Annotated in this window: 55 protein-coding genes, 1 rRNA gene and 1 riboswitch (1 of these 57 cut by a window edge); of the genes, 20 read left to right on the top strand and 36 right to left on the bottom strand. The window is 72.6% G+C overall.

What is annotated here, in order from left to right:
* The 3 genes from ACFYWG_RS05760 to ACFYWG_RS05750 all read right to left on the bottom strand — a co-directional run.
* Nucleotides 1-397, bottom strand: the beginning of a protein-coding gene (locus ACFYWG_RS05760; RefSeq protein ID WP_383501184.1) for an MFS transporter. The gene continues 1232 nt to the left of window position 1, outside the view; the window shows 397 of its 1629 coding nt (coding positions 1-397); its start codon is at nt 395-397; its stop codon lies beyond the left edge, outside the window.
* A 208-nt stretch (nt 398-605) separates the two neighbouring features.
* Entirely contained in the window at nt 606-3281 is a 2676-nt protein-coding gene (locus ACFYWG_RS05755) for a LuxR C-terminal-related transcriptional regulator (protein ID WP_389199540.1), read from the bottom strand.
* A gap of 155 nt (nt 3282-3436) precedes the next feature.
* Nucleotides 3437-3925, bottom strand: coding sequence for a hypothetical protein (locus tag ACFYWG_RS05750; RefSeq protein WP_383501178.1), 489 nt, complete (start codon nt 3923-3925; stop codon nt 3437-3439).
* Nucleotides 3926-4411: 486 nt separating this feature from the next.
* Between ACFYWG_RS05750 and ACFYWG_RS05745 the strand changes: the two genes are divergently transcribed.
* Entirely contained in the window at nt 4412-5287 is an 876-nt protein-coding gene (locus ACFYWG_RS05745; RefSeq protein WP_383501175.1) for an undecaprenyl-diphosphate phosphatase, read from the top strand.
* A gap of 108 nt (nt 5288-5395) precedes the next feature.
* Nucleotides 5396-5575, top strand: a complete 180-nt coding sequence (locus tag ACFYWG_RS05740) for a hypothetical protein (protein WP_376326084.1) — start codon at nt 5396-5398, stop codon at nt 5573-5575.
* Nucleotides 5576-5770: 195 nt separating this feature from the next.
* On the opposite strand, the gene ACFYWG_RS05735 is transcribed toward ACFYWG_RS05740, so the two are convergent.
* Nucleotides 5771-6373 (bottom strand): DUF4291 domain-containing protein, encoded by a 603-nt coding sequence (locus tag ACFYWG_RS05735; protein WP_383501169.1) that lies wholly within the window; start codon nt 6371-6373, stop codon nt 5771-5773.
* 197 nt (nt 6374-6570) lie between these two features.
* On the opposite strand from ACFYWG_RS05735, the gene lnt reads away from it, so the two are divergent.
* Nucleotides 6571-8145, top strand: coding sequence for an apolipoprotein N-acyltransferase (lnt, locus tag ACFYWG_RS05730; RefSeq protein ID WP_389199536.1), 1575 nt, complete (start codon nt 6571-6573; stop codon nt 8143-8145).
* On the opposite strand, the gene ACFYWG_RS05725 is transcribed toward lnt, so the two are convergent.
* Together ACFYWG_RS05725 and ACFYWG_RS05720 are read right to left on the bottom strand one after the other, a co-directional pair.
* The gene (locus tag ACFYWG_RS05725) at nt 8069-8974 is read right to left on the bottom strand and encodes a Gfo/Idh/MocA family protein (RefSeq protein WP_383501165.1); all 906 of its coding nucleotides are present in this window, start codon (nt 8972-8974) and stop codon (nt 8069-8071) included. The two genes, lnt and ACFYWG_RS05725, sit on opposite strands and share 77 nt — an antisense overlap.
* Nucleotides 8971-10173 carry an FAD-dependent monooxygenase gene (locus tag ACFYWG_RS05720; protein WP_383501163.1) on the bottom strand — a complete coding sequence of 401 codons (1203 nt, stop codon included), beginning with the start codon at nt 10171-10173 and terminating at the stop codon, nt 8971-8973. The genes ACFYWG_RS05725 and ACFYWG_RS05720 overlap by 4 nt, the downstream gene beginning before the upstream one ends.
* 82 nt (nt 10174-10255) lie before the next feature.
* On the opposite strand from ACFYWG_RS05720, the gene ACFYWG_RS05715 reads away from it, so the two are divergent.
* The 3 genes from ACFYWG_RS05715 to ACFYWG_RS05705 all read left to right on the top strand — a co-directional run bounded on the left by ACFYWG_RS05715 (nt 10256) and on the right by ACFYWG_RS05705 (nt 12142).
* Nucleotides 10256-10897 carry a TetR/AcrR family transcriptional regulator gene (locus ACFYWG_RS05715; RefSeq protein ID WP_383501159.1) on the top strand — a complete coding sequence of 214 codons (642 nt, stop codon included), beginning with the start codon at nt 10256-10258 and terminating at the stop codon, nt 10895-10897.
* A gap of 42 nt (nt 10898-10939) precedes the next feature.
* Nucleotides 10940-11452, top strand: a complete 513-nt coding sequence (locus tag ACFYWG_RS05710) for a DinB family protein (protein WP_389199533.1) — start codon at nt 10940-10942, stop codon at nt 11450-11452.
* 171 nt (nt 11453-11623) lie between these two features.
* On the top strand, nt 11624-12142 hold the full coding sequence (locus ACFYWG_RS05705) for a hypothetical protein (protein WP_389199531.1): 519 nt from the start codon (nt 11624-11626) through the stop codon (nt 12140-12142).
* Between the two features lie 152 nt (nt 12143-12294).
* Here the strand turns inward: ACFYWG_RS05705 and ACFYWG_RS05700 are convergent, their stop codons facing one another.
* The 5 genes from ACFYWG_RS05700 to fabG form a co-directional block, all read right to left on the bottom strand.
* Complete coding sequence (locus tag ACFYWG_RS05700; RefSeq protein WP_376333793.1) at nt 12295-12804, bottom strand: hypothetical protein; 510 nt, start codon at nt 12802-12804, stop codon at nt 12295-12297.
* 122 nt (nt 12805-12926) lie between these two features.
* Nucleotides 12927-13610, bottom strand: a complete 684-nt coding sequence (ung, locus tag ACFYWG_RS05695; protein ID WP_376333795.1) for a uracil-DNA glycosylase — start codon at nt 13608-13610, stop codon at nt 12927-12929.
* Nucleotides 13611-13703: 93 nt separating this feature from the next.
* Nucleotides 13704-15284, bottom strand: a complete 1581-nt coding sequence (locus ACFYWG_RS05690) for an ABC transporter substrate-binding protein (protein WP_376333797.1) — start codon at nt 15282-15284, stop codon at nt 13704-13706.
* A 219-nt stretch (nt 15285-15503) separates the two neighbouring features.
* Nucleotides 15504-16262 (bottom strand): SDR family oxidoreductase, encoded by a 759-nt coding sequence (locus ACFYWG_RS05685; RefSeq protein WP_376333799.1) that lies wholly within the window; start codon nt 16260-16262, stop codon nt 15504-15506.
* A 13-nt stretch (nt 16263-16275) separates the two neighbouring features.
* Nucleotides 16276-17037, bottom strand: coding sequence for a 3-oxoacyl-ACP reductase FabG (gene fabG, locus ACFYWG_RS05680; RefSeq protein ID WP_311682250.1), 762 nt, complete (start codon nt 17035-17037; stop codon nt 16276-16278).
* Between the two features lie 227 nt (nt 17038-17264).
* Here fabG and ACFYWG_RS05675 point away from each other — a divergent pair, with 227 nt between their 5' ends.
* A complete protein-coding gene (locus ACFYWG_RS05675) occupies nt 17265-17789 on the top strand; it encodes an excalibur calcium-binding protein (protein WP_389199527.1) in 525 nt (174 codons plus the stop codon).
* Between the two features lie 19 nt (nt 17790-17808).
* Here ACFYWG_RS05675 and ACFYWG_RS05670 read toward each other — a convergent pair whose 3' ends face one another.
* Nucleotides 17809-18222, bottom strand: a complete 414-nt coding sequence (locus ACFYWG_RS05670) for a DUF3037 domain-containing protein (RefSeq protein WP_383501145.1) — start codon at nt 18220-18222, stop codon at nt 17809-17811.
* Nucleotides 18219-18974, bottom strand: coding sequence for a HipA family kinase (locus tag ACFYWG_RS05665; RefSeq protein ID WP_383501142.1), 756 nt, complete (start codon nt 18972-18974; stop codon nt 18219-18221). Before ACFYWG_RS05665 ends, ACFYWG_RS05670 begins: the two co-directional genes overlap by 4 nt.
* A gap of 207 nt (nt 18975-19181) precedes the next feature.
* Between ACFYWG_RS05665 and ACFYWG_RS05660 the strand changes: the two genes are divergently transcribed.
* Both ACFYWG_RS05660 and ACFYWG_RS05655 read left to right on the top strand, forming a co-directional pair.
* Nucleotides 19182-19664: a Rieske (2Fe-2S) protein gene (locus ACFYWG_RS05660; RefSeq protein WP_389199524.1), complete on the top strand. Its 483-nt coding sequence runs from the start codon at nt 19182-19184 to the stop codon at nt 19662-19664.
* Nucleotides 19665-19860: 196 nt separating this feature from the next.
* The gene (locus ACFYWG_RS05655) at nt 19861-20331 is read left to right on the top strand and encodes a pyridoxamine 5'-phosphate oxidase family protein (RefSeq protein ID WP_376333809.1); all 471 of its coding nucleotides are present in this window, start codon (nt 19861-19863) and stop codon (nt 20329-20331) included.
* Nucleotides 20332-20380: 49 nt separating this feature from the next.
* Here the strand turns inward: ACFYWG_RS05655 and ACFYWG_RS05650 are convergent, their stop codons facing one another.
* A complete protein-coding gene (locus tag ACFYWG_RS05650) occupies nt 20381-21283 on the bottom strand; it encodes a LysR family transcriptional regulator (protein WP_376333811.1) in 903 nt (300 codons plus the stop codon).
* A gap of 75 nt (nt 21284-21358) precedes the next feature.
* Between ACFYWG_RS05650 and ACFYWG_RS05645 the strand changes: the two genes are divergently transcribed.
* Nucleotides 21359-22306 carry a DMT family transporter gene (locus ACFYWG_RS05645; protein WP_389199521.1) on the top strand — a complete coding sequence of 316 codons (948 nt, stop codon included), beginning with the start codon at nt 21359-21361 and terminating at the stop codon, nt 22304-22306.
* On the opposite strand, the gene ACFYWG_RS05640 is transcribed toward ACFYWG_RS05645, so the two are convergent.
* Nucleotides 22297-23628, bottom strand: coding sequence for an aminotransferase class I/II-fold pyridoxal phosphate-dependent enzyme (locus tag ACFYWG_RS05640; RefSeq protein ID WP_389199519.1), 1332 nt, complete (start codon nt 23626-23628; stop codon nt 22297-22299). The two genes, ACFYWG_RS05645 and ACFYWG_RS05640, sit on opposite strands and share 10 nt — an antisense overlap.
* 35 nt (nt 23629-23663) lie before the next feature.
* On the opposite strand from ACFYWG_RS05640, the gene ACFYWG_RS05635 reads away from it, so the two are divergent.
* The gene (locus ACFYWG_RS05635; protein WP_389199517.1) at nt 23664-24347 is read left to right on the top strand and encodes a pyridoxamine 5'-phosphate oxidase family protein; all 684 of its coding nucleotides are present in this window, start codon (nt 23664-23666) and stop codon (nt 24345-24347) included.
* The gene (locus ACFYWG_RS05630) at nt 24347-24979 is read left to right on the top strand and encodes an FMN-binding negative transcriptional regulator (protein ID WP_385421586.1); all 633 of its coding nucleotides are present in this window, start codon (nt 24347-24349) and stop codon (nt 24977-24979) included. The genes ACFYWG_RS05635 and ACFYWG_RS05630 overlap by 1 nt, the downstream gene beginning before the upstream one ends.
* Nucleotides 24980-25013: 34 nt before the next feature.
* Here the strand turns inward: ACFYWG_RS05630 and ACFYWG_RS05625 are convergent, their stop codons facing one another.
* From ACFYWG_RS05625 to ACFYWG_RS05610, 4 genes are all read right to left on the bottom strand, one after another.
* The gene (locus tag ACFYWG_RS05625; protein ID WP_389199515.1) at nt 25014-25967 is read right to left on the bottom strand and encodes a DMT family transporter; all 954 of its coding nucleotides are present in this window, start codon (nt 25965-25967) and stop codon (nt 25014-25016) included.
* Between the two features lie 220 nt (nt 25968-26187).
* Nucleotides 26188-27192, bottom strand: coding sequence for a DMT family transporter (locus tag ACFYWG_RS05620; RefSeq protein WP_376333821.1), 1005 nt, complete (start codon nt 27190-27192; stop codon nt 26188-26190).
* A gap of 78 nt (nt 27193-27270) precedes the next feature.
* Complete coding sequence (locus ACFYWG_RS05615; RefSeq protein ID WP_389199513.1) at nt 27271-27816, bottom strand: Clp protease N-terminal domain-containing protein; 546 nt, start codon at nt 27814-27816, stop codon at nt 27271-27273.
* Between the two features lie 283 nt (nt 27817-28099).
* Entirely contained in the window at nt 28100-28720 is a 621-nt protein-coding gene (locus tag ACFYWG_RS05610) for a PadR family transcriptional regulator (RefSeq protein WP_376333825.1), read from the bottom strand.
* A gap of 175 nt (nt 28721-28895) precedes the next feature.
* On the opposite strand from ACFYWG_RS05610, the gene ACFYWG_RS05605 reads away from it, so the two are divergent.
* A complete protein-coding gene (locus ACFYWG_RS05605) occupies nt 28896-29714 on the top strand; it encodes a PhzF family phenazine biosynthesis protein (protein ID WP_389199510.1) in 819 nt (272 codons plus the stop codon).
* A 51-nt stretch (nt 29715-29765) separates the two neighbouring features.
* Here ACFYWG_RS05605 and ACFYWG_RS05600 read toward each other — a convergent pair whose 3' ends face one another.
* Nucleotides 29766-30566, bottom strand: a complete 801-nt coding sequence (locus tag ACFYWG_RS05600) for a CPBP family intramembrane glutamic endopeptidase (RefSeq protein WP_376333829.1) — start codon at nt 30564-30566, stop codon at nt 29766-29768.
* A 68-nt stretch (nt 30567-30634) separates the two neighbouring features.
* Entirely contained in the window at nt 30635-32152 is a 1518-nt protein-coding gene (locus tag ACFYWG_RS05595; protein ID WP_389199508.1) for a glutamate--cysteine ligase, read from the bottom strand.
* A 557-nt stretch (nt 32153-32709) separates the two neighbouring features.
* Here ACFYWG_RS05595 and ACFYWG_RS05590 point away from each other — a divergent pair.
* Complete coding sequence (locus tag ACFYWG_RS05590) at nt 32710-33294, top strand: hypothetical protein (RefSeq protein WP_376333832.1); 585 nt, start codon at nt 32710-32712, stop codon at nt 33292-33294.
* A 415-nt stretch (nt 33295-33709) separates the two neighbouring features.
* A complete protein-coding gene (locus ACFYWG_RS05585) occupies nt 33710-33916 on the top strand; it encodes a DUF5999 family protein (protein ID WP_333937063.1) in 207 nt (68 codons plus the stop codon).
* 148 nt (nt 33917-34064) lie between these two features.
* Here ACFYWG_RS05585 and ACFYWG_RS05580 read toward each other — a convergent pair whose 3' ends face one another.
* The 3 genes from ACFYWG_RS05580 to ACFYWG_RS05570 form a co-directional block, all read right to left on the bottom strand.
* The gene (locus tag ACFYWG_RS05580) at nt 34065-34829 is read right to left on the bottom strand and encodes a carbohydrate ABC transporter permease (RefSeq protein ID WP_376333864.1); all 765 of its coding nucleotides are present in this window, start codon (nt 34827-34829) and stop codon (nt 34065-34067) included.
* A 71-nt stretch (nt 34830-34900) separates the two neighbouring features.
* The gene (locus ACFYWG_RS05575; protein ID WP_383509367.1) at nt 34901-35899 is read right to left on the bottom strand and encodes a carbohydrate ABC transporter permease; all 999 of its coding nucleotides are present in this window, start codon (nt 35897-35899) and stop codon (nt 34901-34903) included.
* Between the two features lie 6 nt (nt 35900-35905).
* Nucleotides 35906-37198: an extracellular solute-binding protein gene (locus ACFYWG_RS05570; protein ID WP_389199504.1), complete on the bottom strand. Its 1293-nt coding sequence runs from the start codon at nt 37196-37198 to the stop codon at nt 35906-35908.
* 233 nt (nt 37199-37431) lie between these two features.
* Here ACFYWG_RS05570 and ACFYWG_RS05565 point away from each other — a divergent pair, with 233 nt between their 5' ends.
* From ACFYWG_RS05565 to ACFYWG_RS05550, 4 genes are all read left to right on the top strand, one after another.
* Nucleotides 37432-37830, top strand: coding sequence for a molybdopterin-binding protein (locus ACFYWG_RS05565; RefSeq protein WP_376333838.1), 399 nt, complete (start codon nt 37432-37434; stop codon nt 37828-37830).
* A 176-nt stretch (nt 37831-38006) separates the two neighbouring features.
* Nucleotides 38007-38810, top strand: coding sequence for a molybdate ABC transporter substrate-binding protein (gene modA, locus ACFYWG_RS05560; RefSeq protein WP_389199502.1), 804 nt, complete (start codon nt 38007-38009; stop codon nt 38808-38810).
* 86 nt (nt 38811-38896) lie between these two features.
* Nucleotides 38897-39667, top strand: coding sequence for an ABC transporter permease (locus tag ACFYWG_RS05555; RefSeq protein WP_389199500.1), 771 nt, complete (start codon nt 38897-38899; stop codon nt 39665-39667).
* 91 nt (nt 39668-39758) lie between these two features.
* The gene (locus tag ACFYWG_RS05550; protein ID WP_389199498.1) at nt 39759-40838 is read left to right on the top strand and encodes an ABC transporter ATP-binding protein; all 1080 of its coding nucleotides are present in this window, start codon (nt 39759-39761) and stop codon (nt 40836-40838) included.
* Nucleotides 40839-40988: 150 nt separating this feature from the next.
* On the opposite strand, the gene gcvP is transcribed toward ACFYWG_RS05550, so the two are convergent.
* Nucleotides 40989-43874, bottom strand: a complete 2886-nt coding sequence (gcvP, locus tag ACFYWG_RS05545; protein ID WP_383509384.1) for an aminomethyl-transferring glycine dehydrogenase — start codon at nt 43872-43874, stop codon at nt 40989-40991.
* Nucleotides 43875-44050: 176 nt separating this feature from the next.
* Nucleotides 44051-44146, bottom strand: a riboswitch (glycine riboswitch).
* Nucleotides 44147-44259: 113 nt separating this feature from the next.
* Here gcvP and ACFYWG_RS05540 point away from each other — a divergent pair.
* Nucleotides 44260-44637 carry a PRC-barrel domain-containing protein gene (locus ACFYWG_RS05540; protein ID WP_376333847.1) on the top strand — a complete coding sequence of 126 codons (378 nt, stop codon included), beginning with the start codon at nt 44260-44262 and terminating at the stop codon, nt 44635-44637.
* Nucleotides 44638-44697: 60 nt separating this feature from the next.
* On the opposite strand, the gene ACFYWG_RS05535 is transcribed toward ACFYWG_RS05540, so the two are convergent.
* The 11 genes from ACFYWG_RS05535 to rrf all read right to left on the bottom strand — a co-directional run bounded on the left by ACFYWG_RS05535 (nt 44698) and on the right by rrf (nt 55334).
* The gene (locus tag ACFYWG_RS05535) at nt 44698-46206 is read right to left on the bottom strand and encodes a DNA polymerase IV (RefSeq protein WP_389199495.1); all 1509 of its coding nucleotides are present in this window, start codon (nt 46204-46206) and stop codon (nt 44698-44700) included.
* Between the two features lie 69 nt (nt 46207-46275).
* Nucleotides 46276-46959 (bottom strand): MerR family transcriptional regulator, encoded by a 684-nt coding sequence (locus ACFYWG_RS05530; protein WP_383509390.1) that lies wholly within the window; start codon nt 46957-46959, stop codon nt 46276-46278.
* A 239-nt stretch (nt 46960-47198) separates the two neighbouring features.
* Nucleotides 47199-47672 carry a bifunctional nuclease family protein gene (locus tag ACFYWG_RS05525; protein WP_003988851.1) on the bottom strand — a complete coding sequence of 158 codons (474 nt, stop codon included), beginning with the start codon at nt 47670-47672 and terminating at the stop codon, nt 47199-47201.
* Between the two features lie 84 nt (nt 47673-47756).
* Nucleotides 47757-48494 (bottom strand): MerR family transcriptional regulator, encoded by a 738-nt coding sequence (locus ACFYWG_RS05520; RefSeq protein ID WP_383509393.1) that lies wholly within the window; start codon nt 48492-48494, stop codon nt 47757-47759.
* Nucleotides 48495-48542: 48 nt separating this feature from the next.
* On the bottom strand, nt 48543-49493 hold the full coding sequence (locus ACFYWG_RS05515) for an FHA domain-containing protein (protein WP_383509396.1): 951 nt from the start codon (nt 49491-49493) through the stop codon (nt 48543-48545).
* A gap of 61 nt (nt 49494-49554) precedes the next feature.
* A complete protein-coding gene (locus ACFYWG_RS05510) occupies nt 49555-50529 on the bottom strand; it encodes a DUF881 domain-containing protein (protein ID WP_389199491.1) in 975 nt (324 codons plus the stop codon).
* Nucleotides 50530-50534: 5 nt separating this feature from the next.
* Nucleotides 50535-50867 carry a small basic family protein gene (locus ACFYWG_RS05505; protein WP_003988855.1) on the bottom strand — a complete coding sequence of 111 codons (333 nt, stop codon included), beginning with the start codon at nt 50865-50867 and terminating at the stop codon, nt 50535-50537.
* The gene (locus ACFYWG_RS05500) at nt 50864-51778 is read right to left on the bottom strand and encodes a DUF881 domain-containing protein (RefSeq protein ID WP_376333858.1); all 915 of its coding nucleotides are present in this window, start codon (nt 51776-51778) and stop codon (nt 50864-50866) included. Before ACFYWG_RS05500 ends, ACFYWG_RS05505 begins: the two co-directional genes overlap by 4 nt.
* 110 nt (nt 51779-51888) lie before the next feature.
* Complete coding sequence (locus tag ACFYWG_RS05495) at nt 51889-54384, bottom strand: sugar phosphate nucleotidyltransferase (RefSeq protein WP_383509405.1); 2496 nt, start codon at nt 54382-54384, stop codon at nt 51889-51891.
* A 115-nt stretch (nt 54385-54499) separates the two neighbouring features.
* Nucleotides 54500-55108, bottom strand: a complete 609-nt coding sequence (locus ACFYWG_RS05490) for a CDP-alcohol phosphatidyltransferase family protein (protein WP_376333862.1) — start codon at nt 55106-55108, stop codon at nt 54500-54502.
* Nucleotides 55109-55217: 109 nt separating this feature from the next.
* A 5S ribosomal RNA gene (gene rrf, locus ACFYWG_RS05485) occupies nt 55218-55334 on the bottom strand.
* Nucleotides 55335-55393 lie beyond the last annotated feature (59 nt).

The following is a 55393-nucleotide window of genomic DNA, read 5'->3' as shown; positions in this document are numbered from 1 at the left end:
CGTACGCGACGGCCCGGTCGCGTCCGCGGTAGGACTCCGCGACGAGGGCGACCATCGCCGGGAGGACCATCGCCGCGCCGAGCCCTTCGATGACGGACCAGCCCAGCAGGAGCACCCACAGTTCGGGCGCCACGGCGGTGAGGGCGGACCCGACACCGTAGACGGCCAGGCCGAGCAGGAACATGCGGCGACGGCCCACGATGTCGCCGAGCCTGCCACCGATGATCATGAAGGCGGCCATGACCAGCGCGTACAGGGTGATGACGGCCTGGATGGCGGTGACTTCCGTGTCGAAGTCCTCGACGAGCTGGCTGATGGAGACGTTCATCACGGACGTGTCCAGGACCATGAGGAACTGAGCCGTGCCGAGGACGATCAGAGCCCGCCAGCGTTTCATGTCTCCACCTCGCCGGGTGCGCAGGGATGCCGGCGCGGTACCGGTCCGGGCACCACGCCGGGCCCCTCCACGACACACCTCGTGGCGGCCGTGCGCCTCACCCGCGAAGAGGGACCCTCGGCCCGGTCGCGGGCGTGCCCGCCGCGTGCCGGTCGAGCGTGCCCGCCGCGTGCCGGTCGAGAACGCGCCCGCCGCGTGCGGGGCGGGGTCACAGCATCCGCAGCTCCCGGGCGCGGTGCACCGCTTCGGCTCGCCGGCTCACCGCCAGTTTGCGGTAGATGCTCTTGAGGTGGGTCTTCACGGTGTTCACGGACAGGCAGAGGTCTTCGGCGATCTCCTCCGTCGACATCATCCGCGCGACACGGGCCAGGACGTCGTGCTCGCGCGCGCTGAGTTCGACCGCGACGAGCGGCGGTGCCTGCTCCTTCTCGCCGAGCGGCGGCACGGGCCGGAGCCAGCCGGCTGCCAGGTCCCGCAGGGGTGCGGTGGCCAGCAAGGGCCGCAGCCACGCCCCGGAGTCCAGGAAGGGGCGCCGCAGCCGTTCCCGCCGGGCATCGAGGAGTGCCTGTGCCACGAGCTTGCGGGCGAGGGCGGTGTCTCCCTCCGCCTCGGCGGCCCGGGCCCTGACCAGTACCGCCCGGACGGTCACGGCCGGTCCGGAGCGTCCTTCGGTGCGGACGGTGCCGAGCAGGTCGAGGGCGGCTTCGGGGCCGCGTGCCGCGAGTTGCAGGGTCGCCGCCTGCACGGCCCACACCGGCTGGTCGCCGGGGACCGCCGCGAGTTCCTCGGCGGCCCGGTCCGCCCGTCCTTCGGTCAGGTGGGCCGTCGCCGCCACCAGCATCTCGTGCGTCGCCGCCCAGGGGCAGGCCACGCTGGCGTCGACGGCGGGGTCGGCCGCCTCCACCGCGGCCCGCACCCTGCCCTGGGCCAGCAGGAGGCGGGCTTCGACCAGCGCGCGTCCCGCCGCCACGACCGGGTCACGGCTGTCGCGGGAGAGGTGGTCCGCCTGGTCGAGCAGGTCCCTGGCCCGTTCCAGCTCGTCGCGGTCGACCGCGACCGCCGCGAGGACCAGCCGGCCGATGGCGGCGCCGGACGGCTGAGGAGCGCCGGGGCGTTCGGTGTCCGGCACCGCCTCCAGCGCCTTGTGCTCCGCCCGGGCGGTCCAGCCGTTCAGGTAGTCGAGCAGGGCCAGGTGCGCCAGGGCCTCCTCCCGGGCGGACGCGGTCGACACTCCACCGGCCATGCCTGCCACACCGGTCAGGACGGCACGCGCGTCCTCGAAGCGACCGGCCCACAGCAGGGTCGAGCCCACGTGAGCCATCAGCAGAGCGTCGAACTCGGGGTGCTTGTCCAGCAGCCGGGCCGGCACCTCCCGCTTCAGCCCGGCGGCTGTCTCCGCGGCCCTCTCCACGTCCGGTGGTGAACCTGTCAGCCGGGCGGCCAGGGCGTCCAGCAGGGCGCAGCTCAGCCGGGCCGCCGCGTCGTCGGGCAGGTGCTGCTCGGCGTGGCGCAGGCTGGCGCGGGCGTGATCGATGTCGTGCCGGGCCAGGTCGCGGGCGGCGCGCACGAGGTCGGTCGCCGGACTGCGCGCCTCGGGCTCCATGTCGGAGAAGAGCTGAGTCAGGTCGTCCGCGCCGGGCCCGGTGAACAGCCGGCCGATCGCCAGGTCCTCGACGAGGGCGCCGGCGGCGGAATCCCAGTCGCCCGCGGCCGTGCTGTGGGCGAGCGCCTCGGCCAGGAAGCCGTGCCGGCGCAGCCACTCGGCGGCCCGCCGGTGCAGCTCCGGCTCCTGGCCGGGCAGGCGGACCCGCAGGTGGGTGCGGAGGATCGCGCGGAACAAAGGATGCAGCTGGTACCACGAGTGCCCGAGCCGCTCGACGAAGGCGTTGGCGCCGTTCAGCGAGGCCAGGATGGGCTCCGCGTCGACGCGCCGGGTGAGCGCGTCGGCCAGGTCGGGGCAGAAGCGCTCCAGGATGCTCACGCGCAGCAGGAAGTCCTGGGTCTGCGGTGTCTGCCCGTTGAGGACCTCGGCCAGCAGGAAGTCCCCCACGGTGCTGCAGTCCGCTTCGAACTCCTTCAGATAGAGCTCGGGGTCGTGGTTCTCCTTGGCCGCCAGGGCGGACAGGCTCAGACCGGCGGCCCAGCCGCGGGTGCGCTCGACGAGGTTGCGCGCCGCCTGCACCGGGAGGTCCAGGCCGTGCAGGCGCAGCAGCGCCGCGGCCTCTTCGGGCGTGAAGGCGAGTTCGGCGGAGCGGATCTCCGTCAGGACACCGGCGGCCCGGTAGCGGTGCAGCGGGAGTACCGGTTCGGTGCGGGTGATGAGCACCAGACGCAGGCCGGGGCCGGCGTGGTGCAGCACGAACTCCAGTTGCTCGGCGATCTTCGTGTCGGTCACCCGGTGGTAGTCGTCGAGCACGAGGGTCACGGGTCTGTCGCGTTCGTTCAGTTCGGCGGCCAGCCCCGACAGCAGCCGGTGATCGACGTGCGAGGCGTCCGCGGGTGTTCCCACGGCGTCGGAGACCGGGGCGCCGCCCGCGCGCAGTGCCTGCAGGACATAGGCCCAGAAGACGCCGGGCGGACTGTCCGTTCCGTCGAAGGTGAGCCAGGCGAGCGGTGTGCCCACCTCGTCGGCCCAGTCGGTGGCCAGCAGGGTCTTGCCGGATCCCGCCGGGCCGTTGATGAGGGTCAACGGGGCGCGGAGAGCTTCGCCGAGGTGATCGACGAGGCGCTGGCGCCGCAGGAAGGCGGAGGGCTTCGCGGGCCGGGCGAAGCGGGTGCGCAGGAAGGGATCCCCCAAGGGATCGGTGTGGGTGTGCGAGAGAGCTCCGACAAAGGGAACCGCTGGATCCGGGGAATCCGCGTCGATGTCGTCCACGGTGCTCATCACCCCTGTCGACCAGGCCGCATCATGAGCAGCGCTTGCGCCTCCAGCATCCCAGCCTCGTCGGCGCCGCGCATGGCGACCGACGGTTCACGCAGGTCAGCCGTACCCTGCGTACCCGCCTGGTGAGAGGTGCGGGGGCGGCCGGACCGGCCGGGTCACAGCGGGGGGCGGGGCGGCATCGTGGAGCGGTACTCGTCCCGTGCGTACATCGACAGGTCGTCCGGCGTGTCCAGGAGGTCGTCGTGCGGCACGACGCACAGGGCCCAGATGATCAGGCCCGACAGCGCGATCATCACGATCGACCAGACGGGATACTGCGGCATCGACAGGAAGTTGGCGATGATGACGAGCCCCGCGATGGCCACGCCCACGACGCGGGCCCACATCGCCGTCCTGAGCAGCCCCAGGCTCACCACCACGGCGATCACTCCCAGAGCGAGATGGATCCAGCCCCAGCCGGTGAGGTCGTACTCGAAGACGTAGTTGCGCGTGGTGACGAAGATGTCGTCCTCGGCGATGGCCATGATGCCGCGGAAGACGTCGAGGAGGCCGACCAGGAAGAGCATCACGGCGGCGAAGGCGGTCAGGCCGCCGGCCCATTGGTCCCGCGCCCGGTGTGACGGCTGGGTGGGTGTCGTGCTCATCTCACGCCTCGTTCCCGCTGGTCGGGGGCTGTGAGGCAGGCCGCACACCGCTCCCGGGCGGGACGGTGGCCGAGCGCCGGGTACCGGGCCCGGCCGCCCCACACTGCCCTGTCCTCACCGAGCCTGAGCGCCTCAGGAACAGGCGGCCTCACCCGGCGAGGGTGAACGCGCGGCGTCGTTCCCGTGGTCTGCGCACTCACCGCGGTCGGACGCCGTGGAGAGCGCCGGCGGACGAGCCGCCCGTCGCCGTCCGGCCGCCCGCCGCCGACGGGCCCCCGCGAGTCGTTCCCCGCCCGGCCGCTCCAGCGGATCGCCGGTGACCAGCCGCCCCCGCCCCCGGCCGGCGGCTTCCCAACCCCTGTGTCGGAGTGGTCACCCAAGGGCGCTACGCTTCCCCCTCGGCACACATGATCCCCCGTTCACCGCAACGGCGGTCCGGTGTGCCCGTCGCCCGTCCCACGATCGGCACTTGGACTCCGCTACCTCATGTCTTGGTTCGAATCACTCATCCTCGGACTCGTCCAGGGGCTGACCGAGTTCCTCCCCGTCTCCTCCAGCGCGCACCTGCGCCTGACCGCGGCCTTCTCCGGCTGGGAGGACCCGGGCGCGGCCTTCACGGCGATCACGCAGATCGGCACGGAGGCCGCCGTGCTGATCTACTTCCGCAAGGACATCGGGCGGATCATCTCGGCGTGGACGCGCTCGCTCACCGACAAGTCGCTGCGCAGCGATCCGGACGCCCGGATGGGCTGGCTGGTGATCGTCGGCTCCATCCCGATCGGCGTGCTCGGCGTGACGCTGAAGGACCAGATCGAGGGGCCCTTCCGCGATCTGCGGATCACCGCGACCATGCTGATCGGCATGGGCATCGTCCTGGGTGTCGCCGACCGGCTCGCGGCGCGGGACGAGAGCGGCGGCCGGCACCGCGCGCCCAAGCAGCGCAAGGCCCTGGAGGACCTGGGGGTCCGGGACGGCCTGATCTACGGTCTGTGCCAGGCCATGGCGCTCGTCCCGGGCGTCTCCCGCTCCGGCGCCACCATCAGCGGCGGCCTGTTCATGGGCTACAAGCGGGAGGCCGCGGCCCGCTACTCGTTCCTGCTCGCCATCCCCGCCGTGCTGGCCTCCGGCGTGTTCGAGCTGAAGGACGCCACCGAAAGCGGGCACGTGTCCTGGGGGCCGACGATCTTCGCCACGATCATCGCCTTCGGCGTCGGCTACGCGGTCATCGCATGGTTCATGAAGTTCATCTCGACCAAGAGCTTCATGCCGTTCGTCTACTACCGCATCGCCCTCGGCATCCTCATCATCGTCCTGGTCGGCATGGGTGTCCTCAGCCCCCACGCGGGCGAGCCGGCGCACTGACCGGACCGCGCGACCGGCCCCTGTGACCGGGGTCTCGTGACCAACCGCATATCGATCCCGTAGCCGTCCGGTAGCGGCCTGTCAGTGGCTGCCCCTAGGCTGGTCCGCATGTCCCCCGATTCCCTGACCCCTGGTTCCGTGCGGTCCGCTGCCGAGGTCAACGAGGAGATCCGTGCGCTGTGGCGGCGCACGGGCGGCACCCTGTCGGCCGAGGAGCGCGCGGAGTACGAGCTGCTCGTCGTCGAGTGGGCCACCGCGATGCGCGCCGACGTCGTCAAGGCGGCCTGACCTCTCCGCCCGCGCAGGGCCACCGGCTCGGCGCCTCGCCCGAGCCGCCGACTCCGAGCCGTGCGGAGGCCGACGAACTCCACGCCGGTGCTCACACCGCCGGCTTCCGTTCCGTCCTCGGACCGCCGGCTTCCGTTCCGTCCTCGGACCGCCGGCTTCCGTTCCGTCCTCGGACCGCCGGTTTCCGTTCCGTCCTCAGGCACGCAGCGGCGCCAGGACCTCCTCGTCCACCTCCAGCGGCCGCTCCTCGGGCAGCAGCCCGGCGGCCGCGTCCAGGTCCCCCGCGCGTACACGGGCGTGGATCTCCGCGGCCAGCGGCGTGACGTCCTCGATCCCGACGATCCACTCGTCGGCGTACCGGGCCGCCGCCTCCCCCGCGAGTCCCAGTTGCAGCGAGCGGTGGGGCAGGGCGGCCAGCCGCAGGTCCCGCTCCGGGTCCCACTGCACCCGGGCCGGCGCTCGCCGCAGCCGCCGCGCGAACTCCGCCCGGTCCCCGTGCAGCGCCGGCACGTGATGCGACAGGCACGCGTGCCGCAGCGCCCAGCAGAAGCCCTCCCGGCTGATCTCGACGGCCAGGACGGTCTCCTGCCCTTCCTTGGTGCCCCAGCCGGAGCGGTACATCATCCACAGGAACGAGGGCTTGATCCATGTCATGCGGTCGCGCTTCCACGACGACGGGAAGCGGCCCGTGCGGGCGGCGGGGCCACCGATCTCCGGGCGGTAGGCCTGGTAGACGGTGAGCGTGGAGTCGGTATGGCGGGCACGTATCCGGTGGCGCGGTTCTCGCTGATCGTTCACGCGGGACAGGGTGGCCCCGGCGGCCCGGCCGGGGCCACCGAATATCCGGGCCCGCCCGCCGGCCGCCCGCGGCGCGAGAGGCGGCGCTTCCGGGGCGGCACGGGGTGGCTGTGGTCAACTGACCCGGGGTTCTGTGTCCTGTGCCCTAGATCGTCCGCAGGGCGCACACTGGAGGCAGCACGGGGTAGGAGGCGCCCATGAAGACGCTCGGCGACTGGCTCGCCTCCCCCTGGCGGCGTTCGGCCGCCGCGGCGGTCGCGGGCGCCCTGCCCGTCCTCGCCTTCCCGGCCCCGGCCCTGTGGTGGTGGGCCTGCGCCGCCCTGGTCCCCTGGCTCCTGCTGCTGCGCACCGCGCCGACCGGCAGGCGGGCGGTGTACGACGGCTGGTGCGGCGGCTTCGGGTTCATGCTGGCCATGCACCACTGGCTGCTGCCGAGCCTGCACGTGTTCACGTTCGTCATCGCCGCCCTGCTCGGCGCCCTGTGGGGGCCCTGGGGCTGGCTGGTGCGCCGCCTGCTGGGCGGGGTCCCCTCGCGCACCCGGGCCGCGGTGGCGCTGCTGGTGCTGCCCTCGGGCTGGCTGGCCGTCGAGCTGGTCCGCTCCTGGCAGGGGCTCGGCGGCCCCTGGGGCATGCTCGGCAGCAGCCAGTGGCAGGTGCAGCCGGCGCTGCGTCTCGCCTCGGTCGGCGGGGTGTGGCTGCTGAGCTTCCTGATCGTGGCGCTGAACGTGTCCCTCGCCGTCCTCGTCGCGGTCCGCCGGGCGCGGGTGCCGGCCGTGGCCGGGCTGGTGGCCACGGCCGCCGCGACGTCGGCCGCCTGGGTGTTCGCGCCGCGCCCGGCCGTCGACGGCCAGGTCCGGATCGCCGTCGTCCAGCCCGGCGTCGTCGCCGGGGCGGACAGCGCCGACCGCCGGTTCGCCCGCGAGGAGCAGCTCACCCGGCGCCTCGCCGGGCAGGACGTGGACCTGGTGGTCTGGGGCGAGAGCAGCGTCGGCTTCGATCTCGACGACCGGCCCGACCTGGCCCGGCGGCTCGCCGCGCTGTCCCGTGCCACGGGCGCCGACATCCTGGTCAACGTGGACGCCCGCCGCTCGGACAAGCCCGGCATCTACAAGAGCTCGGTCCTGATCGGGCCGGACGGCCTCACCGGGCAGCGCTACGACAAGATGCGGCTGGTGCCGTTCGGCGAGTACATCCCGGCCCGCTCGATGCTCGGCTGGGCCACCTCCGTCGGCAAGGCGGCGGGCGAGGACCGCAGGCGCGGCACGCAACCGGTCGTGATGAACCTCGGGGACGGACTGCGCGCCGGGCCGATGGTGTGCTTCGAGACGGCTTTCCCGGACATGACCCGCCACCTGACCCGGGAGGGCGTCGACCTGCTGGTCGGGCAGTCGTCGACCTCCACGTTCCAGCACAGCTGGGCGCCGGAGCAGCACGCCTCCCTGGCCGCCCTGCGGGCCGCCGAGACCGGCCGGCCCATGGTGCACGCGACCCTCACGGGCGTCTCGGCCGTGTACGGCCCGGACGGGCGGCCCGTCGGCCCACGGCTCGGGACGGACGCCTCCGCGGCCCAGCGCTACGCCCTGCCCCTCGCGCACGGGACGACGCCCTACGTGCGCTTCGGCGACTGGACCGTGCACGCGGCCCTGCTGATCCTCGCCGTCTGGGCCGTGGGCGAGGGGGTGCGGACCGTTCGGCTCAGGCGCTCGGGTCCTGGATCGCCCGTACCACCCGTTCGCACAGCTCATGGGTCTCCAGCGCGTCCCTCGCGCTGAGCACCCGGCCCGCGCGGACCGCGTCCAGGAACGCCAGCACGGCCTGCTCGATCCCGCGCTGGCGGGCGACCGGCACCCAGTCGCCGCGCCGCCGCACGGTCGGCTGCCCCTTGTGGTCGACGACCTCGGCGAGGTTGACCACCTGCCGCTTGGTGTCCTGCCCGGACACCTCCAGGATCTCCTCGGCGGAGCCGCTGAGCCGGTTCATCACGCCCAGCGCGGTGAAGCCGTCCCCGGCGAGCTGGAGCACCACGTGGTGCAGCAGCCCGTCGCGGACGCGGGCCCGCACGGTCACGTCGTCGATGTCCCCGGGCACCAGGAACCGCAGGGTGTCGACGACGTGGATGAAGTCGTCGAGGATCATCGCGCGCGGTTCCTCCGGCAGCCCGACCCGGTTCTTCTGCATGAGGATCAGCTCGCGCGGGTGGTCGGCGCACTGCGTGTACCCGGGGGCGTGGCGCCGGTTGAAGCCGACGGCCAGGCTCACGCCCCGCTGCTCGGCCAGCTCCACCAGCCGCGTGGAGTCGGCGAGTTCGTAGGCGAGCGGCTTGTCCACGTAGGTCGGTACGCCGGCCTCCAGCAGCCGCGTCACGATCTCCGGGTGGGCGGGCGTGGGCGCGTGCACGAAGGCCGCGTCGAGGCCGGCCGCGACGAGGGAGTCGAGGGTGGTGTGCCGCCGCTCCCCCGGCACGTGCAGTTCGTCGCCCAGGCGGTCGAGCGTGGCGGGCGTACGGGTCTGCAGGTGCAGTTCCACGCCCGCCCGGAAGGCGAGGACCGGAAGGTAGGCCTTCTGCGCGATGTCGCCGAGTCCGATGCAGCCGACCTTCACGGGTGTGATCTCCTCTGACGCTTGCCTGCCGGGGTCTGCTCGGAAGCATACGGCGGCTGCGGCGGCACCCAGTCGGCGATGCCGTCGAAGCTGCGCACGAAGAGCGCGGGCCCGACCGACGACAGCAGGCTCATGCCGGTGTCGCGCACCGCGCGGCCGGCCCGGTTGCGCATCAGGCTGAGCCGGGACACCTGGGCGGCCTGGCGGGCGATGGCGGTCGTGCGGGGGTGCCGGGCGGCGGTGTAGGCGGCGAGGTCGTCGCAGTGGTGGGCGAGGACGACGGCGTCCTCGATGGCCTGGTTGCCGCCCTGGCCGAGGCTCGGTGTCATGGCGTGCGCGGCGTCGCCGAGCAGGGCGACCCGGCCGTGGTGACAGGCGGGCAGCGGGTCGGCGATGCGGTGGACGTCGTGGCGCAGCACGTCCTCGGGGCGGACGGCGGCGAGCACGGCGGGGATCGGGTCGTGCCAGTCGCCGAAGAGGCGCAGCAGCTCCGCCTTCTCGTCGTCGGGTGCCCGGCCGCCGGCGGGGGCCGTGGCACCGGCGTAGGCGTAGACACGGCCGTCCTTCAGCGGGTGGGTGCCCCAGATGCGGCCCGGTCCCCAGGTCTCGTGGGAGGCGAACCGGGCGCCGGGGACGGGGATGACGACCCGCCAGGTCGTCCAGCCCGCGTAGACGGCGCCCGGGTGGTGCGGGAAGAGCGCCGTGCGCACGGCGGACCGGATCCCGTCCGCGCCGACCACCAGGTCGGCCTCGAGGTCGCCGTCCGCGGTCCTGACGCGGGCCGGCCGGTCCGGGCCGCCGCTGTCGACGAGGCTCGCTGCGGCGTCCGTGCGGACGGTCCCGGCGGGGAGCCGTGCGGCGAGGCGCTGGATCAGCGTGGCGCGGTGCAGCAGCACGAGCGGACCGCCGAAGCGCCGGGTGGCCGCCTCAGCGGAGGTGCGGGACAGCCACCGCCCCTTCGGGGTGCGCAGGCCCCCGTCCCCGGACCAGGCGGCGAGGTCGCGGATCTCGTCGCCCAGTCCGATGACGTCGAGGGCGCGCAGGCCGTTGGGCGCGAGGGAGATGGCGGCGCCGACCGGCTCCAGCGACGGGGCGCGCTCCAGCACGGTGACGTGCAGGCCGCGCCGGTGCAGGGCGGCCGCCGCCGCCAGACCTCCGATGCCGCCGCCGACCACGACGACCCGCCTCGGCTGTGACATGGCTCCTCCAGATCCTTTGACTACATCTGTAGTGACACCCCGGACGCTACTACACGTGTAGTCAGACGGGTAGCGTGGGGCCATGTCCGCTCGCACCGCCGCCTCCGCAACGCCCACCCCCGCACCGACGGCCGCCGCCTCGCGCGCCGCCGCCTCCGCGCGCTCCGATCTGGTCGCCGACGCCGCCCTCGCCCTGCTCGCCGAGCGTGGGATGCGCGGCCTGACTCACCGGGCGGTCGACGAGACGGCAGGACTCCCCCAGGGCTCCACCTCGAACCTGGCGCGCACCCGGCAGGCCCTGCTGGAGCTCGCGGTGCGGCGCCTGGCCGACCGCGAGGCGAAGGTGCTGGCCCTGCACGAGATGCCCGACCCGAGGTCCGGGCCGGAGTCCGTGGCCGAGGCGCTGGCGCTCGCGGCCCACCGCGCGCTGACGGACCACAAGGCGCTCACCGTGGCCCGTTACGAACTGGCCCTGGAGGCCACCCGCCGCCCCGAGCTGCGCACGTTCTTCGACGCCACCGGCGCCCGCTTCCGGGACCGGCTGACCGCCCTGGTCACCGCGATGGGCTCGACGGACCCGGACCGGCACGCGCTGTCGCTGATCGCCTGGGCGGACGGGCTGATGTTCAGCTGCGTGGCCGGCTCGTTCGGCGCCCGCGTCCCGAGCCCGGAGGAGGTGCGGGCGGGGGTGCGGGAGCTGCTGACCGGCATGCTCGGGGCCTGAAAACCACGTGTGCGTGCCGGGCGCTTCGGCCAGGATGCGTGCATGACGAACGAACGGCAGCTGCCCGGCACCACCGCCGACGAACGCACCATGCTGGAGGGCTGGCTGGACTTCCACCGGCAGACCCTCGCCTGGAAGTGCGAGGGACTGAGCGACGAGCAGCTCCGGTCCGCCTCCGTGGAACCCTCGAACCTGTCCCTGCTGGGCCTGGTGCGGCACATGGCCGACGTGGAGCGCAGCTGGTTCCGCCGCGTGCTGGCGAACGAGGACGCGCCGCCGCTCTTCTTCAGCGCGGAGGACCCGGACGGCGAGTTCCACCTCACCGAGGCGGACACCTGGGAGCGGACCCGCGCCGTCTGGCAGGCCGAGATCGAGGCGGCCCGGGCCCGCACGGCCCGGTTCGGCCTGGACGACATCACCGAGGGCGAGCACCGGCGCACCGGAGAGCGGTACAACCTGCGGTGGCTGTACACCCACATGATCGAGGAGTACGCGCGGCACAACGGCCACGCCGACCTGATCCGCGAACGCATCGACGGCGCGACCGGCGACTGACCCCACGCCGGCCGCCCGCAGCGGCCGGCTGCCGTCACCTCGCCCGCACGGACGATCGGCGCCGGGCCCCTCGCCCTCACGAGCCTCCGCCGGCGGCGTGAGATCACTCGTGCGGGGCAACCCGCGCCGGTCCGGCTCCGCACCTGCGGCCGCAGGCACCAGAGTGGGCGGGTGCACCGAACCACGACCGCAGCGGCGCTCCTGGTGACCGTGGCCGTCGCAGCCCTCACCGGCTGCACGACGGTCCGGCAGCCGCCCGCCCCCGGGCCTTCGGCCCCACCCCCGCCCCCACCCCCGCCCCCGGCGCCGCGGCAGGAGGAGCGCTCGCAGAGCCCGGTCGTCCAGGCGCCGGCCCGTGAGGTCCTGCAGCTCATCGAGGAGTCCCCCGAGCCGGAGCCCGCCGCGGCGCCGGACCGCCGGAACGCACCCCCCGCGGCGGCCGCCGCCGACACCGCAGGCCCGCCCCGCGGCGCCCGCGCACCGCACCCCCGCCCGGAACGGCCCGGGCCGGCCGCGCGCGACCCCCGGCGTCCGCGCACCGGGACGCCCCCGGACGCGGGGCCGTCCCGGCGGGAGGTCAGCGAGCAGAAGCCCGGCGGCACGGACGTGTGCGCGCTGGGCCGGCGCTACGGCGGCTGGCGCCCGGACAGCCCCGAGGCGAGGATCTGCCAGGACACCTACGGGGGTTGAGGCCCGCTGGGGCCTGGCGTTCGGATCATGGCGCAGGGCATCGGCAGCACCTGGCCCCGCGTCCGCGTCATGATCCGGATGACAGACCCTAGGTCGTGTCCGCAAAGTCCCTCCTGCCCTCCGGGCGGACGGAGGGACTTTGCGGACACGACCTAGGGCCGCTGCCTCGGCGGGGTCCAGACGCTCGTGCCGCCCTCGCCCAGCCGCCGCTCCAGGCGGGCGATGGCCGCCCACACCCCGTCGCCGTAGCTGTCGTCGGCGAGGGCGGCGGCCGTTTCCCTGGCGCGTGCCAGGTGGCTGCGGGCGGCGTCGTACCGGCCGAGCCCGAGGTAGTCGTCGGCGAGGTTCAGGTGCAGGGACGGATGGAAGGCGCGCACCGCGAGGCCGTCCTCCCGGGAGGACGGCCCTTCCATGATCTCCTGCGCGGCCGACAACGCGCGCAGGTCCCAGGCGAGTTCGTCCGCCGGGTCGTCCTGCGTGTCCGCCAGGTAGTGGGCGAGCGTGCACCGGTGCAGCGGGTCGCCGTGGGCGCCGAGCTCCGCCCACAGGTCGAGGAACCGGCGCCGCGCCTCCTCCCGGTCGCCCGCGTGGTGCAGCATGACGACCTGCCCGATCCGGGTCAGCACGGCGTCCGGCACCGTCTGCCCCTGTCGTTCCGCCACGACGCCCTCCGCGCACTCGCCGGCTGTTCCCGCCGACGCTAACCGCAGCCCGGCGCGATCCGGCTCAGGCGGCTCCGTGGAGACGGGGGCTTCCACGAGCGGCCCCCGTGCGCGCGGGAGGCTCAGCCGAGGTCGGGGATCGTCCAGTCGATCGGCTGGTGCCCCTGGGCCGCGACGGCCTCGTTGATCTGCGTGAAGGGGCGCGAGCCGAAGAACTTCTTCGCCGACAGGGGCGAGGGGTGCGCGCCCTTGACGACCACGTGCCGGGACTCGTCGATCAGGGGCAGCTTCTTCTGCGCGTAGTTGCCCCACAGGACGAACACCGCCGGGTCGGGGCGGTCGGCCACCGCGCGGATCACCGCGTCCGTGAACCGCTCCCAGCCCCGGCCCTTGTGCGAGTTGGCCTCGCCGGCGCGGACCGTGAGCACCGCGTTGAGCAGCAGCACGCCCTGCCGCGCCCACGGCATCAGGTAGCCGTTGTCCGGGATCGGGGTGCCCAGCTCCTGGTGCATCTCCTTGTAGATGTTGCGCAGGGAGGGCGGGATCCGCACCCCGGGCCGGACCGAGAAGCACAGCCCGTGGCCCTGGCCCTCGCCGTGGTAGGGGTCCTGGCCGAGGACGAGGACCTTGACCTGCTCGTAGGGCGTGGCGTCCAGCGCCGCGAAGACCTCCTCGCGGGGCGGGTAGACGGGACCCTTCGCCCGCTCCTCCTCGACGAACTCCGTCAGCTCCTTGAAGTAGGGCTGCTGCAGTTCGTCGCCCAGAACCCCGCGCCAGGACTCGGGCAGCATGGCGATGTCGGTCACGTCAACGTCCTATCGGTCTGCGGTCACTTGCCGGTTGAAGAACCTACCGGCGACCACTGACAACGCACCCCGCGGGAGTGGACGCCGGCCGGCTCACCAGGCGGTCTTGCGGTGCAGCTCCCACATCATCATGATCGTCGACGGGTCCAGGGCCCGCTCCGCGCCCGAGACGTCCCGGCTGACCGCCACGTACTGCCGGCCCTGCCACAGCGGCAGCAGCCGTGCGTCGTCGACGAGGATCTGCTGGGCCTCCTCGAACTCCTTCACCACGTTCGCGCGGTCGCTCTCCCGGCGCGAGCGGGGCAGCAGGTCGCCGGTGATCTCGGGCGCCGCGTAGGGCGTGCCGAGGGCGTTCTGCTCGCCGACGAACGGCGCGATGAAGTTCTCGGCGTCCGGGAAGTCGGGGAACCAGCCGCGGCCGAACACCGGGTACTCGCCCTTCTGGTAGCCCTCCACGTAGGTCTTCCAGGGACGGCTCTTGAGGCTGATCGTGAACAGGCCGGAGGCTTCGAGCTGGCGCTCCAGCTCCTTGAACTCGGCGGCGGTCTCGGAGCCGTAGCGGTCGCTGGTGTACCAGAAGGTGAGCGGGACGCGCTGGTTGATGCCCGCCCCGTCGAGGATCTTGCGGGCCTTGGCGACGTCGGGGTCGCCGTAGTCGTCGAAGAAGCCCGTGGTGTGGCCGGTGAGGCCCTTGGGGACCATGGAGTACAGCGGGTCGACGGTGTCCTTGTAGACCTTGTGGGCGATCGCCGCCCGGTCGACGACCTGTGCGATGGCCTGGCGCACGGCCTTCTTCTCGGCCCAGGGGTCCTTCGGGTTGAACACCAGGTAGTTGATGTCCGTGCCGCTGCCCTCGACGAGCTGGATCTCCTCCTCCTTGGCGCTCTGCAGGTCGACGACGTCACCGGCGGCCAGACCGCGGTAGGTCACGTCGATCTGCTGGTCGCGCAGGGCCTTGACCATGGTGCCGGAGTCCTGGAAGTAGCGGACGGTCACGGCGTTGTTGCGGCGCTCGGCGAAGCCCTTGTAGGAGTCGTTGCGGGCGAGGACGGCCTCCTTGCCCTCGTCGTAGGAGTCCAGGACGTACGGCCCGGACCCGACGACGCCGTCGTCCTCGCGCAGGCTGTTCTTCGGGTAGGCCGCCGGCGGGACGATCGACATGGCCGGGGTGGCGAGCACGAACGGGAAGGTCGCGTCGGGCTTGTTGAGGTGGAAGACCACCTCGCGGTCGCCGGTCGCCTGCACCCGTTCGAGGCTGCCGAGCAGACCGGCCGGACCGCCGTTGACGTTGATCCTGCGGATGCGGTCGAAGGAGTGCTTGACCGCCTGGGCGTCGAGCGCGTCCCCGTTGGAGAACTTCAGGCCCTCGCGCAGTTCGCAGCGGTAGACCTGGTTCGAGGAGTCGCTGAACCCGCACTGCTCGGCGGCGTCCGGCTGGGGCTCGCTCGACCCCGTGGGGTAGCTCAGCAGCGTCTGGTAGATGTTGCGGAACAGCTCCCAGGAACTGTCCCAGGACGCGGCAGGGTCGAGCGTGCTGGGCGAGCTGGTGGTGCCCACGACGATGGGTCCTTCGTCCTCCGGGGCGTCCGACGACAACACCCCGCACCCGGTGACCAGGGACGATATGGACGCGATGGCCGCCACCCGCCGCAGGCATCGGTTCCGCTTGAACACGCGCACGCTCCTCGATCTGCCATACCAAGGGTCGGCAGACCATACCGCAGTGCCGCGCCTGCTGACCCTCCCCGGAACACGGCTTCTTGATCGATAAACATATGACGACGTTGTCAGTCCGTTTTGCGGCTCTTTCTCGGCCACTTCCCGCCCCCCGCACAGGGGTACGGGCGCCCCTTCGGTGAAGGGACGCCCGTTCCGGACCGCGGGTGGGCCCGGTCAGCCGGTGCCGGCGTTGAGGAAGATGCCGCCGTCCACGACGAGCGTCTGGCCGGTGACCCAGTCGGACTGCTCGGAGGTGAGGAACGCGGCGGCGCCGCCGATGTCGGAAGGCACGCCGAGGCGCCCGAGGGGGTAGGCCGATGCGGCCTCCTCCTCGCGTCCCTCGTACAGGGCCTGGGCGAACTTGGTCTTCACGACGGCGGGGGCGATCGCGTTCACCCGCACCTTGGGCGCGAACTCGTGGGCGAGCTGCACCGTCAGGTTGATCATCGCGGCCTTGCTGACGCCGTAGGCACCGATGAACGGCGAGGGCGACAGGCCCGCCACGGAGGCGATGTTGACGATCGCGCCGCCGTTGTCCTTCTGCCAGGCGTGCCAGGTCCGCTGGGCGAAGCCGAGGGCGGAGACGACGTTGGTCTCGAACACCTTGCGGGCGACGTTCAGGTCGAGGTCGGCGATCGGGCCGAACACCGGGTTGGTCCCGGCGTTGTTGACGAGGAAGTCGACCCGGCCGAAGGCCTCCATCGTGCGTTCGACGGCGACGGCCTGGTGGGCCTCGTCGTGCGCCTTGCCGGCGACGTAGATCGCGCGGTCGGAGCCGAGCTGCTCGACGGCCTCTTTGAGGGCGTCCTCGTTGCGTCCCGTGATGCAGACGCGGTCGCCGCGGGCGACCAGGGCCTCGGCGACGCCGTAGCCGATACCGCGGCTGGCGCCCGTGACGAGGGCGACCTTGCCGGAGAGTTCCGTGGAAGTCATGGTTCTTCGTCCCTTAGTCGAGCGGTCCGCCGGCCACGTACAGCACCTGGCCGGAGACGAAGCCGGCGGCCTCGCCCGTGAAGAAGGCGATGGCGTTGGCGATGTCCTCCGGCTCGCCCACGCGGGCCACCGGGATCTGGGTGGCGGCGGCGGCCTTGAAGTCCTCGAAGCCCATGCCGACCCGGTCGGCGGTGGCCTTGGTCATCTCGGTGGCGATGAAGCCGGGGGCGACGGCGTTGGCGGTGACGCCGAACTTGCCGAGCTCCTTGGCGAGGGTCTTGGTGAAGCCCTGCAGACCGGCCTTGGCCGCCGAGTAGTTCACCTGGCCGCGGTTGCCCAGCGCGGAGGACGACGACAGGTTGACGATCCGGCCGAAGCCCGCGTCCACCATGTGCTTCTGGCAGGCCTTGGACATCAGGAAGGCACCGCGCAGGTGCACGTTCATGACGGTGTCCCAGTCGGAGACGCTCATCTTGAACAGCAGGTTGTCGCGCAGCACGCCCGCGTTGTTGACCAGGATCGTCGGCGCGCCGAGCTCCTCGGTGATCCGGGCGACGGCCGCCTCGACCTGGGCCTCGTCGGAGACGTCGCAGCCGACCGCGACGGCCTTGCCCCCGGCGGCGGTGATCTTCTCGACGGTGTCCTTGCAGGCGGCCTCGTCGAGGTCGAGCACGGCGACCGCGCGCCCCTCGGCGGCCAGTCGTACGGCGGTGGCGGCACCGATCCCGCGCGCTGCACCGGTGACGACGGCGACCCGCTGCTCAGTGGTGGACATGACTGGTTTCTCCTCAGGTGAGCGACCGCTTAGTACCTTCAGTGGTGGTGACGCTAGAAGCCCTGGCACGCGGTGTCAACGGCCGGACCGGCCATGTGATCCATCCCCCGTGGCCGGCCGGTCGGCGGCGTCCGGGCAAACACCCGATCGGCCCAAGGCCACGAGCCGCCGCACCCGCCCGCCCCTAGCGTCGAAGGGTCCGTCCCCGGCCCGAAAGGAGACGCCCCATGCGCCGTCGCACCGGTGCTCTCGGCACGCTGCTGGCGATCGCCGCGCTCGCGTCACCCGCCGTCCCCGCGCACGCCCGGACCGACCGGGACTGCCGGGACTTCGTCTTCCAGGAGGACGCGCAGGCCGTCCTCGACGCGGACCGCAGCGACCCCGACCGGCTCGACGAGGACCAGGGCCCCGACGACGGCACGGCGTGCGAAGACCTTCCGCGCCGGGGCGGGACGGGCATCATCGACCCCGTCACCCCGGCGCCGGTCAGCTCCAGGCCGGCCACCCCGGCACCGGTCACCTCCCGGCCCGTCACCCCGGCGCCGGTCACTTCGCGGCCGTCCACCCCGTCGCCGGCGACGTCCGGGCCGGTGACTCCCACCCCCGGCACCACGCCGTCCCAGGGCGTGCGCGGCGGGCTGGGGGGCTCCGCAACCGCCGGACCGACCGGCGGGGAGATCGGTGTCGGCCTGGCCTTCGCCGGCGGCGCCGCGTTCGCGGCCGGGTACGTCCTGCGGCGCCGGCGGGCCTGACCCGGGCCCCGTCGCGCCGTCACCTCACCAGCAGGTCCAGCAGCCGCGCGAGTTCCGCCGCCGGGTCCCGGGTGAGGCCCGTGTGCACCGGGCCCGGCTGGACGATCGTCGAGCGGGGGGCGACGAGCCAGCGGAAGCGCCGGCCGGGGTCGTCGGCCGCCGCCTGGCCGGCCGCGGCGCCCCCGGCGCAGACGCCCTCGACGGCCCCGAGGGCCGCGCGGACGCCGACGACGTCGACCTCGGGGTCGAGGGCCAGCAGGCGGGCCTCGTCTAGGTGCACTGCCGCGCCGACGTAGGCCGCGGCGCGGCAGTACAGGAGCACGCCGGCGTTGATGCACTCGCCGCGCTCGACCCGCGGGACCACGCGCAGCAGGGCGTACTCGTAGACCTGGCGGTCGCGGGGGCCGCCCCTGATGATGTGGCGGTCGTTCACGTGAGCCCCTGGATGCGGTCGTGGATGACGGCGGCCCGGGCGAGCAGCGGCCGCGCGTAGGCACGGCGCAGCTCGTCCGGCGTGCCGAAGCCGGGCTCGTCGGCGAGCCAGGCGTCGGGGATCTGCGCGGTGACGTCGGCGAGCAGTTCCTCCGTCACCTGCGGCGCCAACGCGGCCGCGGCGGCGGCCACATCGGGCGCGAACGGTGCGAGCGCGTGGTCGGAGGCGTCGTACGGGCGGGCCGCGGAGGCTTCCACGCCGGGCCAGTTGTGGTGCCAGATCATGGTCGCCCCGTGGTCGACGAGCCACAGTTCGCCGTGCCACATCAGCAGGTTGGGATTGCGCCAGGACCGGTCGACGTTGTTGACGAGCGCGTCGAACCAGACGATCCGCCCGGCCTCGCGCGGGTCCACGCGGAAGGCGAGCGGGTCGAAGCCGAGCGCGCCGGAGAGGAAGTCCATGCCGAGGTTGGTGCCGCCGCTGGACCGCAGCAGGCTCTGCACCTCCTGGTCGGGTTCCCCGAGCCCCAGGTCCGCGTCGAGTTCGACGGTGACCAGGCGGGGGATCCTGAGCCCGAGCCGCCGGGCGAGCTCCCCGCAGACGACCTCGGCGACGAGCGTCTTGCGCCCCTGTCCCGCGCCGGTGAACTTCAGCACGTAGCGGCCGAGGTCGTCGGCCTCGACCAGGCCCGGCAGCGAACCGCCCTCGCGCAGGGGCGCGATGAACCGGGTCGCGATCACTTCCTTGAGCATCGCCCCAGGTTACTGACGTGCCGGCGGGCGGCGTCGACGGCCTGGCGCTGCCCGGCCGGAACCCGACAGCGAACCGACAGCTCCCCTTTACCCGGGTCCTCACGCCGGCGGGTGAGGATTTCGAGGGTCCCCGAACGTTGTCTGAACAGCCGGTCCCCGAGGGCCGTACCTCTGCGCAGATCACGAATCCCCGGAAGGAACGTCAGCATGACCAGCGAATCAGTTCAGCCGGTGCCGGGCCCGAACCGCCGTGCCGTCGTGGCGGCGGTCGGCGCGGCGGGGCTCGCCGCGGCGCTGACGGCGTGCGGCTCGGACGACAAGGCGTCCGGCTCGTCGACCGAGCAGGGCGGGGCGGGCGGCGGCGCGACGACCGAGGGCGGAGCGTCGGCCGGGGCGGGAGGCGGTGCGGCGCTCGCGAAGACCGCCGACATCCCCGAGGGCAGCGGCAAGATCTTCAAGGACGAGAAGGTCGTGGTGTCCCAGCCGACCGCGGGCGACTACAAGGCGTTCTCGACCATCTGCACCCACCAGAACTGCCCGATGGTGGACCTCAAGGGCGACACCATCTCCTGCACCTGCCACGGCAGTCAGTTCTCCGTCCTGGACGGCAGCGTGAAGAAGGGCCCGGCGGTCAAGCCGCTGGAGGCCAAGCAGGTCACCGTGGACGGCGACTCGATCACGCTGGCCTGAGCCCGCCGGGCCGCCCCGGCGACACCGGCGGACCTCGTCGCGGGGGTGCCCGTTCAACGGCACCCGCGCGGCGGTCCGCCGCGCCGCCCGGCGCGGCGCGTGGGCGCCCCTTGCGCACCGGCGGGCGGGAACCCATCCTTCTCCGACGTGATGCCAGAGGACCGCCTCTGGCACGACGTGGGAGAAGAGGGGGAGCATGACCGCCACACAGCAGCGCCGGGGCCGGAAGATCATGATGACGCCTGGCGAGCTGGACGCGTTCCTCACCGCGCAGCGCACCTGCCGGGTCGCCACGGTGTCGGCGGACGGCGCTCCGCACGTGAGCACGCTGTGGTTCGCCTGGGACGGCACCTCGATCTGGCTGTACTCGGTGGTGCGCAGCAAGCGGTGGGCGGACCTCGGCCGCGATCCGCGGGTGGCGATCGTGGTCGACACCGGCGAGGAGTACGACGAACTGCGCGGTGCGGAGCTGTCGGGCACGGTCGACGTCGTGGGCGAGGTCCCGCGCACGGGTGAGCTGTGCGCCGAACTCGACGTCCCCGAGACCCTGTTCGCTCGGAAGAACTTCGGGCTGGAGGAGATGCCGCACGACGGCCGGCACGCCTGGCTGCGGCTGACCCCGGCCAAGATCGTGTCCTGGGACTTCCGCAAGCTCGGCGCGCAGTAGTCGTGTCCCGGAACGTCCGCGCGCTCGGCGCGCCCCGGCGCCGGGACGGTCAGCCGACCGCCTCCCCCGCCGCGCGCAGCGCCGACACCGCCGCGCGGATCGACGGGCGGCGGTCGGCGTCCGCGCGCCAGACCACGTAGACGTGCCGCCGAACGCGCTGCTTGAGGGGGACGGTCGCGACCCCGTCGGGCACCGGGCGGCGGCCCAGCAGGGGCGCGATGCACACGCCGAGGCCCGCGGCGACCAGGGCGAGCTGGGTGTGGTGCTCGGCGGCGCGGTGGCCGACGATCGGCTCGACGCCCTTGGAGCGGAGCGTGAACATCAGCCACTCGTGGCAGAACTCGCCCTCGCCCCAGGTGATCCACTCGTCGTCGGCGAACTCGGCGAGGTCCACCTCCTCGCGTCCGGAGAGCGGGTGGCCCGCCGGCATGGCGACCTCGGCCGGGTCGTCCAGGATCGAGGCCTTGACCAGTCCGTCCGGCAGCGCCATCGGCTTGTTGTACCAGTCGAGCACCACGGCGAGGTCGAGGTCGCCGCGCACCACCCCCGCGATGCCCTGTTCCGGTTCCAGCTCGCGCGAGCGCAGCCGCAGCGCGGGGTGGCGCGCGCGCAGCGCCGACAGCGCGTGCGGGAACAGGCCGCGCGCGGCGGTGGGGAAGGCGGCCAGCCGCAGCTCGCCCACGACCTGCCCGCGCTGCGCCTCCAGGTCGGACTGGGCCAGTTCGACCTGGGACAGGATGCGCGCGGCGTGCTCGGCGAGCAGCCGGCCGGCGTCGGTGAGCCGCACGCCCCGGCCGTTCTTGGCGAGCAGTTGCTGGCCGACCTCCCGCTCCAGCTTGGACATCTGCTGCGACACGGCGGACGTCGTGATGTGCAGCCCCTCGGCGGCGCCGCTGACCGAGCCGTGACGGGCGAGGGCGTCGAGGGTCCGCAGGCGCTCCAGGTTCAACATGTAAGCGATGCTACGCAATATCGCGTGCGAATTCTCGCTTGTGCTACGAGGATGTCCTGCCGCATGGTGACGGTCATGACCACCGTGACCAGCACCGGCCGGGTCGCCGCGACCCCGGCCCCCCGGCCCGCCCGGCCCCGCCTCGACTGGCGCCTGCGCTTCGCCGCCCTGTCGTTGATCTGGGGCTTCAGCTTCCTGCTCATCAAGGTGGGCACCGGCGGCTTCGCCCCGTTCCAGGTGACGTTCGGGCGGCTGGTGTTCGGTACGGCGGTGCTGGCCGCGGCGATGGCGGTGCGGCGTGAGCGGCTGCCGCGCGGGGTGCGCACCTGGGGGCATCTGGCGGTCGCCGCGTTCCTGCTGAACGCCCTGCCGTTCTCCTTGTTCGCGTACGCCGAGCTGACCATCCCCTCGACCCTGGCGGGCATCTGCAACGCGACCTCGCCGTTGTGGGGCATGGTCCTGTCGCTGGTCGCCCTGTCGGAGGACCGCCCGACCCGGGTCCGGGTGGCGGGGCTCGGCCTCGGCTTCCTGGGCGTGCTCACCGTGCTGGGTGCCTGGCAGGGCTTCCACGGGCTGGACGCCACCGGCACGGCACTGGCCCTGCTGGGCTCGCTGAGCTACCCGGTGGGCTGGATCTACGTCCGCCGCACCCTGGCGGGCACCGGCCGTTCGCACCTGTCGATGACCGGCGCCCAGCTGCTCCTGGCCACGGTGCAACTGGCGGTCGTGACCCCGCTGTTCACGACCCTGCCCGACGGCCTGCCCGTCGTGCCGCTGCTGGCCGTCGCCGCCCTGGGCGCGCTGGGGACCGGTCTGGCCGTCCTGCTGCAGTACGGCCTGGTGGCCGAGGTCGGCCCGACGACGGCGCAGATGGTCACGTACTTCATCCCGGTCATCGCCACGGCCGCCGGCGTCGCCGTCCTGGGCGAGTCGCTGAGCTGGTCGACACCGGTGGGTGCGGTGATCGTGCTGGTGGGGGCGGCGCTGACCCAGGTGCGTCCCAAGCCCCGACCTCAGACGTAGCCGCGCGCCCGGGCGGGACCGAGCGCGGAGGCGATGGCGTCGGCCAGAGCCTGCGTGTCGTCCTCGGTGAGCGCCGAGACGGTGACGCGGATCCCGGGCGGAGCGGTCAGCCGGAAACGGGCTCCGGGGGACACGGCCCAGCCGGCGTGCAGCAGCCGGGCGACGGCCCCCGTCTCGTCCGGTACGGGCACCCACACGTTCATGCCGCTGCGGCCGTGCGCCGCGACACCGCGCCGCGCCAGCGCCTCGATCAGCGCACCGCGCCGCCGCCCGTACGCCGCCGCCACCGCGGCCGTGTCCACGGCCCCGTCGGCCCACAGCCGTACCAGGGCCCGCTGCAGCAGCAGGCTCACCCAGCCCGGCCCGAGCCGCTGCCGGCCGCGGACCCGGTCCAGGGTCACGCTGTCACCGGTCAGCAGGGCGAGGCGCAGATCGGGGCCGTAGGCCTTGGCGGCCGAGCGGACGAACGCCCAGTGCCGGGTGGCACCGGCCAGGGGGTGCAGGGGCAGGTCGACGATGCCGTGGCCGTGGTCGTCCTCGATCAGGAGCACGTCCGGGTGCTCGCGCAGGACCGCCCGCAGGGCACGCGCGCGTGCGGCGCTCACCGCGGCGCCGGTCGGGTTCTGCGCCCGGTCCGTGACGATCAGGGCGCGCGCGCCGTCGGCGAGGGCCCGGCGCACGTCCTGCGGGCGCGGGCCGTCGTCGTCGACGCCCACGGGGGCGGTCCGCAGGCCGAGGGCCGGGACGAGGTCGAGGATGCGGCCCCAGCCGGGGTCCTCGACGGCGACCGTGTCACCCGGCTTGAGGTGGGCCGCCAGCACCCGCTCCACCCCGTCGAGCGCACCGGAGACCACGGCGAGCGGCCCGTCCGGCACCCCGTCGGTGTCGAGTCCCGCGCGCCCGGCATGGGCCAGCCGGGGGTCCACCAGGTCGTCCCCGTACAGCACGGGCTCCCGGTCGCCTTCGGCGGCCGCCGCCGCGACGGCCCCGGCGAGCGGCGGCAGCAGCGCCGGATCCGGGTTGCCGCCGGCCACGTCCCGCACCCCCTCGGGAACCTCGACCCGGATGTGGTCGCGGCCGGTCGTGGCCGGTGCCGGGCGCACCCGGCTGCCGCGCCGGCCCGCGGTCTCGATGACCCCGCGTTCGCGCAGGGTCCGGTACGCGGCCGCGACCGTGTTGGGGTTCACCCCGAGCTGCTGCGCCAACTCCCGCATGGGTGGGAGGAGTTCACCCGGGTTGAGCTTGCCCTCGCCCACCGCCCGCTCGATGCTCGCGGAAATGTCCGCTGCGCGGCGTCCACTGATCCGATACTCTCCTAGCACAAAGCCAAGTATGCACTAGTGCAATGGAGAGCGCCATGCAGGGGCCCACGCAGACGCCGCGACCCGACACCGCCTACACCCCGACGGACCGCACGGTCCCCACCCGCTCCGCCGAGCGGGCCTCCTACGACAGGGAGCTGGTGCACGCGATACTCGACGAGGCCTACGTCTGCCACCTGGGATTCGTCCGCGACGGTGCGCCGGTCGTCCTGCCGACGCTGTACGCCCGGGTCGGCGAGCGGCTCTACGTGCACGGCTCCACGGGATCGCGGCCGCTGCGGGCGGCCGGGCGGACGGAACCGGGCCTGCCGGTGTGCGTGACGGTCACCCACGTCGACGGCCTGGTCCTGGCGCGTTCGGCCTTCCACCACTCGATCAACTACCGCTCGGTGGTGGTGCACGGCGTCGCGCACGACGTGACGGACCCGCAGGAGAAGCGCGAGGCGCTGGACGCCCTGGTCGACCACGTGGTCGCCGGCCGCTCCGCCGACTCCCGCCCGGCGAACAGGAAGGAGCTGGCCGCCACGGCGGTGATCCGCCTGGACCTCGACGAGGTCTCCGCCAAGCTGCGCACGGGCGGGGTGAACGACGAGCCGGAGGACCTGGCCCTCCCCCACTGGGCCGGCGTCGTGCCGGTCCGCCGCACCTACGGCACACCGGTCCCCGACCCGGACCTCGCCCCCGGCACCGCGCTGCCCGGCTACCTCGGGGCCCTGTGATGCTGATCCACCCCTGGGACGCGCCCCGTGACGACTCCGAGTGGCAGCGCTGGCTGGCCGCGCACGACTTCGGGCAGCTCGCCGTCAACGGCCCCGACGGCGAGCCCCCGTACGTGCAGCCCCTGCACTTCGCCTACGACTCCGGGCGCCGCGAGGTCGTCACCCATTTCGCCCGGCCGAACCCGCTCTGGCCGGCCCTCGAGGCCCGCCCCGACGTCCTGCTGAGCGTGGTCGACGACTACGCGTACGTCCCCGGGCCCTGGCAGGCCGCCCCGGACGTCCCGTCCGAGCACGGCGTTCCCACGAGCCTCTACGCGGCCGTCCAGCTCCGGTGCCGCGCCCATGTCGTGGACGACCCGGCGGAGAAGGCCGCACTGCTCAACCGCCAGGTCGACCACTTCCAGCCCCGGGGCGTCTCGGCCCGGGCGGCGGCCGGCGAGGAACCGTACGGCCGGATGCTGGCCGGCATCCGGGCGCTGCGGCTGGAGGTGACGGACGTGCGGGCGAAGTTCAAGTACGCGGGCCGCAAGCAGGCCGAGGTGCGGGAACGGATCGCCGCGGGCCTCGCGTCCCGCGGCGGCCCGGGCGACGCCCGGGCGCGGGAGCACCTCCTGCGCAGGCAGGGGACCTGAGCCCCGGAGCGGGCGCCCCGGGGCTCCCGGTGGCTCACCCGAGCGGCACGGGCTCCTCGGCCGGGCGGGCGGCGCGCGCCTCCGCGACCGCCAGGCCGGTGACCGATCCGAGCATCAGCAGGGTCCCGGCCACCGTCGGCGCGGTGAGGTGCTCCCCGAGCAGCAGGACGGCCAGCGCCGCGGCGCTCACGGGCTCCAGCAGCATGATCACCGAGACGGTGGCGGACCGTACGACTGCCGCGCCCGCGAAGTACAGGCCGTAGGCGAGGGCCGTCGGCACGACGGCGACGTACGCCAGCAGGAGCAGCAGCCGGCCCGGCGCCCCGGTGTGCGGCACCAGCCCTTCCATCAGGGCGAAGGGCAGCAGGCACAGGCTCGTGACGGCGAACGCCCCGACGGTCGTCCGGGAGGAGTCGGCACTCCCGTCGCGGCCCCACCGGCGGGTGAGCAGGGTCATCGCGCTGTACCCGGCCGCCGACAGCAGCGCCAGCAGCACGCCCCAGGGGCGTACGGTCGTGCCGCCGCCGCCCAGGACGAGCACCCCGAGGCCCGTGAGGGCGCCCGCCACGGCGGCGGTGCCGCCGCGGCCGAGCCGTTCGGCGAGGGTCACGCGTGCCCCGAGGGCGATGAGGACGGGCCCGGCACCGAGGGTGACCACGGTGGCCACGGCCAGGCCGGTGGCGGAGACGGCGGCGAAGTAGGCCGTCTGGAAGACGGCGAGCCCGAGCCCGGTGACGCCGGCCCGCGCGATCCTCCGGCCGAGCGGTTCGCGGACGGGCGCCGCTCCGGTGCGGGGCCGCAGCGCCCGGACCGCGAGCAGCACGGCGAGTCCGGCGGCGCAGCGCCAGAAGGAGAGGGCGACGGGCCCCATGTCACTGGCCCGGTAGACCAGGGAGGCCGCCGCGCCCGCGGTGCCCCAGGCGGCACCGGCGACGATCAGGTAGAGGAGGCCTCGCCCCACGGGCAGGCCGGTAGCGGTGTTCGACACGTGTTCTCTCCGCAGCGCGCACGGCACGCCGTCACACGGGAGGGCGGCGGTGCGCGGAAGTTCGGAAGGGACCCCGGTGTGACCAGCGGGGTCAGCGGACTTCGTCTGCGGGCAGCACCGTTCGCGCGGCGGCGAGAAGCGCCGGGCGCGGTGGCCGGAGGGCCCGCCTCAGGCGGCCGGAGGCGGGAGAACGAGTGCGTCGGACGGCATGATCGCCACCTTAGGCGCTGCTCCCGCGCCGGGACAATTCCCTTTCCGGGCCGCCGCTCGCCACCGGCTGCTCCGCCCCCTTCGCGGGCGTGGAGGACTGCGCGATGAACGCGCCCACCAGCACGATCACGCCACCGGCGATCTGGGGCGGCGACAGGTGCTCGCCCAGCAGCACCCAAGCCAGCACGGTGGCGATGACCGCCTCCAGGCAGGCCACCACCCCGGCGACCTGCGGCGAGAGCCGCCGTACGGAGACCACGCCGGTGACGTAGGCGACCACCGTGGCGATCAGGACGATCCACCCCAGCAGCAGGAGCGCGGCGACGGGTGTGCCGTCCATGCGCGCGGTGCCCGTGAGCACCGACCAGTCCATGGTCCAGGGCCGGGCGACCACGGTGAGGACGGCCGCGCCGACCAGCAGCCCGTAGGCGATGACGCCGAGCGGGTCGGGCGCCTCGTCGCCGGCGTCGCTGCCCTGGTCGGACAGGACGAAGTAGCCGACCTGGCAGCAGGCGGCACCGAGGGCGAGCAGCAGGCCCAGGGCGTCGAAACCGAGGCCCGACCACACTTCGACGACGCAGGCGAGTCCGCCGACCGCGAGCACGACCCCGACCGCGGCGGCGCGGGTGACGGGCCGCCGCTGCACGAAGCGCACCCAGCCCAGCACGAGCGCGGGCGCCAGGTACTCGACGAGCAGCGCGACCCCGACGGGGATCCGGGACAGCGCCGCGAAGTAGCAGGCCTGCACGCCGGCCACGGCCAGCAGCCCGAACCCGGCGAGCAGCCCGGGGCGCCGGCGCAGCAGCGCCCGGTGCCGCACGGCGAGCGGCAGCATCACCAGGGCCGCCCCGGCGACCCGCAGCCACACCACGTGGAGCGGGTCCAGGCCCGCCTCGATCAGCGGCTTGGCCGCGACACCGGATCCGCCGAAGGCCACCGCGGACCCGAGCGCGAGGCCGAGCCCCACTCCCCTGCCGCGCCCGCTCGCGCTGCTGTCAGTCGTACGCACCGGCACATGATGACAGGCCCTGACAGGACCGTCACCCCCTATGACACCTGTCTCACAGCGTGGACGGCCGGCACGCCGGCCCGCTCAGCGACCGGTCTCGCACTCCCCCGGGGCGCCCGGCCGGTCGGCGATCAGCGGGCGGACCTCGCGCGGGTCGATCCCGGCCCGCCGGACCACCTCGACCGCGCGTGCCCGCGGATCGGCCAGGATCGCGGCGAGCAGGTCCGTGCCCCGGACCCCTTCACCCCGCGCGGCGGCGCGTTCCAGGGCGTCGTCCATGGACGCGGAGGCGAGCGGCGAGAAGCCCGCCGCCCCCGGCACCGCGGGAACGGCGCCCGAGTCCTCGACCCGGCCCTGCCAGCGCAGCCCGTAGCCGATGCTGCGCTGGACGAGATAGCCGAGCAGCCGCGCGATCCGCGGCCCCTCACTGAAGGCGGCCCGCACGTTGGGGTCGGATTCCAGCAGGGAGTGCAGCAGATGGGCCGTGTCGACCTGCCGGTCCCCGTCCCGGACCGCTCGGCGGCGGGCGCCTGCGACGACCGGCGCCAGGGCGTCATCCAGCCTGGCATCGTTGTCGGCCCGCTGAGGGCCGGGCTCCTGGGACGCCTGCCTGGGGATTCGGGGGTGCACCACTCCACCCCATCAGCCCCGCCCGCCCGGGTCATCCTCGGCGGGAACCATCTGCGCGTCCCACGGGAAGGGGACCGGCCGGCCGAAATCTCCTCCTCGGGGAGGACATCAGGCGGACACCCCTCACCTCCCGGAAGGACGCGGCCGCCTCGCTGCCGAGAGCAAGAGCGGGAGCGGCCCGGCCGGTGCCGGCCCGCCGGCGCACATACGAAGGCGCCCCCGGACCGCTCCGGGGGCGCCTGCCGTCGGCCGGCCCGGACCCGCGCCGGCCGCCGGCCCGGCCTCAGTCCTCGTCGGCGAGGATCAGGTACAGCTTCTTGCGCGCGTCGTTGATGACGCCGAGCGCCTTCTCCCGCTGTTCCTTGCTGCCGGTCTTCCAGACCTGCCCGAACGCCTCCATCAGACCGAACCCGGCCTGGCGGATCTCGCCGAGGGCTTCCCAGTCGACCCCGCGGGAGGCTTCCTCCCAGGGCGCCTCGGGCCCCTCGGCGGCGGCCTCCCGGCCGGCCTCGGTGAGCGAGAACAGCTTCTTGCCGCCCTCGGACTCACTGATGATCAGACCCTCGTCCTCCAGCAGCTGAAGGGTGGGGTAGACCGAGCCGGGACTGGGCTTCCACGCCCCGCCGCTGCGCTCGGCGATCTCCTGGATCATCTCGTAGCCGTGCATCGGCCGGTCCTTCAGCAGGGCCAGGATCGAGGCCCGCACGTCTCCGCGCCGCGCCCTCCCGCGGGGCCCGCCGCGTCCGCGTCCGCCCCAGGGGCCGGGACCGAAGCCCGGGCCGCCGGGCCCGCCCCAGCCGGGGCCTCCCGGGCCGAAGGGACCGAAGGCCGCGCGCAGCCCTTCGAAACCGCCCCGGCCGTGCCGCGGTCCACCGTGTCCGTGCTCGAAACCATGGGTGTGCATCGCCACCACTCCATTCCATCGTTGATCTGTCGCGATGTCTCAACGATATATCGGAACATGTCGAGCGACAAGGCCCTGGCTCAGCGGCGCGCACGGGTCCGCGATCCGCACGAGCGGTCCGCGCGTCGCGCATTGGCCTTGGCCCGCAGTCCCGGCGAGGCCCTAGCGTCGGGGCATGCGGATCCGAATCGTCGACGCCTTCACCGATCGCCCCTTCTCCGGGAACCCCGCCGGAGTGCTCCTGCTGCACGACGCCGACGCCTTCCCGGACGACACCTGGCTGCGGAACGTCGCACTGGAGGTCAACCACGCCGAGACGGCGTTCGCCCACCCGCTCCCGCCGGGCGGGGAAGCGGACTGGGCCCTGCGCTGGTTCACCCCGGCCACCGAGGTGGCCCTGTGCGGGCACGCCACCCTGGCCACGGCCCACGTCCTGCGCACCACCGGCGCCCACGTGGGCCCGGTCCGCTTCGCCACCCGCAGCGGCGTCCTCGTCGCCACGCCCGCCCCGGACGGCTCCGTGACGCTGGACTTCCCGACCGCGCCCCTCACCCCCACCGACCCGCCCGCCGGCCTCGCCGCCGCCCTGGGCACCGAACCGCTCACGGTCCTCGACACCGGCCCGAACGTCGGCGACCTGCTGGTCGAGGTCGCCGACGAGAAGACGGTCCACGGCCTCAGCCCCGACCGGCCGGCCCTCGCCGCCCGCTCCGAGCGCGGCGTCATCGCCACGGCACGCGCCGAGGACCCGTCCCGGGGCTACGACTTCGTCTCGCGCTGCTTCTTCCCGAACGTCGGCATCGACGAGGACCCGGTGACGGGAAGCGCCCACACCGCGCTGGCCCCGTTCTGGTCCGCGCGGCTCGGCCGCCCCGCCCTCACGGGCCTGCAGGCCTCGCCCCGCTCAGGGCGCGTCCGGACGGAACTGCGCGGTGACCGCACCCTGCTCACCGGCAGCTCGGTCACGGTCGTCGACGGCGAGCTGCTGGGCTGAGACAGCGCGGGGGCGTACGGCCGTGCCGTAGGCCCCTGCCCCGCCCGCCGGTCACGCCGTCGGCAGCCAGCCCACCTTGCCCGCCAGCAGCCCGTACCCGACGAACGCCCCGATGTCGAGCAGCGAGTGGGCCACCACCAGAGGCCCGACCCGGCCCCAGCGGCGGTACAGGTGGACGAAGAGGACGCCCATGACCATGTTCCCGACGAAGCCGCCGATGCCCTGGTACAGGTGGTACGAACCGCGCAGCACCGAACTGCCCACCAGCGCGGCCGTGGGCGTCCAGCCCAGCTGGCCCAGGCGGCGCAGCAGGTAACCGACGACGATCACTTCCTCCAGCACGGCGTTCTGGATCGCCGAGAGGATCAGGACCGGGTACTTCCACCACACGTCGGGCAGCGCCTCGGGGACGACGGTGAGGTTGAAGCCGAAGCCGCGGGCCGCCAGGTAGAAGGCGATGCCGGTGCTGCCGACGACCGCGGCGATCGCCGCCCCGCGCCCGAGGTCGGGCCACGGGCGGGTGCGGTCGAACCCGAGGGTGCGCAGGCTCGCGCCCTCGCGCAGCAGGAAGTGCGCGACGAGCGCGACGGGCACCAGCGCCGTGGTGATCCCGAACAGCTGCCAGGCCAGGTCGAGCCAGGGACGGCCGGGCGCGGCCGAGGCGTTCATGGTGGCCGCCTGGTCCTTGAGCCCTCCCGGCCTGGTGACCGACCCGACGAAACTGATCAGCGCGGAGACCGCGCTCGCGCCGAGCGACAGCGCGAGGACGAGCAGTGTCTCGCTGCGCAGCATCCGCCGCGAGAGTCCCTGCCGGGGTAGGGAATCGCCCACCGGGCTCGCCTCCGCCTGCACACCCGCCTCCACTTCACCGACCTGTCGGATCAGTATGGCGGCTGCGGGGTGCGGCGCGGCGGTCGCCCTCAGCCCAGCGACACGGGTGCGGGCAGCCCCACGGGCCAGCTGTGCACCGGGTCGCCCTTGTACATCAGCTCGCGGTAGCGACGGGTGGTGGCGGCCAGGGCCTCCTCCCGGCCGAGGCCCGCGTCCAGGGCGTGGTGGAAGGTCGCGGCCTGCCAGGTCGCGCCGTTCGCCCGGCGCCGGCAGCGCTCCTCGATCACGCCCAGGTACAGGTCGCGGTCGGCCGGTTCGACGCCCCAGGCGTCCAGGCCCGCCTCGGCGAGCGGGAGCAGTTCGTCGCGGATCAGGCTCACCGCGTCGACCTGCGTGGTGCCGCCGTGACGGCCGCGCCGGGGCCAGGTGAAGCGGGCGTCGATGCCGTCCTTGCAGGCGGCGTCGAAGTTGGCGGCGGCCGCCTCGAACGTCAGCCGGGTCCACACCGGCCGGCTCTCCTCGGCGAGGGCCCGGACGACGCCGTAGTAGAACGCCGCGTTGGCGACGATGTCCACGACGGTCGGCCCGGCGGGCAGCACGCGGTTCTCCACCCGCAGATGCGGCACGCCGTCGGCGACCTCGTACACGGGGCGGTTCCAGCGGTAGATCGTGCCGTTGTGCAGCACGAGTTCGGCGAGCGAGGGGGCGCCGCCCCGGTCGAGCACCTCCAGCGGGTCCTCGTCGTCGCAGATCGGCAGCAGCGCCGGGTAGTAGCGCAGGTTCTCCTCGAAGAGGTCGTACGCGGAGGAGATCCAGCGCTCGCCGAACCAGGTGCGCGGGCGGACGCCCTGGGCCTGGAGCTCGGGCGGGCGGGTGTCGGTGGACTGGGTGAACAGCGGGGGCCGCGACTCGCGCCACAGCTCCCGGCCGAACAGGAAGGGCGAGTTGGCGCCGACGGCGATCTGCGCGGCGGCGACCGCCTGGGCCGCGTTCCACACGTCGGCGAACCGGGCCGGGGTCACCTGCAGGTGCAGCTGCACGGAGGTGCAGGCGGCCTCGGGCGCGATCGACTTGGAGGTGCACCGCAGATGCTCCACGCCCTCGATGTCGAGGGTGAACTCCTCGCCGCGGGCGGCCACGATCTGGTCGTTGAGGAGGGTGTAGCGATCGACGTCGGAGAGGTTCGACGAGACCAGGTCGTCACGGTCGAGCGTCGGCAGAATGCCGATCATCACGATCCCCGCGTCGACCTCGGCCGCTTTCCGGTCCGCATATGCCAGTGACGTACGGAGTTCCTCCGCGAGCCGGTCGAATACCCGGCCGTCGATACGGTGCGGAGGGATGTTGACTTCCAGGTTGAACATGGCGAGCTCGGTTTGGAAGTCACGGCTCGCGATGCGTTCGAGGACTTGCTTGTTCAACATTTTCGGCATGCCGTCGGCACCCGCCAGATTCAGTTCGATCTCCAGCCCCATGAGGTTCTTGGGACGGTCGAACCGCTTCTCCGCCAGGAGTCGCTCCAGGCTGGTCAGACACTGACGCAGCTTGTCGCGGTAGCGCTGGCGATCGGACAGGTCGAACCGGCCTGCCACGACCTTCTCCCCCATTGAAGCGTCCCTCCTCGGATGATGTGCGGGCCGAGATCCGGCCGCCGGGGTCCCGGTCAGGTGGAGGATGCCCAGCGAAAGCGATCGATAACGTCCCGGGCGGACCCGGTGACCGCTACGCTGGTCACATGTGACCGGTGGCACATTCACCCGGCATGACGTGCACGACGGCATTCGGCTCCGGCGAACTCGTGAAAAACGCCGACGAGAATGGGCCGACCGCTGCGCGGGCATGTTCCGAGGTCACCGCCGTGCACCCCCGTGTGAAATCGGGATTAATCTCGCGTATCGCCGACCGAAAGTACCCTTGTTCTACTCACCGGAAACGGCTAGGCGAAACACAGCCTGAACCCGTGTCGTATAAACTTCGCGAACAAGGCAGAAGGTTGGCGCCCACGGTCGATGGGTTCTGCCGTCGAGGCGACGTTCGACGGACCCCACCCCCCTCTCTTCGTTTCTCCTGACCCCGGCCCTGCCCTTCTGACCTTTCGTGAGCTGACAGCGCCGTCCGCCCCCGCCCTCGCGCCACCGTGCCTTTGAATGAGAGGCGACCCACCATGCCGCTGCATGTCCCGCCGGCTCCCGCGCCCGCACTGCGTTCCGTCCTGGCTGCGCTCTCCTCGCCCACCGCGGTCCGAGAAGCGCGAACTCCCTCCCTGCTCCGCAGCCAGGTGCCCGGCACACCCGAGCTCCCGCTGCCCGTGCACGTGCTGGACCGGGTCACCGCCGAGGGCGTGTCCGCGACCAGGCTGGCCGGGTGGCGGTTCCTGATCCGCTGCGGCGAGCACGCCGTGGCCGCGGCGGACACCATGCTGACGCCGGACGGCTGGACCTTCTCGCACTTCTTCGAGGGCCCCTACATCACCTCCACCGAGCTCGCCCTGCGCCAGGCCGAGGTGCTGCCGCACCCCTACCAGCCCCGCCTGCTGTCGGTACCCGGCCTGTACATGCTCACGCTGTGGCTGCACGAGGACTGCGCGGCGGACGGTGCCGACGGCCACCCGGCGGCCACCGACCTCCTCGTCCCCCTGGCCCCCGCGCCTCCCGGCATCGCGGCCCACCGCCCGCACCGCGTCGACGAACTCCTCCCGGTGCTGACCCACCGGGCCACGCCGACCCGCCTGCTCGGCTCGCCCGCCTGAGGATCGCCGCGGACCGACCCTCCCGTACCCCGTCGCCGGAGTTCCGGCGGCGGGGTACGGCCGTCCCCCCCACCCCTCGACCGCCGCGGGCGCGCTCCGACGAGCGGACCGAGGCTCGTACGAGCCGCTCGGCGTCGGCGGCCCGACCGGACTAGCCCCTTCAGGCCACGCCGAACCACCCGAAGGGACAGCCCAGTTGGGATGAACCGTCCGCGCGGGTGATGCGTCTGGAAGCTGTGAGAGGCGGTGCTGCGAAATCCCTGCGGATCGACGCCCGTGGGGCAACACTGGGTTCCGACGAACAAACCGACGGGGGGCGGCCATGGACGACATCTCCAGCCGCGGAACAGAAGCGACGGCCGAGCCTGTCGACTCGGTCACCACGTCCATCACGACAGAGCGAAAGATCCCACCCATGTGCCAGCACCAGACACCGTGCCCGTCAGCCGACTCCGCCGACCGGGAATCCGCCCGCCTCGTGGCGCACCACCCGGAGCAGGGATGGAGCCTGCTGTGCAACGGCGTGGTGCTCTTCGAGGACACCGGTGAACTGCTGCCGGACGGCCGGGTCATCGCCCCGCACCGCCCCATGGCGGGCAGCCAGGTGGTGACGGCCGCCTGAGGGCCGCCGGGCGGGGCTGCGCCCCGCCCGGAGACGAGGGGCCGGTGCGCGGAACGTCCCACGCACCGGCCCGACGCGTGTCCGGCCCTCGTCACCGCCCGTCACCACCCGCGACGCGGCGTCTGCGGCGCCTGCCGCAGTGCGGGCGTCAGCCCTTGGTGGCGCCGGCGGTCAGGCCGCCGACGAGCTGGCGCTCGGCGACGGAGTAGAAGGCGAGCGCGGGGAGCATGGCCAGCACCAGGTAGGCGAAGACCTTGGCGTACTCAGCCGAGTACTGGCCCTGGAACTGCTGGACGCCGATGGGCAGTGTCCACCACGTCGACTCGGTGAACACCAGCAGCGGCAGGAAGAAGTTGTTCCAGCTGGTCACGACGGCCAGGACGGAGACCGTGCCGAGTGCGGGCCGGGCCATGGGCAGCAGCACCCGCCAGAAGAAGCCGAAGGAGCTGCACCCGTCGAGCGTGGCGGCCTCCTCCAGTTCCCCGGGGATCTGCCGGAAGAAGCCCCGCAGGATGATGATCGTCATCGGCAGCCCGAAGGCCGCCTGCGGGAGGATCACGCCGAGCGGGTTGTCCAGCAGGCCCAGGGAGCGCAGCAGCAGGAACAGCGGCAGGGCCGCCACCGCGAACGGGAACATCAACCCCATCGTGAACAGCGTGAACAGCGCCTCCCGGCCGCGGAAGGCGAACCGCGCGAAGGAGAAGGCCGACAGCGCGGACACGGCCACGACCAGCACGGTCGTGCCCACCGCGATCAGGGTGCTGTTGCCGATCAGCCGCCAGAAGTCCCCCGAGCCGAGGATCTGGGTGTAGTTGGAGGCCACCCAGGACTCGGGCAGGCCGACCGGGTTGCGGGACAGCTCGTCCGTGGTCTTGAACCCGGACAGTCCGGCGTAGAGCAGGGGGACGACCATCACCGCGCCGACGACGACCAGGACGAGGTGCAGCGGGAGGGTGCGGCCCTTGCGGACCGCCTGACGCCTGGTCACTTTCCGTCACCTCGCATGGTCGTGGTGGCCCCTTCCAGGTCGCGCCGGAGCACGAACCGCTGGTAGGCGAGGGCGAAGACGAGACTGATGGCGAACATGGCCACGCTGATCGCGCTGGCGTAGCCGACCTGGTAGCGCTTGAAGCCGTACTGGAACATCGTCACGGCCATGGTCTCGGAGTGGTGGTCGGGTCCGCCCGCGGTGGTGACCCACACCAGGTCGAACAGCTGGATGGAGCCGATGACCGCCAGGAACACGCTGATGCGCAGGGTGGGTGCGAGCAGCGGCAGGGTGACGTTGCGGAAGCGCTGCCAGGGGCCGGCCCCGTCGATGAGCGCCGCCTCGGTCAGCTCCCGGGGGACGGCCTGCAGTCCGGCCAGGCAGAGCATCATGTGGAAGCCGAAGTACTTCCACGTCATGACCAGGAAGAGGGTCGCCATCACGGTGGACTGGTCGGCGAACCACTGCCCGCCCAGCCCGTCCAGCCCGATCCGCCCGAGGACCTGGTCGGCGAAGCCGTCGTCCGGGGCGAAGATCATGCCGAAGAGGATGCCGGTGATCGCCTCGGACAGGACGTACGGGGCGAAGAACAGCATCCGGTAGACCGCCCGGCCGCGCATGCGCTGGTTGAGCAGGACGGCCATGGCCAGGGCGAACGGCAGCTGGACCACGAGCGTCAGCACCACCAGGACGAGGCAGCGCCACAGGTCGCCGAGGAAGACGTCGTCCTGGAAGAGCCGGGTGAAGTTCTCCCCGCCGACGTGGTCGGTGGGCATGCCGAAGCCGCCCCAGCGGAAGAACGCGGCGTACAGGGCGAAGAGCATCGGCAGCAGCACGAGCCCGAGGAACAGCACCAGGGCGGGCAGCTGGAAGCCCGTGGCGGTGAGCCAGTGCAGGGTGCGGCGCCGGGCCCGGCTCCGGGTCCGCGGCGCGGGCGGGGGCGGGGCGCCGAGGCCGGGGCCGGTCCGCTCGTCCGGCAGGAACGTGGAGGTCATCGCCGGCTACTGCTCTTCCTTCGCGGTCCTGGTGATGGACTGGGCGACCTGGCCGGGCGACTTGGAGCCGGCGATGAGGGCGGCGACGCTGTCGTTGACCTCCTGGCCGACGGCGGGCGCGTAGGCCTGGTCGAGGTAGAGCTGGAAGCCGGTGGCCGCCTTGAGCTGCGCCTGTACGGCCTTGATGTTGGGGTCGGCGATGGCCTTCTCGGCGGCCGGGACGACGGGCAGCACACCGGTCTTCTCGACCAGTTCGAGGTCGGTGGCCTCGGAGGCGAAGAACTCCAGGAAGTCGACGGCCTCCTGCGGGGCGCCCCGGCGCAGGGCGTGTCCGCCGCCCCCGCCGAACACCTCGGTGATGGAGCCCTTGCCGCCGTCGACCGCGGGGAACGGGAAGAAGCCGAGGTCCTTGCCGAGGCCCTTGCCCGCGTCGGCCTGCACGGTGGGCGCCCACTGGCCCATCAGCTCCATGGCCGCCTTGCCGTTGCCGACCGTGGCGGCCTGTCCGGTGGGCGTGGAGTAGGCGGCGCCGAGGAACCCCCTCTGGAACGGCTGGAGTCCGACGAGCTCGTCCAGGTGCTCGCCCGCCTCGACGAACGGGGTACCGGTGAAGTCCTTGGCCTCGTAGGCCTTCTGCAGTGCGTCGGCGCCGGCGGTGCGCATCGCCAGGTAGGCCCAGTAGTACATGCCGGGCCACTTCTCCTTGCCGGCCAGCGCCAGGGGCGTGATCTTCGCGTCCTTCAGCTTGCGCACGGCGTCGAGGAAGGCGTCCCAGGTGGTGGGGGGCTGATCGATGCCGGCCTCGGCGAAGTGGGCCTTGTTGTACCAGAAGCCGATCATGCCGATGTCGAACGGGATGCCGTAGACCTTGTCGTCGATCAGGTACGGCTCCTTGGCGACCGGGAGGAGGCCCTCGCTCCACGGCTTGGTGCGGTCCGTGAGGTCCTCGACGAGCCCGGCGTCGACCTGCTGCTTCAGCACGCCGCCGCCCCAGGTGTGGAAGATGTCGGGCAGCTTCCCGGACGCCGTCAGGGCCGTCATCTTCGACTTGTAGGCGTCGTTCTCGAGCTGGACGATCTTGATTTTGACCTTGGGGTTCTGTGCCTCGTACTTCCTGGCGAGCGCGGCCCAGACGCTCTTGGCGGGCTGGGTGGTGGAGATGTTCCACCACTCGATGGTGGTCGTCCCGGACGCCCCTCCGTCCGAGTCCCCGCCGCACGCGGTCAGTGCCGTCGCTCCCAGCCCGGCCGCGGCGGAGGCCGCCAGGAAGCCGCGGCGGGACAGTGCCGGGTCGCCCATCATGAGCTCCTCGAAAGTTTCGATTGAGTTCCAGAAAGCTGCGTTGATGCCGCACCCTAGAGACAGCGGCCAAACGGTGACAACCCCTCGTACGCGGTGAATCTTCAGACGGCGCACGGACGTTGGGGTGCACGAAACATTCGAGTCGGGAGCCGAACGTTACGGCGGCTCCCTGGTGGGCGGCCGCGCAGCGTCACCGAGCGCGCCGCCCGGGGCGCACTAATGTGACGGCCATGCAGTCGTACACGATCGGCCAGGCAGCACGGCTGCTCGGCGTGAGCCCGGACACCGCCCGGCGCTGGGCGGACGCGGGCCGCATCACCACTCACCGGGACGAGACGGGCCGGCGGCTCGTCGACGGCCGGGACCTGGCCGCCTTCTCGGTCGAACTCGCCAGGTCCGCCACCCCCGAGGACGACGGCGCCCCCTACACCTCGGCCCGCAACGCCTTTCCCGGCATCGTCACCGCCATCAAGCTCGGCGACGTCGCCGCACAGGTGGACATCCAGGCCGGCCCGCACCGGCTGGTCTCCCTGCTCACCCGGGAGGCCGTGGAGGAACTCGGCCTGGAGGTCGGCATGGAGGCCACGGCCCGTGTGAAGTCGACGAACGTGCACATCGACAGGACGTGAACCCCTCCCGTCCCGACCCCGCCCCTCCTCCTGCCGCACATACACACCTACAGGCCTCGTTCGCCTGGCTCATGCGATGCGACGAGAGACGTCCGCCTCGCAGATGCGTCAGTATGATCGGCGTATCGGAAGGGCCCGCGGGCTCTTCCCCGGCGGACAGAGGGAGTGGCCCCGAGATGACGAGTTCCGTGCACCGCGCCCGCCGCAGGCTCCGGGTCGCAGGCGGGGCCGTGGCGGCGCTGCTGGCTCTGAGCGCCTGCTCCTCCGGGGACCCGGCTCCGGACAAGGGCTCCTCCTCCGAACTGTCGGGCACGGTCACCGTGTTCGCCGCCGCCTCCCTCCAGGAGAGCTTCGAGAAGCTCGGCGCGGCGTTCGAGAAGCAGCACCCGGGCACCGAGATCACCTTCAGCTTCGGCGGCAGCGACAGCCTCGCCGCCGGCATCAACAGCGGCGCCCCGGCCGACGTCTTCGCGGCCGCCAGCCCCACGACCATGGCGCTCGTGACGGACCGGAAGGCGGCGGCGGGAACCCCCGCGGTCTTCGTCCGCAACCGGCTGCAGATCGCCACCCTGCCCGGCAACCCCGACGGGATCACCTCCCTGAAGGATCTCGCCGAGCCCGGCCTCAAGGTCGTCCTGTGCGATGAGGCGGTCCCGTGCGGTGCGGCGGCCCGGAAGGCCCTGAAGGCGGCCGGCCTGGAGGTCACGCCCGTCTCCTACGAACAGGACGTCAAGAGCGCCCTGACGAAGGTCGAGCTGAAGGAGGCCGACGCGGCCGTCGTCTACCGCACCGATGTGCGCGCGGCAGGTGACAAGGTGGACGGCGTGGACTTCCCGGAGTCGGCCGACGCCGTCAACGACTACCCGATCGCCCTCCTCGAGCAGGCCCGCAACCCCGAGACCGCGAAGGCCTTCATCGCCCTGGTGCGCTCCGCCGAAGGCCGGAAGGTGCTCTCCGGGGCCGGGTTCCTCAAGCCGTGACCGACACGCGGAAGAGCCGTCCGCACCGCGACCGTCCGCACCGCGACCGTCCGCGCCGCGGGAGCCCGCGCGGCCGGAGCCGGACGGTGCCGGTTCCCCTGCTCGCCCCCGCCGTGATCGGGCTGGCCTTCCTGCTCCTGCCGCTGATCGCCCTGCTGGTCAGGGCGCCCTGGCGCAGCCTGCCCGAGCAGCTGACCAGCCCGGAGGTCTGGGAGGCGCTCCGCCTCTCCCTGGTGTGCGCCACGGCTGCGACGGGCCTGAGCCTCGTCCTCGGCGTGCCCCTGGCCTGGCTGCTGGCCCGCGCGAGCTTCCCCGGCCGGGGCTTCGTACGGGCGCTGGTCACCCTGCCGCTGGTGCTGCCGCCGGTGGTGGGCGGTGTGGCCCTGCTGCTCGCCTTCGGGCGCAACGGCGTGGTGGGCCAGTGGCTGGACTCCTGGTTCGGCATCACCCTGCCCTTCACCACGGCGGGTGTCGTCCTCGCCGAGACCTTCGTGGCGATGCCGTTCCTCGTCATCAGCGTGGAGGGCACCCTGCGGGCCGCCGACCCCCGCTACGAGGAGGCCGCCGCCACGCTGGGCGCCTCCCGGTTCACCGCGTTCCGCCGGGTCACCCTGCCGCTGATCGCGCCGGGCATCGCGGCCGGCGCCGTCCTGGCCTGGGCCCGGGCCCTGGGGGAGTTCGGCGCGACCATCACCTTCGCGGGCAACTTCCCGGGCCGTACGCAGACCATGCCGCTCGCCGTCTACCTGGCCCTGCAGAACGACCCGGCCGCGGCGATCGCCCTCAGCCTGGTGCTGCTGGCGGTGTCCATCGCGGTGCTGGCGGCCCTGCGCGACCGGTGGATGACGGCATCATGACGGCACGGACGCGCACCGGGACGCGAGCCGGTCACGCGGGACACCGCCCGCTGCCCCACGCAGGCCCCTCCGAGCTCTGGACGACTCCCCGATGACCCACCCCGACGACGGCAGGCAGGGGGGCACGCTCCTCCAGGGCCTCGACGCCCGTCTCCTGGTCGAGCGCGGCACGTTCCGGCTCGACGTCACGCTGACCGCCGCCCCGGGCGACGTCGTGGCCCTGCTCGGCCCGAACGGCGCCGGCAAGACCACCGCACTGCGCGCCCTCGCCGGGCTCGTCCCCCTCACCTCCGGTCATCTGCGCCTGGACGGCACGACCCTGGACAGCCTGCCCCCCGAGGCCCGTCCGGTGGGTGTCGTCTTCCAGGACTACCTGCTGTTCCCCCATCTGACCGCCCTGGACAACGTCGCCTTCGGCCCGCGCTGCCGGGGCGCCGGCAAGGCCGAGGCACGGGCCCGGGCCGCCGAGTGGCTGGACCGCATGGGCCTGGCCGACCACGCCGGCGCCAAGCCCCGCCGCCTCTCCGGCGGCCAGGCCCAGCGCGTCGCCCTGGCCCGGGCCCTGGCGACGGAACCCCGGCTGCTGCTCCTGGACGAGCCCCTGGCTGCCCTCGACGCCCGCACACGGCTCGAGGTGCGCGCCCAGCTGCGCCGGCACCTCGCCGCGTTCGAGGCGGTGGCCGTGCTGGTCACCCACGATCCGCTGGACGCCATGGTGCTGGCCGACCGCCTGGTCGTCGTCGAGCACGGCGCGGTCGTCCAGGAGGGCACGCCCGCCGACATCGCCCGCCATCCCCGTACCGACTACATCGCCCGGCTGGTCGGCCTCAACCTCTACCGGGGACGGGCCGAGGGGCACACCGTGCGGCTCGGCACGGGCCCGGCCATCACCACCACCGAGGAACTGTCCGGCCCGGTCTTCGTGGCGTTCCCGCCGAGCGCGGTGACGCTGTACCGCGAGCGTCCGGCCGGCTCCAGCGCCCGCAACCTGTGGCGCTGCGAGGTCGCCGGGCTGGAGACGCACGGCGACCAGATCCGCGCCGACCTCACCGGCGAACTGCCCCTCACCGCCGACCTGACCACGGTCGCGGCCGCGGAACTCGATCTGCGCCCCGGGGCACCGGTGTGGGCGGCGGTCAAGGCGGCCCAGACACACGCGTACCCGGCATGAGGCCCCGCCGGCTCGGTCCCGGCGCCCCCTCGCGTCCGGCTCCCCGGCCACGCCGGCCGAGGTTCCCGGACGGCTGGGCGGCCCGCACGACAGGAGGGGCCCCGCACCTGCGGAGCCCCTCCCTGTGACCGGTGCGGCCGGTCGGCCGGATCAGTCCTCGTACGCGTCCAGCGGCGGGCACGAGCAGACCAGGTTGCGGTCGCCGTAGGCCTGGTCGATGCGGCGGACCGGCGGCCAGTACTTGTCCGCGGTCGACACACCGCCCGGGAAGACGGCCTCCTCACGGCTGTAGGCGTGCTCCCACTCGCCGGCGAGCGCGCCCGCGGTGTGCGGAGCGCCGCGCAGCGGGTTGTCCTCCGCGGGCCACTCGCCGGAGCCGACCTTCTCGATCTCCGCGCGGATGGCGATCATCGCCTCGCAGAACCGGTCCAGCTCGGCCAGGTCCTCCGACTCGGTGGGCTCGATCATCAGGGTGCCGGCCACCGGGAACGACATCGTCGGCGCGTGGAAGCCGTAGTCGATCAGCCGCTTCGCCACGTCGTCGACGCTCACACCCGTCGCCTTGGTCAGCGGGCGCAGGTCGATGATGCACTCGTGGGCGACGAGGCCGCCCGGGCCGGTGTAGAGGACCGGGTAGTGCGGCTCCAGCCGCTTGGCGATGTAGTTGGCGCTGAGCACGGCCACCTGGGTGGCCCGCTTCAGCCCCTCACCGCCCATCAGCCGGACGTACGCCCACGAGATGGGCAGGATGCCGGCCGAGCCCCAGGGCGCCGCCGAGATGGGACCGACGCCCGTCTCGGGCCCGGCCTCGGGCTGCAGCGGGTGGTTGGGCAGGTACGGCGCCAGGTGCTCGCGCACCGCCACCGGGCCCACGCCGGGACCGCCGCCGCCGTGCGGGATGCAGAACGTCTTGTGCAGGTTCAGGTGCGACACGTCGCCGCCGAAGTGGCCGGGCTTGGCGAGGCCGACGAGCGCGTTGAGGTTGGCGCCGTCGACGTAGACCTGGCCGCCCGCCTCGTGCACCTGCGCGCAGATGTCGGCGACGTGCTCCTCGAACACCCCGTGGGTCGACGGGTAGGTGATCATCAGCACGGCCAGCTCGTCGCGGTACTGCTCGATCTTCGCCCGCAGGTCCTCGACGTCGATCTCGCCGTCCTCGGCGGTCTTCACGACGACGACCTTCATGCCGGCCATCACGGCGCTGGCCGCGTTGGTGCCGTGCGCGGACGACGGGATCAGGCAGACGGTGCGCTGCTCGTCGCCGTTGGCCCGGTGGTACCCGCGCACGGCGAGCAGACCGGCCAGTTCGCCCTGGGAGCCGGCGTTGGGCTGCAGGGAGACCTTGTCGTAGCCGGTGACCTCGGCGAGGCGGTCCTCCAGCTCGTGGATCAGGGTGAGGTAGCCCGCGGCCTGCTCGGCGGGCGCGAAGGGGTGCAGCTGCCCGAACTCGGGCCAGGTGACCGGCTCCATCTCCGTGGTGGCGTTGAGCTTCATGGTGCAGGAGCCCAGCGGGATCATGCCGCGGTCGAGCGCGTAGTCCCGGTCGGCGAGCTTGCGCAGGTAGCGCAGCATGGCCGTCTCGGAGCGGTGCTGGTGGAAGACCGGGTGGGTCAGGTAGTCGTCGGTGCGCAGCACGGCGGCCGGGAGGACCTCGTCCGCGGCGGCGTCCAAGGCCTCCACACCGCCCTCGACGCCGAAGGCCGCCCACACGGCACGCAGCTGGGCGCGGGTGGTGGTCTCGTCGCAGGCGATGGAGACGTGGTCGGCGTCGACCAGGCGCAGGTTGACCCCGTTGTCCCGGGCGGCGGCCACGACCTCGGCGGCCCGGCCCTCGACCCGCACGGTCACGGTGTCGAACCAGGAGCCGTGCACGACCTCGACCCCGCCGTTCGCGAGCCCGGCGGCGAGGACGGTGGCGTACCGGTGGGTGCGCCGCGCGATGCCCTTGAGGCCCTCGGGCCCGTGGTAGACGGCGTACATGCCGGCCATGACGGCGAGCAGCACCTGCGCGGTGCAGATGTTGCTGGTGGCCTTCTCCCGGCGGATGTGCTGCTCGCGGGTCTGCAGCGCCAGGCGGTAGGCCCTGTTCCCGTCGGCGTCGACGGACACCCCGACGAGCCGCCCGGGCAGGCTGCGCGCCATCTTGTCCTGGACGGCCATGTAACCGGCGTGCGGACCGCCGAAGCCCATGGGCACGCCGAAGCGCTGGGTCGTGCCGACGGCGATGTCCGCGCCGAGCTCGCCGGGCGACTTCAGCAGGGTCAGCGCGAGCAGGTCGGCGGCGACGGTGACGAGTGCCCCGAGCCCGTGCGCCTGGTCGATGACCGGCTTGATGTCCCGCACGGCACCGGAGGCACCCGGGTACTGGATCAGCACGCCGTTGATCTCGCGCTCGGCGATCTCGGCGGGGATGCCCTCGCTGAGGTCGGCGACGACGACCTCGACCCCGGTCGGTTCGGCCCGGGTCTGTATGACGGCGATCGTCTGCGGCAGCGCGTCCGCGTCGACGAGGAACAGGCCCTTCTTGTTCTTGCCCAGCCGGCGCGACAGCGCCATGGCCTCGGCGGCCGCGGTGCCCTCGTCGAGCAGCGAGGCGCCGGAGGTCGGCAGTCCGGTGAGGTCGGCGACCATGGTCTGGAAGTTCAGCAGCGCCTCGAGCCGGCCCTGCGAGATCTCCGGCTGGTACGGCGTGTAGGCCGTGTACCAGGACGGGTTCTCCATGACGTTGCGCAGCACGACCGGCGGCGTGTGGGTGCCGTAGTAGCCCAGGCCGATCATGGAACCGAGGACCTGGTTGCGGTCGGCGAGGGAGCGCAGCTCGGCGATCACCTCGGCCTCGCTGCGGGCGCCCGGCAGGTCCAGCGCCTCGGCGCTCTTGATCACGGCCGGGACCGCGGCGGCCGTCAGCTCGTCCAGCGAGCCGTAGCCGACGTGGGCCAGCATCTTGGCGCGGGCCTCGTGGTCGGGCCCGATGTGGCGCTGCTCGAAGGGGACTGCCTCTTCGAGCTCGGAGAGCGGAATGCGGTGGGCGGTCATTGCGGAGGCCTCCTGGTCTGACACGACCTGCGAGGGGCACCACGGCGCGGGTACCCGGACGGCCTCCCCCTCTGTCATCTCAACCTGAGAGCTTCACCGGATCGCCCGAAGACGTCCGGCTTTCACCGTCGGTGAGAGCGGAAGCCGTCGACACCCGCCCTGCTTTCCAGAGTGACCTCGTCCGTGCGGTACGTGTGCCTGAGAGATTCCGGGGAGGATTTGCTCCTTCGGCGCCTCCGGTGGTGTCTGGAGGACTCTCCCGCACGGGGTCAGCAGCCGCTGTCAGCGTACCAGCGAGGTCGCCGCACGAGCCTTCGAGTGGCCGCATCCCCGCTTGTACCGTTTTGTTAGGTCTACAGGTGACTTGCGACCATGTGGAGGGCCCGTGCGTACCGACATCGATCCGCGCAGTCTGATCGGCCGCAAGGCGTTCGACCGCAACGGCACCAGGATCGGCACCATCGACGAGGTCTACCTCGACGACGCCACCGGCGAGCCGGAGTGGGCCGCCATACGCACCGGTCTGTTCAGCAGGGACGCGTTCGTCCCGCTCGAGCCGAGCGAGCTGATCGAGGGCGCGCTGCACGTCCCCTTCGAACGCGCCCTCATCAAGGACGCCCCCGACTTCGGAGTGGGCCGCCACCTCTCCCCCGAGCAGGAGCTCCAGCTCTACCACCACTACGGCCTGGACGTCGCCGCCCCGCCCCCGCTCCAGGACCACGACTTCGGCAAACTGGCGGGCTCGGACGAGACGAAGGCGTAGGCCTGCGCGCGGACACGGACACGGCTGCGCCGCACGGACGGCTGAGGACGATCACCCCTGCTACGCCGGCGCCGTCCCGGCCGGCCGATCCTCCGCCCCGGCGATCACACTGGCCTCGCCGACGCCCACGCCCTCTCTCTCGCGCCCGTCCGCGGTCTCCGCTTCCGCAACCCGCCGCTCCTCGCTCCCGCTCTCCGCGGGCACCGGTGAGGCCGCCTCGCCCCCGGGTCTGCCTAACACCAGCGGCAGCGGATCCGCCGGCTCCAGCAAGGGGTCGTCGATCCGGAAGGTCCGCACCCGCCCCGGCAAGGAGGCGGGCGTCTCGAACCGTACGGTGACCCGGCCCAGGCCGCTGCCCTGCACCCACCCGTGCCCGAACTCGGCGTGCCGCACGTCGTGCCCGGCGGGCCAGCGCCGCTCGGCGAGCGACGGCGGCTGTTCCTCGGCCGGCACCGCGGCCCGCTCCTCGGCGGGTCCTTCCGTCTCGGTCCGCTCCCCCGCCGCCTGCGCGAACAGGTCCTCCTGCGTGTAGTCGGCGAGACCGGTGACACCGACACCGAGCAGCCGCACCCCACCCGTCGTGTCCACGGAGTCGAGCAGCCGGCCCGCCGCCTCCCGGATCACCGCGGGATCGTCCGTGGGCCCGCGCAGCGTCTCGGAGCGGGTGAGGGTGGAGAAGTCGTAACGCCGCACCTTCAGCACGATGGTCCGCCCGGACAGCCCCGCTCCGCGCAGCCTGCGCACGCACCGCTCGGCGAGCCGCTGCACCTCCAGACCCACCCGGGTCCGGTCGTGGATGTCCACGTCGTAGGTGTCCTCGACCGACACCGACTTGGCCTCCCGCTCGGCGACCACGGGCCGGTCGTCCCGGGCGAGCGCCATGGCGTACAGACCGTGCCCGTGGGCCTTGCCCAGCAGCCGGACCAGCTCGTCCTCACCCGCCTCGACGATCTCCTCGACCGTGGTGATCCCGGCCCGCCGCAGGTGGTCGCCCGTCGCGGGCCCCACCCCCGGCAGGGTCCGCACGGACATCGGCCCGAGCATCGCCCGCTCGGTGCCCGGCTCGATCACCACCAGACCGTCCGGCTTGGCCTGCTCGGAGGCGATCTTCGCGAGCATCTTGGAGGCCGCCAGCCCGACCGATCCGGTGAGGCCCGTGGCGGCGCGGATGTCCGCCCGCAGCTGCGTGCCCACCAGCCGCGCCGAGCGCTCGTCCCAGGCCCTTCCTCCGGCCTCCAGGTCGACGAACGCCTCGTCCAGGCTCAAGGGCTCCACGAGCGGCGACAGGGCCCGCAGCAGCTCCATCACGCGCTCGCTGATGGAGCGGTAGAGGGCGAAGCGCGGCACGAGGTAGGCGGCGTGCGGTGCCAGTCGGCGGGCCTGCCCCATCGGCATCGCCGAGTGCACGCCGAAGACCCGGGCCTCGTAGGACGCGGTCGCGACCACACCCCGCGGCCCGAGACCGCCCACGACCACGGCCTTGCCGCGCAGACTCGGCTTGGAGGCCTGCTCCACCGAGGCGAAGAAGGCATCCATGTCGAGATGCAGGATCGTGGGCGCGGTTCTCACATCTCCGATGCTGCCCCACACCACTGACAACGCACTGCCCCGGCGCCCCGGAAGGGCCGAGGCGGCGGCTCAGACGGCGCGATTGCGGCGCCGGGCCAGCTCGTCGGCGGGGTTGGAGCCGACCAGGGTCTCGCCGGTGTCGACCCGCTCCCCGTGCAGTTGGGACAGCGCGCTCTCCACGTCCCGCCACACCACGCCCACGGCGATCCCGAAGACGCCCTGGCCCCCTTGGAGCAGTGCGTGGACCTCGTCGGGCGAGGTGCACTCGTAGACCGTCGCGCCATCGCTCATCAGCGTCATGCGCTCCAGGTCGCTGAATCCGCGCTCCCTGAGGTGCTGCACCGCCGTGCGGATGTTCTGCAACGAGACCCCGGTGTCGAGGAACCGCTTGACGATCTTCAGGACGACGACGTCACGGAAGCTGTACAGCCGCTGCGTCCCGGATCCGTACGCGGGGCGCACGCTCGGCTCCACGAGCCCCGTGCGGGCCCAGTAGTCCAGTTGCCGGTAGGTGATGCCGGCCGCCGCACAGGCCGTGGGGCCGCGGTAGCCGATCTGCTCGGACGCCATGGACGTCGTCCCTCCGCTGCTCGGCACCGCCACGGGTCGCTGCGGAGCGTGGTCGGCCGCACTGTCGGGCTGCGGACACGCCCCGCTCGCGCGGAGCCGTGAGCCGGGGGGAGGGTACGGACCGCTCGCCCTGAGACTGCGCTCGGGGCCGCCCCCAGCCGTACCGTCGCCGCTGCTTCTCACGCCGACCTCCGTCCTTGACCTGCCTTCTCGACGGTAGGCAGTCGCCCGGGGTGCGTCAACGATCGCCACACTCGCCACGCCGAGTGATAATCACCCTGAGAGTGGTTTCCCGTGCCCCGTCGCGGGGAAAGGCTAGCCGAATGCCCTCGTCGCGGCCCGTATGACGCTCTCATACGCCCCCGGCACATGCGGGTGGCGCAGGCGCTCCGCACAACTGTCCGAGGCAGGCTCCGTGAGCCTCACTGGCTGCTGCTGCCGAAGTCCTCCGGGGAGATCTGGTCGAGGAACTCGCGGAACTTCTCGACCTCGTCCTCCTGCTCGTCCGGGATGGCGATGCCGGCGTCGTCGAGCACCGTGTCACTGCCGTAGATCGGCGTACCGGTGCGCAGGGCGAGCGCTATGGCGTCGGACGGGCGGGCACTCACCTCGACGCCGCTGGCGAAGACCAGCTCCGCGTAGAAGACGCCCTCACGCAGGTCCGTGATGCGCACTTCCGTGAGCTCCTGACCGACGGCTTCCAGCACGTCCTTGAACAGGTCGTGGGTCAGCGGCCGTGCCGGAGCCATACCCTGCTGGGCGAAGGCGATCGCCGTCGCCTCCCCCGGTCCGATCCAGATGGGGAGGTAGCGGTCGCCTCCCACTTCACGCAGCAGCACGATCGGTTGGTTGGAGGGCATTTCCACCCGGACACCTACGACATCGAGCTCGTTCACACAGCAACCCTAGGCCGTGCCCGGGATGTTTGGGTAGTCGGGCCGGGATCGGGCGCCCGATCCGGCCCCGCGCGTCCCGCCCCGTCAGGGCCGGCGCACCCCGAGCGCCGTCCGCACCAGAGCGGCGTGCAGCTTCACCGTGAGCCCCGCCAGCTCCTTCGTACGGGCTTCCGCGTGCGCCCTGGTCTGCGGGTTGCGGTGCCGCTTGAGCGGGGCCACCACCTGGTCCACGAGGCCCGCCTCACGGTCGGCGGCCGCCTTCATCGCCCGCAGGTGCCGGGGCTCGATGCCGAACCGCCCGAGCTCACCGACCAGCTCGGCGACCGTCACCGCCTCGGCGTCGAAGGCCCCGTCCTCCAGTGGAGTGAGCAGCCCGTACGACTCCCACTCCTTCAGCTCCTGCTCCTCGATGCCGGCGGCCGCGAGCAGCTCCGCACGCCCGATCCGGGCCGCCGTCGGCGCCTCGGGCGGCTCGGGCACCACCTCCCCGTCCCGCTGACGCCCCACGACGGGCAGCTGGACGGCCTCACCCCGCTCCACGGCCTCCAGGTGCTCCCGGATGACCTTCAGGGGCAGGTAGTGGTCCCGCTGCATCCTCAGGACGTGCCCGAGGCGCTCCACATCGTGGGCACTGAACTTGCGGTACCCGGACGGGGTCCGCTGCGGTTCGATGAGCCCTTCCGACTCCAGGAAGCGGATCTTGGAGACGGTGACCTCGGGGAACTCGTCGCGCAGCACGGTCAGCACCGTGCCGATGCTCATCAGCCCACTGTCCGTGGCGGCGGCGCCGTGTCCGGCACCGCCGCTCGGTGTTCGAAGCATGGACCTTCCCTGACGGACGGACCTTGACCGGCCCCCGAGCGCAGCGGGTCAGTAACCCCGCTGGCTCGCGTAGAAGACCAGCCGGTACTTGCCGATCTGCACCTCGTCGCCGTTGTTCAGAGCGACCTGGTCGATCCGCTCGCGGTTGACGTAGGTGCCGTTGAGGCTGCCGACGTCGGCCACGGTGAACGAACCGTCCTGGGCGCGGCGGAACTCCACGTGCCGCCGGGAGACGGTCACGTCGTCCAGGAAGATGTCGCTCTGCGGATGCCGTCCGGCCGTCGTCAGATCGCCGTCCAGCAGGAAGCGGCTGCCCGAGTTCGGCCCGCGGCGCACGACCAGGAGCGCGGAACCCAGCGGCAGCGCGTCCACCGCGGCCTGCGCCTCGGGCGACAGGGTCGGCATCGGCGTCTGACCGGTGGTCTCGCTGTCGTAGGCCTCGAGACCGGAGATGGAGATCGTGGACGTCGTCTCGGACGGACGCTCGGCCGCCGCGCCCGCCCGCAGCGGCGCACCGCAGTTGGAGCAAAAGCGGCTGTTCTCCGCGTTGCGGTTGCCGCACCGCGTACACACCAGGGCCGACATGGGATCCTCCTGCCGCGGCTGCTCACCAGGAGCGTGGGACGCGTACGGGTCGGGGAACCCACCCGCACCTGAGGCTGACGGCTGGCCGAAACCTATTCCGCCGGACTGCGCAGGGTCAACCGACGGCGCGCCCTGCGCGCCGGAGACGTCGCCGCCCGGACCGCCGACCTGGTCCCGGAACAGCGGCCGCTGGCCCTCCGCGTCGGGCTGTGCGCGATGACGGGCGGTGGCGTTGTCGCTGCCCTCTCGCGCGCTCTTGCCGAACAACTTCGCAAACAACTTCACGGGCGATTCCCCTTGACCGAAACAGACCCGCCCGTGGGGCAGGACGAACCCTGACTGAACACTCTGGCCGACCCGGACATCCTGACAACGTCCGTCTGCACCAGACAGTTTCCACCACGCACCACCCAATCGGTGCGTCGACCCCCCGCAACCTCATGCCCTCGCCGGACGACGCGCATGCACCCCCGGTTCACTGCGAGGACGACCGAGCGTAGTCAGGCCGCTTCGCCGCTCGCAAGGCGTCCACGACCACCTCGGTCGACCGCTCGATCGCGACGGTGGCCTGTTCCTTCTCGAGAGTCTGCACCACGCCTCCGGGGATGTTGAGCGCCGGCTCGAGGTCCTGCGGCTTGCCGATGACAAGGAAACGATAAGGCGCGTTGATCTTGTTCCCGTCGACGCTCACCCCCTTGCCCGAGTCGCTGAGGTACGTCCCTGCGACGACCCGGACGCCGTTCACCTGGATCGCCTCCGCGCCCGCGGCCCGCAGTTCCTGGACCGCGTCGAGCAGCATGTCCGCCTCGACCGTCCCCTTCGTGTCCTGGATCGTCATGGTGATCCCGGGCCCCTGCGCGGCGACCGTGCCCGCCAGGATGCCGAGTTGCCGCTCCTTCTCGACCGTCTGCCTGCGGGCCTCCTCGGCCTGGTCCGAGCTGTTCTCCAGCTCGTCCCGCTGCTTCTCGAGACCCTGCTTCTCGTCTTCAAGACGCTGGGTACGGTCGTCCAGTTCATCGAGGATGCGGACGAGATCTTCCTGCCGCGCGCCGCGCAGGGCACTGTCGCTGTCGCTGTTCGAGGCCACCTGCACGGCGAGCCCGAAGCCGAGCCCGAACAGCAGCAGCGCGACGATGAGTTGCGCCCGGGTGACCCGCGGCGGCCACAGCCCCTGCGCCAGCCGCTGCCGCCCCGTCAGCCGCGGCTCGGCGGCGGCCTGCGGCTCCGGCCCCGGCCCGTCCTCCGACGCGGTCTGCGGCGCGGGCACGGCGTCCGGGGCGGGGGCGGCACCGGTCACCTCCTGCGGCAGTTCACGGCGCAGCCCGTTCCCGGCCTTCGCGCCGTCGTGCTGCTCACCGCGCGCGTGGCGGTGCTTCTCGGTGTGCCGGTCGTCGCTGCGCAGGTCGTCGCTGTGCCGGTCGTCCCGGTGCCGGTCGTCGTGCTCGCTCATCGGCCTCACGCCCGGAACACGTGCCGGCGGATCGCCGCGGCGTTGGAAAAGATGCGGATGCCGAGGACGACCACCACACCGGTGGACAGCTGGGCCCCCACACCCAGCTTGTCCCCGAGGAAGACGATCAGCGCGGCGACGACCACGTTCGACAGGAACGACACGACGAAGACCTTGTCGTCGAAGATGCCGTCGAGCATCGCCCGCAGGCCGCCGAAGACGGCGTCGAGCGCCGCCACGACGGCGATCGGCAGATAAGGCTCGACCACCGCCGGAACCTCAGGCCGGACCAGCAGGCCGGCCACGACTCCCACGACGAGGCCCAGTACGGCGATCACGATGTGCCCTTCCCGCTCTTCTCAGTGCTCGGCTGTGCGGTACGCACGGTCACGCTCGGCGCGGCGGGCAGCCGGAGGTCGTCCTCCGCCGAGATGCCCGTCCTGATGCCGTAGTTCTCCTGCAGCACGTTCAGGTAGATCCCGTCCGCGCTGTTCTGGAACCGCGTGCTCAACCGCTGCCCGTCCCCCACCGCCAGCACCGTGTACGGCGGCACCAGCGGTTTGTTGTCGACCAGTATGGCGTCCCCGGCGGCCCTGATCGCCGACAGCGCCGTCAGCCGCTGCCCGTTGATGGAGATCGCCTCGGCGCCCGACTCCCACAGCCCGTTGACCACCCGCTGCATGTCCCGGTCGCGCACCCGGCCCGTGTCGGAGAAGCCGGAGGCCCCCCGCGGGTCGCCGTCACCGCCCGTACCGGCTGCCTTGGCGTCGTTCACCACGAGCTTCACACCGGGGCCGTGCACCGCGACGGCACCGGACAGGATGCCCACGAGGTCGGGTTCGGCGCCGCCGCCGCTGTGCTTCAGCGCCTCGCGCTGCCGGGCGCTCACGTCCGCGCGCAGTTCGTCGACGGCGTCCTCCAGCTCGTCCGCCGCCTCGGTCTCCCGGTCGATGCGGTCGACCAGTTCCTCGCGCTCCTTGGCCACCACCGGGGCGGCCACCCGCGCCTGGGCGGCGCCCACGGTCACGACCAGTGCCGCGAGCACCAGACCGGCGGCCAGCCCGAGCTTGGCCCGCAGAGTCTTCGGCATGCCGCCGTCACCGGCGGCCTTCCTGCGCGCCGCGGCCTCGGCGTAGCCGTCGTCGAGGCTGTGGTCCATGACGTTGGTGAGCAACGACATGGACGCGTCCGGTCGCCGGGGCCGCGCTGGTGTGCTCCGAATGGGGGGTTGCTGCGGCATGCCGCACATCGTCGCACGTCGCGGCCACTACCTCCGAACGGCCCTACCGGCGTGCCGGACAGGCCCCGTTGGGGGCACATGTCCGGCACGCACGTGTGCGGGCCGTTCTATCCGCCGGTTCAGCGTCCGGCGCTGTCCACCACCGCGGCCCACTCGTCGAGCAGCGCCTGCGCGGAGGCGTCGTCCGGGCCCTCGGCCCACAGGTGGGTGACGGCCTCGGCCGGGTCGGGCAGCACCATGACCCAGCGACCGTCGGTCTCCACCACGCGCACACCGTCCGTGGTGTCCACGAACCGGTCCCCGGCGGCCTCGACGACCCGGCGCATCACCAGGCCCTTGACCGCCCAGGGGGTGGCGAGGTCCCGCTTCAGGACGTGCGCCCGCGGGATGCGCGCGTCGATCTGGCTGAGCGTGAGCTGGGTGCGCGCCACCAGGCCGATGAGCCGCACAAAGGCCGCTGTGGCGTCGTACACGCTGCTGAACTCGGGGACGATGAAGCCGCCCTTGCCGTCGCCGCCGAAGATCGTGCCTTCCTCGCCACCGACCCGCGTGAGGTCGTCGGGGGACGTCGTCGTCCACTCGACCTGCGTGCCGTGGTAGGCCGCCACCTGCTCGGCGATCCGGGTCGTGGTGACCGGGAGCGCGACCCGGCCGCTGCGCCGCTCGGCAGCGACCAGGTCCAGCATGACCAGCAGCGCCCGGTCGTCCTCGATGATCCGGCCCTTCTCGTCGACGAGCGACAGCCGCTCGCCGACCGGGTCGAACCGCACACCGAACGCGGCACCGGAGGACGCCACGATCTCCCCGAGCCGGACCAGACCCGAGCGCCGGATGTCGGCAGTCTCGGTCGGCCTGGCCTCGTCGAGACCGGGGTTGATCGTCAGCGAGTCGACACCGAGCTTGCCGAGGAGGCTCGGCAGCACGAGGCCGGCGCTTCCGTTGGACGCGTCCACGACCACCTTGAGCCCGGACTCGGCGATCCCGGTCGTGTCGACGTTCCGCAGCAGCGACCCGGTGTACGAGTCGAAGACGCTGGACGGGAAGTGCAGGTCACCGATCTCGCCGGGGAAGGCACGCCGGTACTCCTGGCGCGCGAAGACCCGGTCCAGCTTCCGCTGGCTGCCCTGCGAGAGGTCGGCGCCCTGGCTGTCGAAGAACATGATGTCGACGGAGTCCGGCACCCCGGGCGTGGTGCGGATCATGATGCCGCCGGCGCTGCCCCGGGCCGTCTGCTGCCGCGCCACCGGCAGCGGCACGTTCTCCAGGTCCCGTACGTCGATGGCGCTGGCCTGCAGCGCCGAGATGACCGCACGCTTCAGCGCGCGGGCACCACGGGAGTGGTCACGCGCGGTGGTGACGGTCGACCCCTTCTTCAGGGTCGTCGCGTAGGCACCCGCCAGCCGCACGGCGAGCTCGGGCGTGATCTCCACGTTGAGGATGCCGGACACACCGCGGGCACCGAACAGGTGCGCCTGGCCGCGGGATTCCCAGATGACCGAGGTGTTGACGAACGCGCCGGCCTCGATGGTCTTGAACGGGTAGACCCGCACGTTGCCCTGGACGATCGATTCCTCACCGATCAGGCACTCGTCACCGATGACGGCGCCGTCCTCGATCCGCGCCGCGCGCATGATGTCGGTGTTCTTGCCGATCACGCAGCCGCGCAGGTTGCTGTGGGGTCCCACGTACACGTTGTCGTGGACGACGGCCTTGTGCAGGAACGCGCCGCTCTTGACGACCACGTTGGAGCCGACGACGGTGTGCTCGCGGATCTCGGCGCCCGCCTCGACCTTGGCGTAGTCACCGATGTAGGCGGGGCCGCGCAGCACGGCGTCGGGGTGGACCTCGGCACCCTCGGCGACCCACACGCCCGGGGAGATCTCGAACCCGTCGATGTCGACGTCGACCTTGCCCTCGAGGACGTCGGCCTGCGCCTTCACATAGCTCTCGTGCGTGCCGACGTCCTCCCAGTAGCCCTCGGCGACGTAGCCGTAGATCGGCTTGCCTTCCTTCATCAGCTGCGGGAAGACGTCGCCGGACCAGTCGACGGGCACGTCGGGGTCGACGTAGTCGAAGACCTCGGGCTCCATCACGTAGATGCCGGTGTTCACCGTGTCGGAGAAGACCTGGCCCCAGGTGGGCTTCTCGAGGAAGCGTTCCACCTTGCCTTCCTCGTCGACGATGGTGATACCGAATTCCAGCGGATTGGGCACGCGCGTCAGGCAGACGGTGACCAGCGCGCCCTTTTCCTTGTGGAAATTGATGAGCTCGGTGAGGTCGAAATCGGTGAGAGCGTCGCCGGAGATGACGAGGAAAGCGTCGTCCTTCAGCGCCTCTTCCGCGTTCTTGACGCTTCCGGCGGTGCCGAGGGGCTTCTCCTCGTTGGCATAGGTGAGCTCCATGCCCAGCTCTTCGCCGTCACCGAAGTAGTTCTTGACGAGCGAGGCCAGGAACTGGACGGTGACGACTGTTTCATTGAGCCCATGCCTTTTGAGCAGCCGCAGAACGTGCTCCATGATCGGGCGGTTGGCCACAGGCAGGAGCGGCTTGGGCATGCTCGAGGTCATGGGACGAAGGCGCGTGCCTTCGCCACCGGCCATCACGACGGCCTTCATGTCGGAAGCGTCCTCCTCGCAGAGACGGGTCTGGCCGACCTCCCCCGCCAGGATCTTCCCGCGCTTTTCCGGCGCGGGCCAGCTCGCCCGTGCTACCGGAGCAATCAGCGGGAGTTCAATCGGCCGTGGCGTCCGCACGGACCAGGCGGCGGACTTGTACTACGTAGAGGACTCCTGCCCACCAATAGAGGGTTGTACCCCATCCGGCGAACGCCCATCCGAAAATTGCAGCCAGTGACGAGATCCAGCCACTTCCGTCACTGAGCAGGAGCAGGGGGAAGGCGTACATCAGGTTGAAGGTCGCGGCCTTGCCCAGGAAGTTCACCTGGGGCGGCGGATAGCCGTGCCGGCGCAGGATGCCCACCATGACGAGCAGCACCAGCTCACGCGCCAGGAGTACGGCGGTCAGCCACAGCGGCAGGATCTCGCGCCAGGTGAGGCCCACCAGGGTGGAGAGGATGTAGAGCCGGTCGGCCGCGGGGTCGAGGAGCCGGCCCAGGCTGCTGATCTGGTTCCAGCGGCGCGCCAGCTTGCCGTCCAGATAGTCGCTGACGCCGCTCAGGGCGAGCACGAGAAGGGCCCAGCCGTCACTCTTGGGCCCGCCGAACTCGGGGCGCAGGATCAGCCACAGGAAGACGGGGACGCCGACGAGACGCGCCATGCTGAGGATGTTCGGGATGGTGAGCACACGGTCCGTCTGGACGCGAGTCTCCTGAACCTCCACCCGGGGGCCTCCTGTGGGGAACGTGCCAACGATGCTCCCTGACCCTACCTCAACGCAAAAAAGCTCCGGCTCTCGGGCTGTTATACCCGAGAGCCGGAGCTCAAGAATTGTTCGGCGGCGTCCTACTCTCCCACAGGGTCCCCCCTGCAGTACCATCGGCGCTGTAAGGCTTAGCTTCCGGGTTCGGAAAGTAACCGGGCGTTTCCCCTACGCTATAACCACCGAAACACTATGAAACTGTCAGCCGCACCACGTGTGGCACGTGGGGCTGTTCGTGGTTTCAGA

It is taken from the genome of Streptomyces sp. NPDC003456, from assembly GCF_042878735.1.
Lineage (GTDB): Bacteria > Actinomycetota > Actinomycetes > Streptomycetales > Streptomycetaceae > Streptomyces.
Note: the sequence above shows the minus strand (reverse complement) of the source record. Positions and strands in the feature narration are given on the sequence as shown.

Coding starts and splice junctions, on each gene's coding strand:
- ACFYWG_RS05510 (WP_389199491.1), bottom strand. CDS start 50,529: ATGAGCGAGCACGACGACCGGCACCGGGACGACCGGCACAGCGACGAC.
- ACFYWG_RS05710 (WP_389199533.1), top strand. CDS start 10,940: ATGACGAACGAACGGCAGCTGCCCGGCACCACCGCCGACGAACGCACC.
- ACFYWG_RS05580 (WP_376333864.1), bottom strand. CDS start 34,829: ATGGTCGTCCCCCTGCTCTACGCCGGACTGTCCGGGTTCAAGACCACG.
- ACFYWG_RS05720 (WP_383501163.1), bottom strand. CDS start 10,173: ATGTCACAGCCGAGGCGGGTCGTCGTGGTCGGCGGCGGCATCGGAGGT.
- ACFYWG_RS05520 (WP_383509393.1), bottom strand. CDS start 48,494: ATGCTTCGAACACCGAGCGGCGGTGCCGGACACGGCGCCGCCGCCACG.
- ACFYWG_RS05665 (WP_383501142.1), bottom strand. CDS start 18,974: ATGCTCAAGGAAGTGATCGCGACCCGGTTCATCGCGCCCCTGCGCGAG.
- fabG (WP_311682250.1), bottom strand. CDS start 17,037: ATGTCCACCACTGAGCAGCGGGTCGCCGTCGTCACCGGTGCAGCGCGC.
- ACFYWG_RS05590 (WP_376333832.1), top strand. CDS start 32,710: ATGCCGCTGCATGTCCCGCCGGCTCCCGCGCCCGCACTGCGTTCCGTC.
- ACFYWG_RS05610 (WP_376333825.1), bottom strand. CDS start 28,720: ATGCACACCCATGGTTTCGAGCACGGACACGGTGGACCGCGGCACGGC.
- ACFYWG_RS05655 (WP_376333809.1), top strand. CDS start 19,861: ATGACCGCCACACAGCAGCGCCGGGGCCGGAAGATCATGATGACGCCT.
- ACFYWG_RS05675 (WP_389199527.1), top strand. CDS start 17,265: ATGCGCCGTCGCACCGGTGCTCTCGGCACGCTGCTGGCGATCGCCGCG.
- ACFYWG_RS05605 (WP_389199510.1), top strand. CDS start 28,896: ATGCGGATCCGAATCGTCGACGCCTTCACCGATCGCCCCTTCTCCGGG.
- ACFYWG_RS05650 (WP_376333811.1), bottom strand. CDS start 21,283: ATGTTGAACCTGGAGCGCCTGCGGACCCTCGACGCCCTCGCCCGTCAC.
- ACFYWG_RS05550 (WP_389199498.1), top strand. CDS start 39,759: ATGACCCACCCCGACGACGGCAGGCAGGGGGGCACGCTCCTCCAGGGC.
- ACFYWG_RS05635 (WP_389199517.1), top strand. CDS start 23,664: ATGCAGGGGCCCACGCAGACGCCGCGACCCGACACCGCCTACACCCCG.
- ACFYWG_RS05740 (WP_376326084.1), top strand. CDS start 5,396: ATGTCCCCCGATTCCCTGACCCCTGGTTCCGTGCGGTCCGCTGCCGAG.
- ACFYWG_RS05645 (WP_389199521.1), top strand. CDS start 21,359: ATGACCACCGTGACCAGCACCGGCCGGGTCGCCGCGACCCCGGCCCCC.
- ACFYWG_RS05755 (WP_389199540.1), bottom strand. CDS start 3,281: ATGAGCACCGTGGACGACATCGACGCGGATTCCCCGGATCCAGCGGTT.
- modA (WP_389199502.1), top strand. CDS start 38,007: ATGACGAGTTCCGTGCACCGCGCCCGCCGCAGGCTCCGGGTCGCAGGC.
- ACFYWG_RS05495 (WP_383509405.1), bottom strand. CDS start 54,384: ATGAAGGCCGTCGTGATGGCCGGTGGCGAAGGCACGCGCCTTCGTCCC.
- ACFYWG_RS05745 (WP_383501175.1), top strand. CDS start 4,412: ATGTCTTGGTTCGAATCACTCATCCTCGGACTCGTCCAGGGGCTGACC.
- ACFYWG_RS05685 (WP_376333799.1), bottom strand. CDS start 16,262: ATGACTTCCACGGAACTCTCCGGCAAGGTCGCCCTCGTCACGGGCGCC.
- ACFYWG_RS05500 (WP_376333858.1), bottom strand. CDS start 51,778: ATGTGCGGCATGCCGCAGCAACCCCCCATTCGGAGCACACCAGCGCGG.
- ACFYWG_RS05715 (WP_383501159.1), top strand. CDS start 10,256: ATGTCCGCTCGCACCGCCGCCTCCGCAACGCCCACCCCCGCACCGACG.
- ACFYWG_RS05595 (WP_389199508.1), bottom strand. CDS start 32,152: ATGGGGGAGAAGGTCGTGGCAGGCCGGTTCGACCTGTCCGATCGCCAG.
- ACFYWG_RS05750 (WP_383501178.1), bottom strand. CDS start 3,925: ATGAGCACGACACCCACCCAGCCGTCACACCGGGCGCGGGACCAATGG.
- gcvP (WP_383509384.1), bottom strand. CDS start 43,874: ATGACCGCCCACCGCATTCCGCTCTCCGAGCTCGAAGAGGCAGTCCCC.
- ACFYWG_RS05570 (WP_389199504.1), bottom strand. CDS start 37,198: ATGGGCGACCCGGCACTGTCCCGCCGCGGCTTCCTGGCGGCCTCCGCC.
- ACFYWG_RS05660 (WP_389199524.1), top strand. CDS start 19,182: ATGACCAGCGAATCAGTTCAGCCGGTGCCGGGCCCGAACCGCCGTGCC.
- ACFYWG_RS05585 (WP_333937063.1), top strand. CDS start 33,710: ATGTGCCAGCACCAGACACCGTGCCCGTCAGCCGACTCCGCCGACCGG.
- lnt (WP_389199536.1), top strand. CDS start 6,571: ATGAAGACGCTCGGCGACTGGCTCGCCTCCCCCTGGCGGCGTTCGGCC.
- ACFYWG_RS05630 (WP_385421586.1), top strand. CDS start 24,347: ATGCTGATCCACCCCTGGGACGCGCCCCGTGACGACTCCGAGTGGCAG.
- ACFYWG_RS05575 (WP_383509367.1), bottom strand. CDS start 35,899: ATGACCTCCACGTTCCTGCCGGACGAGCGGACCGGCCCCGGCCTCGGC.
- ACFYWG_RS05565 (WP_376333838.1), top strand. CDS start 37,432: ATGCAGTCGTACACGATCGGCCAGGCAGCACGGCTGCTCGGCGTGAGC.